Below are 56,958 nucleotides of genomic sequence, written 5' to 3'. Positions count from 1 at the left end.
TCAGCTGCCGGGCATGGTCTGTCCCCGGTGCGGTTCCGTGGCGCGATCGGCCGGCGGGAGCGGTTCCTGGATCGCGCAGGAGACGCTGATGGGCCGGGTCTCCACCCTGCCCCGGAGGCGAAAGGCCCTGCTGGCGGCCGGAGTCGTCGTGGCCGTGGGCAGTCTGGCGACCGTCGTGTCGCTGCTCGCCGCGGGCGACGGGGGCGGGCGTCCGGAGGCGGCCGGCCGTGCCGGGGCCGTGCCTGCGCCGATCGGCGGCGGAGCCCCGACGCGGATCGGGGGCGGGGACCCGGAGAGCCCGGACGATCCGGTGGAGGCGACGGCGAAGCCGCCCGGACGGACCGGCGGTTACCGTTACGCGGTCTGGGCGGGACCCGGCTGCACGACGGGCGACTACGTCGAGCACGGCCGCTTCGAGAACGGCGACGCGGGTTGGTACACCGTCGAGTCGGGTGGATTCAGGGACAGTTCGTGCGACGGACGATTCAGCGCGGTCCCGATGTCCGGGAGCCCGGACGAGGACCGGGGCAGCAGTGCCGTCTGGACCTGGCACCTCGGTGACGGGTTCAGCGAGTGCGCGCTGACCGTCTTCGTGCCGAGCAGCGTCCGCGCGAGCGACGTGGCGGGCAGCCCCACCGTGTACCGGGTGCTCTCCGACCCGAATGACGCGGACTCCGCCTATACGGGCTTCGCGGTGCGTCAGCCGGAGCACCGGGGCGCTCCGGTCGACGTGCGGAGCTACCCGGTCAAGGGCGACACCTTCGCCGTGCAGCTGATCGACCGGGGGAGGGACTGGGGCGACGCGGCGCTGGTGGGCGCGCACCATGCGGCAGCCCAGCTGAAGGCGTCCTGCCGCTGACGCGCCCTTGCTCCGGAGGAGTCAGCGGCGGGCGGTGCGCGCCAGGTGGACGGCCCCGACGACGGGCAGTACGAGCGCCACGACGACGACCACGCCCAGGCCCAGGAGCGTGCCCCGGTCCTCCAGCAGGAGACCCGCGACGATCTCGCCGAGGAGCACGGTGACCGGGGTGGAGACCGGAATCAGGGTGCCGATCACCCGCTGCCTGCCCTCCCAGTGGTGCGAGGTCCACAGCATGGAGATGCCGGCGATCGCGGCAAAGAGGCCGAGGTAGTAGTTCGCCGCCATGAGCGGGGCGGTGAGCAGCAGGAGCAGGATGATCAGCCCGGACCGGTCGCGCCGTGCGGGGGCCGCCGGTGCGGGTGCGACCGCCCCCTCTTCGGCCAGGGCCGACTCGGCCACCGTTCGCGGATCCCCGAGCTGATCGAGCACGCGCCGCACCCCCGCGTCGTCGGCCGTGCCGGATTCGGCCAGGGCGACGGCGATGTGCTCGGTGAGATCGGTGAGGAGCTCCTGCCTGCGCGTGGGCGAAAGGGTGGCCGCCTCTCGCTCGACGGTGTCCAGGTAGGCGCGTACGAGGGCGTTTTCGCGGGTCTTCATGCGGAGCCTCCAGGGGCGTCTGCGGCGGGAAAGTGATCGACGGCGTTGCGGAACTGCGGCAGGTGGGCGCTGAATTCGCCCGGTGCCGCCCTGCCGGTGCCGGTCGACGCGCAGGAGGGACGCGGTGGTCCGCTGTGCGATTCCCGGACCCCCTCACGGAGCCGGCCGGCGGCCCTCCCGCCGTCCATATGCCTTGCCTTGCCAGGAACCATGTAATGCAAGATACCGGACGCACCCCCACGGGCAACAGGGGAGGGGAGGTCAACGGACGAACGGGCGGTCCCGCTCGGCCAGTTGTGCGGCAGGGCCGGCGGCCCGGAGCACCACATCCAGCGCGCGGTCCGGATCCGAGGCATAACTCCCACTGGCCCAAGCGGCGTTGGCCTCGACGACCGCCCACTGCCCCGCGTCGGTGAGTCCGGCGTCGACGACGATCGCGGACGGCAGGGTGTGTCCGGCGGCAGCGAGCAGCTCCGTACCGAACGCGTGCGCCGCCGCGGACAGCGGGCCCAGGTGGAGGCGCCCCGATGCGGCGTAGCGGCTGCCCGTGTGCACCTGTCCGTCGAGCAGGTACAGCCGGTACTCCGCCTCGAAGGTGATGACATCGCTCACCAGCACCACCGTCTCCGGATCGACCGCGTCCGGCCCCGGCAGCCGGGATCCGTCCGCGTACACCAGTGCCGGAATGCCCTTGTCGTTCGGCGACTTGACGAAGACGGGGCGGCGCAGCCGGTACGCCTCACGGATGGGCACGGCACGGATCTCGCGCCGGACGAACGCGGCGGGCAGCCGGGCCGGCCAGTCGGCGGGCGCCTCCAGCAGCGCGATGTCCAGCGCGGGAGCCACGGCGTCGGCGAAGGCCGGGCCGGCGTGCAGGTACGCATCCCCGTCGCGCAGTGTCTCGGGCACCTGGAAGTCCGTCAGTTGCACGGTTCGCAGGCCGCGCCGTCGGGCGGTGTCGCGGAGGGTGCGTGCGGAAGCGGTGAGGCGGGGCGGGAGTACGAGGGCCATGGGCACCGATCCTCCCGCGGCGAGGACGTTCGGCCCACCGGATTTCGTCCGACGGCCCGCGCCCTCCTCGGATTGCACCGGCCGGATGCATGCCGAGGAGGTGAAGGCCGACGCCGCTCCCGTACGACGCTGCCGGCCGTGCAGTTGCCCTAGTCGCGGGTCTGGCGGTCGAGCCGGTCGGGAGGCGGACCGGGCGCGGTCATCGACATCGGCCGCATGGACGTGGCCGGCCCGGCGGGCGACCTGATCGCCGGGGTGGTACCTGCTGTCGGCCGGGGCACGGCGTGACTTCCGTACGGGGGCGCGGCCGGCCGCTGCCGATCGCGTTCCAGGGGCTTTCGTACCACCGGGCGGCGAACCGGGCGACGGCGTCGAACGCCCGGCAGGTGACCGGCGAGATCCTCGCGGACGAGGGCGTGGGCTGAGCGTGCTTCCCGCCGCCGGTTCGACCCGGACGCGAGGCGGACCGTGCATGGTCCGGCCATGTCAGTGACAACGCACCGGAGCGGACCCGCGGGCGCATGGTCGGCGCAGATCACCAGGCCGCAGGGGACCCTCACGCAGACCTTCCACTTCACCGCGGACGGCCAGGTCTTCATGGCCACCGGTGGTGCCGGCACCTGGACGGCCACCGGCCCCGGCGCCTTCGCCTTCAGGCTCTCCGAGCCCGTCTACGACGAACACGGCGACTGCGTCGCCTGGGTGGCCATCGACCAGCGTGCCGTCCAGCAGGGGGACGGCTTCACCAGCGAGGGCCGCTCCACCGTGACCGGAAGCGACGGAAGCCCGCTGCGCACCGTCGAGGTCTCGATCGCGGCCGTCCGGCACGGTGGGCGCGGCAAGGGGTGACCCGGGGCATCCGGGCGGGGCAGGACGCACTGTCGGCGGCCACGACCGCAGGGCTTGTCGCCGTGCGGGTCTGGCCGCCGAGGCCGCAGCGGTGGGCTCAGTGCGCGACGCGTTCGAGCAGCGGCGTGTAGATGTTCGGCTCGCTGCTGCCGAGCTTCTGCAGGGCCGTGCGGTGGACGGCGAACTCCGGCCGGCCGAGCGCGCGGCGGAAGGACTCCTCGTCCGTCCAGTCGGCCACGTTCACATACCGGCCCGGTGCGTTCAGGTGCTTCAGCATGCGGTGCCCGACGAAGCCGGGCTGGGCGGCGAAGAACGCCGAGGTCTCCTCGAACGCGGCCTCGAACTCCTCGATCGGCCCGGTGACTTCGAATCGGTTGATGAACGTGATCACAGCGATTCCTTCCGAATGGCGGATATGCCGGGGTGAAGCCCGTGCACGGTCGCAGTCCGTACTGGAGTAACGGTCGAACAGCGCACCGCGCGGCGTCACCGGTCCGACCGGTTCCCGCCGCACCGTCCCGGCGACACCACAGGGCGAGAACCGGCCGGATTCCCGGAGCTGTCCGGCACTCGACCAGTTCTGTAGCGGCCGTCCCTAGCGTCGGAGCGAATGAAACGAGCCAGTAGGGAGGACACGGGGTGAGTTCAGTCATTGAGCCCTATCGGGCAGAAGTCGCGCAGGCGGATCTCGACGATCTACGCGCCCGGCTGCACAGCACACGCTGGCCGGACCGGGAGACCGTGGACGACTGGTCCCAGGGGTCGAGACTGGAGACCGTCCAGGACCTGTGCCGGTACTGGGCCGACGGATACGACTGGCGGTCGACCGAGGCCCGGCTGAACACCTTCCCGCAGTTCACCACCGAGATCGACGGGCTGCGGATCCACTTCGTGCACGTGCGCTCGCCCCACCCGGGCGCCGTACCGCTGCTGCTCACCCACGGCTGGCCCAGCTCGATCGTGGAGTACCTCGACCTGATCCAGCTGCTCACCGACCCGCCGGACCCGGCCGACGCCTTCCACGTCATCTGCCCGTCCCTGCCCGGCCACGGCTTCGGCGACCGGCCGACCGGAACCGGCTGGACCGTGCAGCGGACCGCCGAGGCCTGGGCCGCGCTCATGGCACGGCTCGGCTACGACCAGTACGTGGCCCACGGCGGCGACTGGGGTTCCTGGGTCTCCGCGGCGCTCGGCAGCACCGATGCCGCGCACCTGCGTGGCATCCACCTGACGATGCCGCTGGCCCGGCCGCCGGAGCACTCCGTCGAGCTGGACGAGCGGGACCGGGCCGCCATGGCGCGCATGCAGAGCTTCGGCAAGAACCGCTCGGGATACGCCGCCATCCAGTCCACCCGCCCACAGGCGCTCGGCTACGGGCTCGCCGACTCACCGGCCGGTCAGCTCGCCTGGATCCTCGACCGGTTCTGGGAGTGGGTCGACCACGAGGGTGACCTCGACAAGGCCATCGGCCGCGACCGGCTGCTGGACATCGTCTCCATGTACTGGTTCACCAACACCGGGGCCTCGTCGGGCCGACTGTTCTGGGAGAGCTTCACGGACGAGCCGATGCGGGCCACGGACGTACCGACCGGCTGCTCGGTCTTCCCCAAGGACGCCTGGATGCCGCGGGCCTGGGCCCGCGAACGCTTCACCGACCTGCGCTACTGGCAGGACCTTCCGGACGGCGGGCACTTCCCGGCGCTGGAGCGGCCCGAGGTGCTGGCCCGCGAACTCAGGCTGTTCAACCGCGCACTGGGCTGACCGGCACCGCGCACCGCAGGGATCGACACGTGCACCGCAGGGATCGACACACGCACCGCAGGGATCGATACACGTACCGGTCCCGGTCGATACGCGTACCGCGCCCGGTCGGTCCACGCACCCACCGCACCCACCGCGCCCATCAACCACCGCACTGCGCCCGGTCACCGCGCGCACTGCCTCGATTCAACCGCGCGCGGGACCGAAGCCGCGCACCGGACCGCACCGCACGCCGGTCCCCATGGCATCTACACCGATGAGAGGAACCTCCCATGATCACGCGAATAGACAGGCGAGCGGACAAGCGCATCACCCGCCGGGTGGGCCGTGTCTTCTGTGCCACCGCCCTGGCCGCGTCCGTAGCCCTGGCTGTTCCCGCCGTAGCCGGTGCCCGGCCCGCCGCCACCGCACCGGCCTCCGCCGCTTCCGCCACGTCGGCCTCCACGCCCGTCGGCCGGTGGCAGGGAACGGTGGAGCACGCCAACGGATCCGGCAACATCACCCTGTCCTTCCACACCAGCGGCATGGTCTGCCTGGGCTCGGGTGACGGCTCGACCGGCGGCGGCCAGGGCATGGGCGTGTGGTGGCCGACCGGCACCGACACCTTCTCCTACCGCGTGCTGGAGATCCTGCGCGAGGCGGAGGGTCCGGTGACCGGATTCGTCGACGTCAACCAGAAGGCCACGCAGAACGTCGCGACCGTCAGCAGCTCGGGCGTCTCCAAGATCTACGACGCGCAGGGCACCTACCTCCTGTCCGCCAACGCGACCGTCAACGTCAAGCGGGTCGACACCACCCCCGGATCCTGCTGACCCGATCCGTGACCGCCGTGCCTGAAGCGCGGCGCAGCCCCCGGACAGGCCCAGGATTCCGGCCCGTCCGGGGGCGCAATGCCGTGACCGGCAGGGCTCCAGGCCGATGCGCCGGGACCGGACCGACACCGCGGCGGCCGGCCCAGGCGCCCGTGGCCGACGGGGACGACAGTCCCGAACAGCCGGAACGCTCGCCTGAACGACGGGGCGCCCGGGACGACTTCCGTCCCGGGCGCCCCGTCGTTCAGGCCCTGCCCCGTACTCGTACGCACCCGCCGGTCAGGACTGTCAGGCATCCGGCCGTCCGGATCAGCCCGCGGGAACAGCCGGACGGGCCACGCCGGGCACCTGGGTCTCGGTGCCGGGCGGCAGGGTTCCGTCGAGCAGGTAGCGGTTGACGTGCTCGTCGACGGCGCTGTTGCCCCCCAGGGCGTACACCTCGTGGGAGCCCGAGTCGATCACCCGGATCAGGCGGTGGCCGAGGCGCTGCGCCATGACCCGGCCGCCCTCGTGGTGGTCCAGCGGGTCACCGTCCGCCTGCACGACGAGGCCGGTCGGATATCCGGTGTGCCGGATGCGGGTGGCGGGCTCCGGCGGCGTGAACGTACGGAAGGTCCCCACCCATGGCTGCGCCCGCATCACGCCGAGGCCGTACGGGCAGCGGTCCCGGAAGTCCCGCATTCCGGCGTGGTACTCCGCCGGGTCGGCCGGCCAGTCGGTCTCGCAGGTGACGGCCTCCAGCACCGCCTCGCGGCGCGTACCCGCGGGACGGCCCGGACGCCACACGGACTGCCCGGACAGCAGCTCGCCGGCCTTGGCCGCGTCGCCGGACCCGGCCGTGTCCGTCAGCTCCGCAACCAGGTGGCCGAGCCGGTCCCAGCGCGCACGGTCGGCGGCGAGCGTCCCCACCAGGGTGTCGAAGGAGGTTCGCAGCGTGATGCCCCCGGGCAGTGCGACCAGCGCGGCGGCGGCCCGCTCCACGGAGTCGATCACCGCGTCCGCACCGGTCCCCAGACCGAAGGCGGACGGCCGCTCACCGGCCCACCGGGCCCAGGCGTCCACGTTCTCGCGGCTCGCCTCCGCCTGGGACCTGAACTGGGCGCGCCAGTCCCAGTCGGGGTGCACCGAGGAGTCCAGGACACTGCGGTCCAGCCGGTCGCCGAACATCGTGCCGTACACGGCGCCCAGCAGGGTCCCGTACGCCCAGCCGACGAAGGTCAGCTTCTCCTCGCCGAGCACCGCGCGGATGAGGTCCATGTCGCGGGCGTTGTTCCGGGTGGACACATGTGGGCGGAGGTCGCCACCGGCCCGCAGGCAGCCCTGCTCACGCTCGCGCATGTCGTGTGCGAGCGCCTCGAAGACGGAGTCCGGCGGCCGGGAGTCGAAGGCCACCGTCATCGGGCTGTCCTCGCCCTCCAGCCGCGTGGACTCACCCGTGCCGCGCGGGTCGAAGCCGATCAGGTCGTACACCTCGCCCAGCGGGGTCGCCGCGGTCAGCCGGGCGGGGAGCCCGCGGCCGGTGCCGTTGTCGCCGCCGGGGCCGCCGTTCAGGGAGAGCAGAATGCCCCTGCGACGTGCGGGGTCGGTGGCCCGGATCCGGCTCAGGGCGAGCGTGATGCGCGGTCCGTCGGGGCGCGCGTAGTCGAGGGGGGCCTCGATGGTGGCGTGCTCCAGCCGTCCGCCGGGGACGTCGGCGCTCTCCACCGCGGTCCACGCGGGCCGCTGCGCCAGGAGGTCCGGTGCCGGAGGCAGCGGGGCGGCCACCGGGGAATCCACAATCTCTGTCTCACAGGTCATGGCCCCACGATGGTGGGGTGGCCAGGAGCGGAGGTGGAGCCCGGCCTGATTCCCGAGCGTCGCCGGAGCGGGCCGCGACCTGCCCCCGATCCGCCCTCGTCCCGCCCCCGACTCGCCTCCACCCTGCCCCGACCGGTTGCGGATCGCGTAACCGACCGGGCCTCGACCGGCCTTCCACGCGGTCCCGACCGGTTCTCGGCTCCGCCGCCACCCCGCCGGGACCGGCCTTCCACGCGGTCCTGACGGGTTCTCGGCTCCGCCGCCACCCCGCCGGGCCACCGTGACCGCAGGCCGCCTCAGAGGTGCTTGCCGGTGTCCACCGCCCCGAGCGTCAGCACCGGCTTCGCCTCCAGGATCTCGCCGATCCGCTCCACCTGGGCGTCCAGCTCGTCCAGCCGGCGCTTGGTCAGCTCGGTGAACGCCTCGACCCGCAGCTCGACCTTGCGCCCCGAACGCTTCTGATGCCACACCCCGGCCGCCGCACCGCCGATCGTCATCACCTGCACCGTCCCCGCCTGGCCGCTGGAGAGGGCCCGCTCCCCGGCCGGTCCGGGGAACACCTGTTCCCGGGGATGGCTGCCGACGACATAGGCGTCGAAGTACGGGAGCAGTCGCAACTCATGCTCCACGAAAGGCTGTTCCGTCCCTGCGTCGGCGGCGAGCTGCCAGGCCGGGCTGCCCTCGACATCGACCGGACGGAGCTCGTCCCCGAGCGATGTGAACAGCTCTGCCGCCCACCGGCGGGGTGCGTTCAGCCACTGCGCGAACTGCTGCGAGGTCGCGGGGCCGTACGTGTGCAGGTAGTGCCGTACGACCTCGGCGAGCGCCTCCTCGGCCGGTGCGGGCGCGAAGCCGGGGAGCCAGCGGTCGGGACTGGTGTACGTCACCTTCCGGCCCCGGTTCGGCCCGAAGCACATCGCCCCCCGGTGCCCGGCGGTGTGCAGCGCCTGTCGCCAGCGCGGCCACATCCCGGTGAAGCCGGGCACCACGAGATCGGCGGCCCAGTCACCGAGGCGCGCGATGACCGCCTCGCTCAACTCGTCGATGGTGGGCGGCTCCACGTCCCGTACCGCGTCGGCCACCGCGGCCACCACGGCCTCGGTCTGCGCCGCGTCCATCCGGGCGCGCTGGGGCATGCTCGACGAGGGAGTCGGTACGGCCGCCAGCGCCCCGGTCCACAAGGGCAGCTCGGCGGACGGCAGCAGATGGACCGTGCCGCGTGGACCGAACGCCTTGACCAGCGTGCGCTCCTCCCAGAGCGCGTCGCGCACATCCGTACGGGTCGTCCCCAGGGTCCGCAGCCCGACGGACAGTTCGGCCGCGGACATCACCTGCGCGTGCGCCCCGCACATGGCGCCCACCACACCGGGGAGCTCGCCGGGCGGTGCCGGCCGGTCCAGCCTGTGCCGGGCCAGCCGTCGGGCGGTCACGTCCTGCCGGGTGATGCTGTCGGTCATGGTCGGGCGTCCTCCTACGGACCAGGTTCTGCTGACGGTCCGGGCCGGCCGACCGGCCGTCCCGGACCCCGAAAAGGCGCGACGGCCGTCGTGCGGTGGACCCGCGCGGCGGCCGTCGGCCTGTTGCTCGTACGGCAGTTGGCAGTGTGGCAGAACGTCGGCACATCAAGGCCATGGAGCCTTCAGCACGTCGGAACACCGACACGTCCGAAGGTCAGACCTTCACGATGACGTTCCCGGTGAACTTCCCACCGAGCAGGTCGATGAGAGTCTGCGGAGCGGCGTCGTGACCACCCTCGACGACCGTCTGCGGGAGCACGAAGCGACCCTCGGCCGTCCACGCGGCGAACGCCGAGTTCCACGCCCAGATCTGCTCCGGCGTGTGGTAGGTCGAGAAGGGGCGGATCGAGATCTGCTTGACGATCGACGTCATCACGTCGAGCCGCGGGAACGCGCCGATCGACTCGCCCACCTGGCCGGCGAGCGCACCGCAGAGCGCGAAGCGGGCGTTCGACGCGGCAGCCTGGACGGCAGCCTCGAACTGCTCGCCGCCCACGGTGTCGAAGAAGACGTCGATCCCGTCCGGGGCCAGCTCGCGGAGCCGGTCCACGACCGGGCCGTCGTGATAGTCGAAGGCGGCGTCGTAGCCAAGGGTGTTGACGAGGTAGTCGACCTTCGCCTTGCTGCCCGCGGCACCGATGACGCGCTTGGCGCCCTGGAGCTTGGCGATCTGGCCGGCCAGCGAACCGACCCCGCCCGCAGCGCCGGAGACGAAGACGGTGTCGCCGTCCTTGACCTCGGCGATGTCCACGATGCCGTGGTAGGCGGTGACGCCCTGCGTCAGGTGGTGGAGCGGGCTCGGGAAAGCCTTGGGGTCGAGCTTCCAGTTCTCACCCGCCGGGCCGACGGAGTATGCGCGGAAGCCGCCCATGTTCTGGACGACGTCGCCGACCGCCAGGTCCGGGCTCTTGGAGGCGACCACGGTGCCGACCCCGCCGCCCCAGAGGGTCTCGCCGACCTGATAGCCGGGCATCGGCAGATTGGGCTCGGGCTTCATGAGGTCCTGCATCACTGCGGTGAGCTGGAGGTAGTCGGTACGTACGACGACCTCGCCGTCGGCGGGCTCGCGCACCTCCGCCTCGACGACCTCGAAGGCGGCGAGGGTGAGTGCACCGTCCGGACGGGCGGCCAGCCGTACTTCCTTGGCCTTCGCGGGAATCTCTGCGGTGGTCATGGGACCTCCTGGTCGAAAGTAGCTACCGGGCGAGCATCCCTCGCCGCCCTCGAATCTCACTTGATCGCTTGTCGGACCCAGCACAACAGGCTGCGACGTGTGTTCTCAAGCGACGCTCCGGCGGTTTCCGGACCGTCCGGATCCGTTCGACGTAATTCCTCCGCGGACGTGGATCCTCGGGGCTTGCGGATACGGCGTGAGGCGTGCCGTGATCCGACCGTGCCCAGCCGGCGCCTTTCTCTGTCACGACGCCCGGCGCCTTTCTCTGTGACGACGCCCGGCGCCTTTCTCTGTGACGACGCCCGGCGCCTTTCTCTGTGACGACGCCCGGGGCCGTTCCCCGTCACGACGTCGTCGCGGTGTTCCCGATCGAGCGGCGGGACGCGCCCTCGCCCTGTTCTTCGGCCACACCGGCGCACTCACCGCCTGGACCCGCTGCTCGGCGGCTGGCTGACGGCGTGGACCTGGCGCTCGATCTTCCGGATCAACGTCCCGGTGGCGATCGTGGCACTGATCCTCACCGCGCTCGCCCGTATCTCCGACCGCCGGAAGGACGAGTCGCTGGACGTCACGGGAGCGCTTCTGATCACCGCCGGCATGGGCCTGAGCGTGCTCGGCTTCCAGCAGGCGTCGGCCTGGGGCTGGAGCAGCGCGGCGACCTGGGCCTGCATCGTCGGCGGCCTCGCGATCCTGCATGTCTTCTGCCGCTACGAACTGCGCACCCGTCACCCGCTGGTCAACCTCGCGGTCTTCCGCGAACGCGCCTTCACCGTGGACGCGCTGGTGCTCTTCTTCGCCATGCCGGCGTTCGTCCCGCTGTTCTTCTTCGCCTCCGTCTACGCCCAGGTCTCCCTCAGCGCCTCGCCCAACCAGTCCGCCCCGTACCTCCTGTACTTCTTCGTGGGGTTCGCGATCGTCTCCCAGTGGGGCGGCCGCATCCTCGACAAGCGGGGTGCCCGCCCGGTGATGAGGATCGGCTGTGTCGTCGGAGCCGTCGGCTTCGCGCTGTGGGCCGGCAAGCTGACCGACCTGTCCATGCACGACCAGTGGTTCTGCGCCGCCCTCGCCGGCGCGGGCATCGGCTTCATCCTCGCCCCGGCCTCGACGACGCCGTCAACCGCGCGATCGACGCCTCCTACGGCGAGGTCACCTGCATCACCCAGACCGTCCGCAACTACGCGGCGAGTGCCGGCCTGGCCGTCTTCGGCACCCTGCTGACGCACACCATGACCGACAAGGTCGTGGACACGCTCCAGGCACGCCAGTTGTCGTCCGACGTGGAGCACTCCGTGGCCCGGGAGGTGACGGAGGCGATCACGGGCAACGCGGACGCCCGCACCCCCACCGGCGACGCCCCGCCGCGACGGCCATGCCGGACGCGATGTCCGCGATCCGCATGGATTTCGCCGAGGCAGACCAGTGGGTGTTCTACGGCATGGCCGTCGCACTCGCCTCGGCTGCCTCTGCGCCCTGCGCCACCCCGTCGGCCGCGGCCCGTCCGCGACCGACGGGACACCCCTGACGGAGCCCTCCCGGGACCGGTGAACGGGCCCGTCCACGCCCCGGCGCACGGGGTACGGGGTTACGTGGACGGGCCGGTTCGAGCCGGGCGGCGCAGCGCCGAGCCTGCACGCCGTGTTGTCCTGCCCGGGCGGTTGCACGCGGCTTCGTACTCGATCCCGCTACGCTCGTGGACAGAGCTGTGGCCGCGCACGCGTCGAGCGTGGGTGGGACCGAATCACGCCGCCTGGAGCACATCGCAGGAGCAGTGGCGGAATTCCAGACCGAGTTCGTGATCCACGGCCGCGCTCGAACGCGTGGCGGCTTCGGCGACCTTCTCCCAGGAGCCGTACTTCATGTAGAGCTGGTCCGCTGTCGGGCCGAGCGGGTTGCCGTACTTCTTCTGGTTGCGTGCCTCCAGTTCCGCAACCTGTTCTCGGGTCATGCCGGCGCGGACGACGTCCTTGGCGTCGTTGCGCATCTGGACCAGAGTGCGGGCGATGTCCTCCTCCGAGCGCCCTTCGGCGCGCATGGCGCACTCCTTGCGCTCCATGTCCTCAAGGAGGTCGTGATAGCGCAACCGCTGATCGCGGGCGACCTCGCGCTCCTCCGGGGTCTCGCTCCGGATCAGGCACACGACCGGTTCCGGGCTGGTGCAGTCACCGTGGTCCGGGGCTGCCTGGGAGACAGGGGCGACGACGACCGAGCCGCAACCGGCGAACGACCGACACGGGTGTGCCATGTGCTCGGCAGCAGAGGCAGGCTGAAGGGGGAGGAAGGCAGCTTGGGCGACCAGCAACGTGGGAACCACGCGGCGGGCCAGCGAACGCAGACTGTTCAGTGACATGTGCTCATCGTTTGGCACGCCACAACGAGACCGGGGCATGGCGAGGCCGAAGTCCCCCCGAGGGCGTCCGACTCCACTCCGCCGAGTGAAGCGAGGACTCCGGTTCGGTTGTTCGCACGTCCACCGAGGTGCCCGGGAGCGCCAGGACCTCGCTCGTGCCGCGAGCCGCCCGGCTCTCAGACGATCGACCGCCTTCTGGTACGGGCGCCGGGCCGACTGGCCATCGCAGGCACCTTGCGGCAGCGCACTTTGCGGCAGCTCCCTGCCCTTTGCGCGGTGCCCATGTCTGCCCTATGTGTGCGGAGTACGAAGGCCCTGCCGTCCGCTAGGACGGCAGGGCCTCCGGCCTGCTGCTCTGCTGTGCCCCCGGCAGGATTCGAACCTGCGACACCCGCTTTACGAGTTGGTGCGTGATAGCGGGTGAGGCGTCGCGCCAGGCAGGTGGCATGATCCGGGTGTGGTGATCATGGTCAATCGGACAGTGCTGGCGCATCAGCTGTTCACTGGGATCTCTCGCGAGCATCTCGCGTGTCTTGTCGAGGAGTTGGCTGCTCCGTGGGGGGCCGAACTCGAGAGTCGACGCCATGCTGCACGAGGAGGAGTCCGGAAGCGGGCCGCAGGTGCCGGCGCCCGCCATAAGCTGGTGTTCATCGACCGGCTGGTGGCTACGCTGATCCATCTGCGGCACGACCTGCCGCATTCGGTGCTGGGCCTGCTGTTCGGCGTCGACCGCTCCACCATCACCCGCGCGATCGCAGAGATACGCACACTCCTGGCCGAGCGGGGGTGCGCGGTCCCCGACCGTCCCGGTCTGCGTCTTCGGACGCTGACGGATGTGTTCGCCTATGCCCAGGCCGAAGGCGTCGAGCTGCGACTGGACGCCACCGAGATCCAGGTCCGCAGGCCGCCGGCCAACCGCGGCGGACGCCGTGCGTTCGTCTCGGGCAAGAAGAAGCAGAACACGATGAAAGCCACCGTGATAGCCGACTGGCAGGGCCGCACGCTATGGACCGACGCCCTGCGTCCCGGACGTATGCACGACGCCACAGCCGCCCGCAACGAGGGCATCGCCGCCTGTTTCCAGCACTTCCCCGACGTCGAGGTCCTCTTGGACGACGGCTACCTCGGCCTGAGCCGTGACCACCGCGGGCAAGCGATCACACCGCCCAGAAAACCCCGCCCTGGAGCATTGCCCGGCAGAGTCGAACAGTGGGAACGCGACCGCCACGGGCACTCCTCCGACCGCATCACCGTCGAACACGCCCTCGCCGATCACAAACGCTGGAAGCAACTGACGCGCTGGACCCATCGCCGCGACCGCCTGCCCGACACCTACCGCGCCATCGCCGGCCTCGTCTCCGACCGAACCGCTCAAACCTGAACAGCGGTCCTCCAACGGACCAGCACGCCTCACCCGCTATCACGCACCAACTCGTAAGATCCTCTAGACATCTAGGCCGTTTCTTTCGGATCGGCAGTCGCGGGGCAGACCCGGCAGCCATCGACCTGCTGTTGACCCTGCTGGACGGTTCCTCCCTGCAGGTGCGACTCTCCGCCCTTCCCGCCCCGGAGCCCGAAGACCTTGCGACCGCGGCTGTGCTCGACCGGCTGGCGGGGGACGTCGACCCCTACGTTCGTGAACAGGCAGCCGAGGCCCGTCACCTCAAATCCCTCCGAGACTGACGAAGACACGGCCGTGCACCCCCGGCCTACCGCGGCTGTGGATCGGCCTCCGGCCTGATGGACGGTGGGGTCACTGCCCTGGTCGGCCGCTGCGCAGCCCACATCATTGCCAGGCTGATCAGCGAGCCTGCTGACGCAGGGTTGCCGAACGGAATGTGCATCATCCTCGGACCGTCAAACAGCGCGTACGCACAGCACGCAGCCAGCAGCAACGACCCGCACCCCCACAGGCGGCGACGGAACACCTTCTTGCGTAGCCACGGCAACACCCACCCGGTTCCGACCGCAGCCATTCCCGCGACCGCCACGAGTACCGACATCACCGCAAGCAGCCCATCAATCCAGAGCATCTGCCCACCCCTGAGTGCGTGACCCCCAGGGGGCCGAAGTTCGCCGATCATGACACGGCGAAAATCCAAGCGCTCAGCGGCGGTAGGCACCTCAACGGTGACGTCACAATCCGCCGCACACCCTCCACCCCGGCCCCGGTCGGCGAGCCGGCCGACCATGCCCTCGGACGCTCCCGCGGCGGTCTGAGTGAGGTCGACTCGGGGCGCCCTGCTGGTGTTTCCACCAGTGGGTTTCCCCGAGCCGCCTCCCGAACCCGGCGTGTCCGTCTCCAGGCACCGGGCTCTCCACAAATCCCGTTCCGGGGTGTTCAGTTCCTCATGCCGTAGTGGGCCACGGAGCCGGAATGAGTTTTCCCCGGTATCGGTATCTGGTCGTGCTTACCTTGGCCGGGTTGAACAGTTCCGCTTCCTCTGTGACGGGCCACCAGCCGCCGCCGTAATAGCGTCGGCGGAGCTGTTTCCAAGTGATCCCGGGGTGCTTGCGTCGGATCCATCGTGTCACCCTCATCCACGCGTAGTGGCTGAGGTAACAGAAAGCGACGTTCGACACTCCGGGACGGAAATACGCGCACCATCCCCGCAGCACCGAGTTCAGTCGGTGGAGCAAGGACTCCAGCGACAAGCCGACGTTCTGTCGTCCGGTCAGTTCCTTCACCTTGCCCGTTACGGAACGCACTGATTTCCGCGCCGGATAGGTGTAGATGTACTGCCGATCAGTGCCAACTTTCCGGTGACGCTGGATGCGCCATCCGAGAAAATCAAGGCCCTCGTCAATGTGCGTGATACTTGTCTTCTCCACCGACAGGCGAAGGCCCATTGGCTTCAATGCCTCTGCGGCCTCGTCGCGTAGTTCCTCGGCATGTTCCCGGCGCCCGAAGACGAGTACGAGGAAGTCGTCCGCATACCGGACCAGCCGGTAGTTGGGCAATCCTCGGCGCCGTCTCCTGCGCCGATCCTCGGAGGTGCCATCTGGTCCTCCGGGGCCCTGGGCGATGTGCTCGTCCAGGACCGAGAGTGCGATGTTGGCCAGCAGCGGCGACAGGATCCCGCCCTGCGGGGTCCCGGTGCCTCGACGAGGTGGAAGCCTTCCACCGCCGGTTCAACGTTCCCACCGAACACGCTTATGTCGCCGTAGCCCTGTGGGACGCACACGCCCACCTGATGGACGCTCTCGACGGCACCGCCCGCATCGCCTTTCTCAGCCCTGAACCCGGCTCCGGGAAGTCACGAGCCCTGGAGATCATCGAAACCCTCACCCCCCGCGCGGCGACTACCGTCAATGCCTCCGCGAACGCTCTGTTCCGGCTCGTCTCCGCAGACGAGGGAACACCCACCCTTCTCTTCGACGAGATCGACACCGTTTTCGGCCCCAAGGCGGGCGGGAACGAGGAAGTCCGCGGCTTCCTCAACTCCGGCTATCGGCGGGGCGCCAAGTCCCTGCGCTGCGTCGGAGACGGATCCGAACAGAAAGCAGCCTTCTTCCCCTCGTTCTGCGCGGTCGCCATGGCCGGACTCGGCTCCCTGCCCGACACGATCCTGACCAGGTCGGTCATCATCCGCATGCGCAAGAAGGCCCCCAACGAGAAGTGCGAGCCCTACCGGCGCCGCGTCCACGAGAAGCAAGGCCACCTCCTCCGGGACCGGCTCGCAGACTGGACTGCCACGCTGCACGACCAGGTTTCCGACGCGTGGCCCGAGATGCCTGAGGGCGTCACGGACCGGCCGGCGGACGTGTGGGAACCGTTGCTCGCGGTCGCGGACGCGGCTGGCGGGCACTGGCCGGGCCCGAGTGGCGTGCATTGAGCTCATCAAGTCTGCGGCCAGCAACGACGAAGCTTCCCTCGGTGTGCGGCTGTTGACCGACTTGCGCGACAAGGTGTTCTGCGGCGTCGACAAGATGCCCACCGCGGCCATCCTCGAAGTCCTTCTCTCCATCGACGACGCTCCCTGGGATGACCTGAGTGAGGACGGGCAGGCCATCAAGCCGCTCACCGCCCGACGGCTGTCCAAGCTCCTGAGCCAGTACGTGCGGCCCGACAACACCCCGATCAAGCCCAAGGGCATCCGGGTAGGCAGCACCACCCCCAAGGGCTACTACGCCGAAGACCTCACCGACGCGTGGAACCGCTACTGCCGCCCCAACCCCCAGGCATCCGCAACATCCGCAACACCGCAGGTCAACGGGGGTGAATCTGTGGCGGAAGGCTCTTCCGGGACCCGCCACATGTTTGCGGAATCCGCCACACCCACCCTCCGCAGCGTGGTCTGACGCCACCCGCCATAGGTGCCGCCGCGCCCGCGTGCGGCGGCACCTATCCGCAACAGAAACAGCATCCGCCACAGATTCAGGCCGCTGACCTGCAATGTTGCGGCGTGGCGGATGTTGCGGATTCCCCAGAGCGAAGAAGGCCCCGGCATTCGCCGTCCTCTTGGAGGCCGTAGTGAGTTCAGTGCTGCCCACCACCCACAGAGCACTCACCGTTCCCGAAGTCATGGAGGCCCTGCGTCTCAGTCGCTTCAAGGTCTACGACCTCATCCGCTCGCGGGAGCTGGCGAGCATCACCATCGGACGGTCCCGCCGCATCCCCGCCGAATCTCTCCGCACCTTCATGGAAGCCAAGCTGGAGGAAGCCGCCTGATGGCCCCGAAGAAGAGGAACCCCAACGGCGCTGGCAGCATCTGGCAGCGCAAGGACGGGCGGTACGAAGCGCGCGTCTACGTCCCCCAGCCCGACGGCACGCGCAAGCGCAAGACCGTCTACGGGGCCACCTGGGAGGAATGCGACACCAAGCGGCAGGAGTTGGTCCTGCGCGACCGGCAGGGCATCCCGACGCCCACCAGGTCGGCCAAGCTCTCCGAGTGGCTGCCCTACTGGCTGGAGCACTACGTCCAGTCGCGTCGCAAGCTCAGCACTCTGGACAAGTACGAGGCCCACGTTTGCCTCTACCTGATTCCCATGCTCGGCACCAAGCGGCTGGAGACGCTGAGCGTCGCCGACGTGCGCCGGTTCATCGCCCGGGTGCAGGCCGCCCAGACAGCGGCCACGGCGAAGGAAGCCCATCGGGTGCTGCGTACGGCGCTCACCGCGGCGGTCCGAGAGGAACTGATCACGCGCAACGTCGCCTCCCTGGTGGAGCCGCCCCGCGTGAAGCAGCGGGAGATCAGCCCGTGGTCACTGAAAGAGACCCTGTCCTTCCTGGAGGCCGCGCGCCGCGACCCGCTGTATGCCGCGTTCATGCTGGCCATCTGCATGGGACTGCGGCGCGGTGAACTGGTGGGCCTGCGCTGGACGGACGTGGAACCTGGACAACCGGGTGCTGCACGTCCGGCACCAGACCCAGCGCCGCAGGGGCACGCTGTACGACGACGACCCCAAGAGCAGGCGCCGCAGGGTCGTGCCGATGCCAGCCCTGTGCGTCGCGCCGCTGCGCTGGCACCGGCTGAAGCAGCGGGAGACGTTCGCCGATACGGGCGTCGCATGGTCCGAGGGCGGCTACATCTTCGCCACGAGGAACGGCCGGCCGGTGGAGCCCCGGAACGTCTACCGCTCGTTCACGCGGGTCGCTGCAGGTGCCGGTCTGCGGGTGGTCCGGCTGCACGATGCCCGGCACGGCTGCGCCACGCTGCTGACGGCGGCCGACGTCGCGCCGAGGGTCATCATGGAGATCCTCGGCCACAGTCAGATCAGCATCACGATGGACGTTTACACCCACGTCGTCCACGACACCCAGCGTGAGGCGATCATCCACATGGACCGCCTGCTCAAGCGCCGTCTGCCGGGCGCCTGAGGCGCGACTGCCGTCAAATGGTGCCGTCAAAAAGGCCCGGACCATGATCGGTCCGGGCCTTTTCCCTGGTGCCCCCGGCAGGATTCGAACCTGCGACACCCGCTTTAGGAGAGCGGTGCTCTATCCCCTGAGCTACGAAGGCCAGTGCACACGACAGGGTACCGGATCGGTGTGGCCGAGGGCCTGGGAGATTAGGGTGCGGCTCGGGGTGGATCGTGGGCGGGCGCACGGGGCCGCTTGAATTGTGATGCGGATCACAGGAACTGTTCGGCGTGGGCGGACAAGTCAGGAAGTGAACTACTCGATGCATGCCCGCATCCGCGCAGGGGACCCGGAGGCCTTCCGGGAGTTGTTCCGCGACCACGCCCAGCTCGTCTTCCGGCACGCGGTGCGGACGACGGGGGACTGGGCCGCGGCGGAAGACATCGTGTCGCTGACCTTCCTGGAGGCCTGGCGGCTGCGCGAAAAGCTGCGGGACGAAGGGGACAGCCCACGGCCGTGGCTGATGGGGATCGCGGTCAACGTACTGCGCAACACCGGTCGGGCGGTCCGGCGGCATGAGCGGGCATTGGCCAGGCTGCCGTTAAGGGACGTGCTGCCCGACTTCGCGGACGAGCTGGTCGGCCGGATCACCGACTCCGAGGAACTGGCTGCGGCGAAGACCGCGTTGGCGCAGTTGCGCAAGGGCGAGCGAGAGGTGTTCGCGCTGTGCGTGTGGTCCGGTCTCGGCTATGCGGAGGCGGCCGAGGCGCTCGGGGTTCCGGTCGGCACCGTGCGGTCCAGGCTCTCGCGGGCCAGGGTACGGCTGCGCAAGCTGACGGACGGGGAGTTGCGGCGCCGACGGGAAAAGACGGAACCGGTCAGGACGGGCGGACAAGTACAGGGTGGCCGCATCGATGCGGTCCGGTCGAACGAGGAGAGAAGCCGATGAATCGCACCCCTTGGCGGCGGCGCCGAGAGCCGCTCGACCATGCGGAGCTGGCGGGGCTGCTGCCTCCGCCGGGCGATCCGGTGCTGCCCCACGACCGCCTGACCACGCTCGAGGAGCACCTGATGAACGAGATCCAGCAGACACGGTCCCAGAAGGCGGCGGAAGCGCAGCCGCAGCCCGTGATCATGTTCCCGGCCCCGCCTCCCGAGAGGCCGCGCCGTGGCGGACGTCGGCTCGCGCTGGTCGGTGCGGCCGTCGCCGTCGCCGTGCTGGCCGGAGTGGCCGGGGCCGTGCAGTTCACGGGGCGGGGGGCCGGTGAAGCCGCCGGCCCACCGGAAGGAGCCGTTCCCGCGTCGATCGTGCAGGTGGCCCAGGGGACGACGGACGGGCTGAGCAGCACGGTCGACCGGATCTCCGGAGCGGCGGAGCGGGAGAAGCTGCCCGAGCCGCGGCCGGGCCAGTTCCTCTACATCAAGAGCCAGGTCTCCTGGCTGGAGATGTCGCAGAACGTCGACACGGGGGAGAGCAGGACCTATGTGCAGAAGCTGCACCCCCGCCAGGTGTGGATGTCGCCGGACGGCCGCAAGGGCTGGCTGATCGAGCCGGGCAACGACAACACGTCCGAGGACGGACTGACTCTCGACGACGACCGCGATGATCCGGCGAGGCCGAGCATAGGCGCGCCCACTTACGACTACCTCAAGACGATGACCACCGATCCGGACGAGCTGTTGAAGAAGATCTACAAGGAGACGGAGGGGCAGGGCAACGGCCCCGACCAGCAGGCCTTCACCACGATCGGCGACCTGGTGATGGAGCAGGTGATGCCGGCGGAGCTGGCTTCGGCGCTGTATCGGGCCGCTGCGAAGATTCCGGGCGTCGTGGTCGTGGACGACACGACCGACGCGGTGGGCCGGCACGGCATCGCCATCGCCCGGACCGACGAGACCTCCGGCGACCGCACCGAGTGGATCTTCGACGCGGAGACCTTCAGTTATCTGGGCGAGCGCACGGTACAGATGCGTGACGCGGAGGGGATCAAGGCCGGCACGGTGATCGGGCACACGGCCATCACGGAGCGAGCGATAGTCGACGCGATGAAGGAGGTTCCGGGGGCCAGGAGCAAGGCCTGATCGGGCCGGGCTGAGGATTCTTGACGGAGTCGGGGTGCGGGCATAGCGTCGCCGGGTTGCCGAGACAGCGCCTGGAGAGGTCGTTCGTGCCGCACACCGACCCCACACCCGCCCCGCCCCCCGGTCCCGACGACAAGGCGGCCGCCACCCGTGCCCGTAGCGAGGCGACGCTGACCGCCCGGGGTGCTCCGTTCGCCGTCGTGCGCGCCGAGCACGGTCCGTTCGTCTACGTCAACGGGCCTCGTACGCTTCACGAGTTCGTGGAGACCACTTGGGCCTTCGGGGACCAGCCGTTCCTGATCGCCGGTGAAAGAACCTGCACCTACGCGGAGTTCTTCGCCGCGGCGTCCGCGTTGGCGCGGCGGCTCGCCGGGCCGTACGGGCTCCGCTCCGGTGATCGGGCGGTGATCGCGATGCGCAATCACCCGGAGTGGCAGATCGCCTTCTGGGCGGTGCAGATGGCCGGACTCGTCGCCGTCCCGCTGAACACATGGTGGACCGAGGGGGAGTTCCACCACGCCCTCGACGACTGCGAGCCGTCGGTGCTGCTGGTCGACGGGGAACAGCTGCTGAAGGTGGCGGACTGGGGGGAGAAGGCCGGGGCACGGTTCGTCGTCTTCCACGACGAGGGGGTCGGAGTCGAAGGGACCGGACCCGGAGGGGCCGGGCTCCCGGGCAGGGCCGAGCGATACGCGGACCTGCCCGAGCCCGACCCGCTGGCCGCGCCGCCCGACGTGGAGATCCGGCCCGAGGACGACGCCACGATCCTCTACACCTCCGGCACCACCGGGCGCCCCAAGGGGGCCGTCGCCACACACCTCGCCCAGGCGGGTGCGGCCCTCAACCCGCGCTACCAGGCGGCGGCGTCCGCACTGGGCCGCGGGGTCATCCCCGGGCAGGGGCCGACGCCGGTCACCCTGATGACGTTCCCCTTCTTCCATGTCGCGGCGTTCACCAGTCTCTACGCGGCGATGGCGGCGGGCGGGACCCTCGTTCTGATGCGGAAGTGGGATACCGACGAGGCGTTGCGGCTGATCCGTGGGCACCGGGTCACGCACTACGCCGGTGTTCCGGCCACCGCGCTCCAACTGCTTGCCGCGGCGGACCGTGCGGGCGACGGTCTGGAGAGTCTGCGGATGCTGAACACCGGCGGCGCTGCGGCTCCGCCGGATCTGGTCGCCCGGCTCACCGCCCGGCACGGCGAGCGCATCGAGCCGCGCAACGGCTACGGCCTGACCGAGACCAGCGGCGGGGTGCTGGCCAACTTCGGTGCCGCCTACCGGGCGCACCCGGAGAGCGTCGGCACCCCGACGCCCGTCACCGAGGTGCGGATCGCCGATGCGGCGGGGGAGGAGCTTCCCGAAGGTGAGGTCGGTGAGCTGTGGCTCCGCGGCCAGTCGCTGATTCGAGGCTACTGGCGCGACGAGGCGGCGACGGAGGAGGCGTTCAGCGAGGGCTGGTTCCGGACGGGCGATCTCGCCGTCGTACGGGACGGGCGGGTCACCGTCGTCGACCGGATCAAGGACATGGTGATCCGGGGAGGCGAGAACGTGTACTGCGTGGAGGTCGAGGCCGCGTTGCACGACCACCCCGACGTGGAGGACGTGGCAGTGCTCGGGGTTCCCCACCCGGTGCTCGGTGAGGAGGTCGCAGCGGTGGTCCGGCTGCGTGCCGGTGCCGTCGTCTCCGTCGAGGAACTGCGGGCGCAGGTGGGGCGGACTCTCGCCGCGTTCAAGGTGCCGGCCCATGTGCTGGTGACCCACGAGCCGCTGCCCCGGAACGCGACGGGGAAGATCCTCAAGCGGGAGCTGCGCGGGCCGGTCCAGGAGCGGGCGCGGAGGCGTGAGGGCTGAGCGCGCCGTCAGGGCCGGGTGACGCGTCCAGCCGTCAGGGCCGGGTGATGCGCACCCGGTAGTTTCCGTCGGCCCCCTCCGAGAGCACGGATACGCGTATCCCGTGCGGCCGGTCGGTGAAGGTCTCGCCGGGCTCGAAGGGGGCGTCGGAGAGTTCGGCGTGGACGTTGGGCCGCCGGGTGCAGCCGCCGCTGTCCTCGGTGCTGTCCGTGACGGACACCGGGCCCTGGCCGGTGTCCACGTCGGAGCTCACCTTGTAGATGAGGACGCCGGGCCTGCAGACCGCTTCGTCGTTGCCCGCAGGGGTCCGTACCTCCACGGCGTAGCCGGACTGGGCGCTGAGCGGCACGAAGGCCAGCTTCGTGCCGCCCTCCGTGGCCAGTGGTTCGAGGACGTGTTCGGTGGTGCCGGGCATGGCGGCGCAGCGGACCTGGCTGTTGTCGAGCCAGCCGAGCTTCCACTTGTGCCAGGCCAGGAGGTCGTTGTTGGCCCCCCAGTCCTCGGACATGATGTCCCAGTGCCCCACGGAGCCGCCGCCCTCCGTCGTGTAGAGGTCGGGCAGTCCGAAGACATGGCCGTTCTCGTGGGGCAGGACCCGGTAGCCGGTCTCCGCGTACGATCCCGAGCCGTCGTCCTGACGGCTGTAGACGAAGGACGTGTTGGCGAGCGGTACCCCGTCGGCGAAGGGGGCGTCGTCGTTGCCGGAGAAGGTCACCGACAGGACGGTGTCCAGTGCGGAAGGGCCCGCGTTCGGGGTGACCAGGACGTTGACCAGGTCGTACGCAGCGAAGTCGACCTTCGGATCGGCGACGGCCACGAGGTCCTTGACGAGCTTGCGGTAGCCCGGTTCGTAGGGTGAGCCGCGCTCTATGCCGTACTCCGCGAAAGGCAGCGGCATCCGCAGCCAGTCGTTCACGGGCGCATCCGGTACGTAGGTGAGCCGGCCGTAGGAGCTGGTGCGGAACCAGTCGGAGGTCTGCGGGAAGAATTCCGCGAGCCGGTCCGCCGCCGGTTCCGTCGCCTGTGCGTCCGGGAAGTCGATCATCAGATTGAGGGCCTTGATCTGCCCGGTGGAACGCGCGTACCCCGGCGGTGTCGGCATGCCCTCCGACATCTGTACGCCCATGGTCGCGGGGATCCGGCACGGGCCGAGGCCGGTTCCCCGGGGTGCGGCCACCGGTCCGGCGGAGGCGCGGCTGGCGACGGGGAGGGTGGAGCTGGCCGAGGCCATGGTCGCGATGACCAGGGCCGTAGCCCCGGCGAGGGCGAGGGGGCGACGGTATCCGCGTATTCGTTGGCGGGGCTGCTGCATAGGGCGTCGCCTTCGGGTCCGCGGCAGCCGGCCGGCCCTGACTGCGCTCTGGCGATCAGCCTGTGCCGGGCCGTGGGGGTCCGCTCGCTGGGTGAGCCGATGGAGGGTTCTGCCCCTTCAGGTGATGTGACTCAGGTCACATAGTGGCGGGAAATATCCGGGGACACTTTCCCCGTTTGACCATGTGTCCCCGCGAAACGGGGAAGCGGTCCCCGGTTGTTCCAGGGATCGTCCACACGTCGAAGGAAGGGCCGCAGCCGTGGAGACCGTCGCCGAAACCGCCTCCTGCGCCGCGCAGCGCCGTACGCCCCGTCCGCGGGCCGACGCCCTGCGCAACCGGGAGCGGATCGTGACGGCCGCTCGTGAGATGTTCGTCGAGTTCGGGCCGGACGTGCCTCTCGACGAGGTCGCACGCCGTGCCGGAGTCGGCAACGCCACGCTCTACCGGAACTTCCCCGACCGTGCCGCGCTCGTCCACGAAGTCGTCCTCTCGGTCACCTCGCGCACCACGGAGCGCGCGCAGGAAGCCGTGGCGGCGGAGTCCGACCCGTTCGCCGCGCTCAGCCGCTTCGTGCACGCGGCGGCCGACGAACGGATCGGCGCCCTGTGCCCGATGCTGTCCGGCGGCTTCGACAAGAGCCATCCCGAACTGCTCGCCGAGCGTCGTCGCCTCGAAGAGGTCGTCGAAGGGCTCGTGGAGCGCGCCATGTCCGCGGGGCGGCTGCGTACCGACATCGCGGTCGGTGACGTACTCGTCGCCCTCTCCCAGCTCACCCGGCCACTGCCCGGCATCGCCTGCCCGAGCATCGACCGGTTCACTCACCGCCATCTGCAGCTCTTCCTGGACGGCCTGGAAGCACCGGCCCGCTCCGAACTGCCCGGATCGGCGGCGACCATGGAGGACCTGCGCCGCGGGGACTGACGCCCGCGCAGCACCAGAGACCCAATAGACCACGGGCCCGAGCGGCCGACAGAACCCACATGAAGCAGGTCGGGGCCTGACCAGCAGGTCCGACCGCCAGTCCGGCACACCCTCTTCCGGTGGTGCCCGCCGATCCGTCCGCGGGCTGCCTCCCCGGTCCCACGACTCTTCGCGTCCACGCGCGTCCTTAGGTGGCTACTCCCATGTCAAGAACAGCCGACGTCCGGCTTCCTGATCCCAGTCGCTGGAAAGCACTGGCCTTCATCGCCCTCGCCCAGCTGATGGTCGTGCTCGACGCGACCATCGTGAACATCGCGCTGCCCTCCGCCCAGACCGACCTGGGCATTTCGGAGGGCAACAAGCAGTGGGTCATCACCGCGTACGCGCTCGCGTTCGGCGGACTCCTGCTCTTCGGCGGACGCATCGCGGACCTCTGGGGGCGTAAGCGCACGTTCGTGGTCGGCCTGATCGGCTTCGCCGCGGCCTCCGCGATCGGTGGCGCCGCCCAGGGTGAGGCGATGATGTTCGGCTCCCGCGCCCTGCAGGGTGCCTTCGGCGCACTGCTCGCGCCCGCGGCCCTGTCGCTGCTCGCCGTGATGTTCACCGACGCCAAGGAGCGCGCCAAGGCCTTCGGTATCTACGGAGCCATCGCCGGTGGCGGTGGCGCGGTCGGCCTGATCCTGGGCGGCTTCCTCACCGAGTACCTGAACTGGCGCTGGACGTTCTTCGTGAACATCCCGTTCGCGATCGTCGCCGCCGCCGGTGCCTACTTCGTCATCCGTGAGCCGGCCGGTGGCCGTAACCGCTCGCCGCTCGACATCCCCGGCGTCGTCCTGTCCACACTCGGCCTGGTCGCGCTGGTGTACGGCTTCACCCGCGCCGAGTCGGCCGGCTGGTCCGACTCGCTGACCGTCGGCATGTTCATCGCGGCCGCCGTGCTGCTCCTGGCCTTCGTCGTCACCGAGTCGCGCGTCAAGTCGCCGCTGCTGCCGCTGCGTGTCCTGACCGAGCGCAATCGCGGCGGGGTGTACCTCTCCCTGGGCCTCGCCATCATCGCGATGTTCGGGCTCTTCCTCTTCCTGACGTACTACCTGCAGGTCGCGAAGGGATACTCCCCGGTCAAGACCGGGTTCGCGTTCCTCCCGATGATCGCGGGCATGATCATCGGCTCCACGCAGATCGGAACCCGGCTCATGACCCGGGTTCCGCCGCGCCTGCTGATGGGCCCCGGATTCCTCGTGGCCGCGATCGGCATGCTGCTGCTGACCCAGCTGGATCTCGGCACCTCGTACGCGGGCGTCATCCTGCCGGGCCAGCTGCTGCTCGGCCTGGGCATGGGCACGGCGTTCATGCCGGCCATGTCGCTGGCCACGCACGGCATCGAGCCGCGTGACGCGGGTGTGGCCTCGGCGATGGTGAACACCTCGCAGCAGGTCGGCGGAGCCATCGGTACGGCGCTGCTCAACACGATCGCCGCCGGTGCCACCACCGCGTACATCGCGGACCACGCCGCGGGTGCCGCCGACCCGAAGCTGCTGCAGATGCAGGCCATGGTCACTGGTTTCGCCAGCGCGATCTGGTGGGCGGTGGGCATTCTCGTCGCCGCTTCGGCCATCGCGACGGTGCTGATCAACACCGGGCGTCCGGGCGCCGGAACGGCCATTTCGGCTGACGGTTCCGGAGAGCGTGCGGACGGCGTCGAGGACGAGTTCAAGATCCCGGTCATCGCGCACTGAACCGTGACGGCCGTAACGGTACGACGGCCGTGAGGGGTGTGGCAGGTGGTACGGCACCAGGCGCCGCCTGACATCGCCTGACACGCCTTGCGTGCCCCAGGATCTGCCCTGGCTCCGCTCAGCGGAGCCAGGGCAGATCCGCGTCCGTGCCCTCCGGCTGCAGTCCGGCGGCGATGACCTGCATGATCTCGCCGAGGCTCACCACCTGTTCTGGGGTGAGCCGGGCGAACATCGCGTGGCGCACCGCGTTCACGTGCCCCGGAGCGGACCGGGCGAGCATCTCGAGACCCTCGTCCGTGAGGACCGCGTTCTGGCCGCGCTTGTCGGAGGGGCACTCCTCGCGGCGGACCCAGCCGTTCTTCTCCAGCCGGGCGATGGCGTGCGAGAGGCGGGAGCGGGTGATCTTGGCGGCCATGGCCAGCTCGGTCATCCGCATCCGGCGCCGCGGCGCCTGGGAGAGCTGGACGAGCAGCCCGTAGTAGACGTGCGGCATGCCGGCGTCGCGCTGCAACTGGCGGTCGAGATGGTCCTCCATGAGCGTGGTGGCATGGAGATAGGTGCGCCACACGCTCTGCTCTTCGTCGGTGAGCCAACGAGGCCCGCCGGTGGATGTCGTGGTCATGTACTTCACTGTACGACCTTTTCTTGAAAGTTGAACTAGATAGAGCTAAGGTCTCCGGTAGTAGGAACTTGAAGATTCAAAGAGATGATCTGTCGAATCCCCGGTGCTCGGCTCAGGCGCCTGTTTCCAGGTGCCTGTAGAGAACACATACCTTGATCGGCGGAGGAATGGGAGTGTCATGACTGTCACTACGGAGCGGATGCCGGCCCTCTATCTCTCCCACGGCGCGCCGCCGCTCGCCGACGACCCGGTCTGGCCCGGTGAGCTTGCCGCCTGGTCCGCCGGACTCCCGCGCCCCAAGGCGATCCTGATGGTCTCCGCCCACTGGGAGGAGGCCCCGCTCGCCCTCGGTGCCATCGAGACCATGCCGCTCGTCTACGACTTCTGGGGTTTCCCGGAGCACTACTACCAGGTGCGTTACGCGGCCCCGGGTGCCCCGAAGCTCGCGGAGGATGTACGCAAGCTCCTGCGCGCCGCAGGTACGCCGGTCCAGGACATCCCCGACCGCGGCCTCGACCACGGGGCGTACGTGCCGCTCGTCGAGATGTTCCCGGACGTGGACATCCCCGTACTCCAGATCTCGCTGCCGACGCTGGACCCGCGGAAGCTGATGGATATCGGGCGCAAGCTCGCTCCGCTGCGCGACGAGGGTGTGCTGATCGTCGGCAGCGGCTTCTTCACGCACAACCTGGCGGCGCTGCGGCAGCCCGGCACCCCCGGCTGGTCGGCGGAGTTCGACGACTGGGGACACCGGGCGCTGCAGGCTCAGGACATCGACGCGCTGCTGGACTTCGAACGCAAGTCGCCCGCGGGCAAGCTGGCCCACCCCCGCACCGAGCACTTCGCCCCGCTGTTCGTGACGCTGGGTGCTTCGGAGAGCGAACTCGATCAGGGACGCAGTGTCATCGACGGGTTCTGGATGGGTCTGGCGAAGCGCTCGGTCCAGTTCGGCTGAGCATCGGCTTCTCGTACCAGGACACGTCCCAGTACCGGCCGAACTTGCGGCCCACCTCGGTGTACGTCCCGACGTGGCGGAAGCCGAAGGAGTCGTGCAGCCGGACGGACGGTTCGTTGGGCTGGGCGATCGCCGCGTACGCGCGGTGGACGTCCTCGCCCGAAAGGGCCTCGAAGAGGGCTTTGTAGAGCAGGGTGCCGATGCCGCGGCCCGTGGTTCCCGGTGCGCAGTAGGCGCTCACCTCGACCGAGGTGCTGTACGCCGCCTTCGGCCGGTACGGGCTGCTGGTGGCATAGCCGAGGACCGCGGGCGCGTTGTCCGACGTACTGACGTCCGAGGCAACCAGCAGCCGGTACGGACCGTCCTCAGGGTGTGAGCGCAACCACGGCAGACGTTCGGCCGGTGTGAAGGCCGCTGTGTCGAATGTGAGTGCGGTCTCACAGACGTAGTGGTTGTAGATGGCCGTCAGGGCCTCAAGATCAGCTTCCGTGCCGGGTCTGACCTGCACTTCTGTGGGTATCTGGGCCATCTGTCCTCCTGTCGGGGCGGACAGGGTACTGCATGATCTCGAAAGTGAATGGTCGCCGTGGGAATTCTGTCCGGATTCCAGTCGTTGTTTCCATCGGATGCAGGGCACCCGGAAGGGTGTCGCGACCTACTCAGCAAGGGAGCTCGCATGGCAACCCGTGCCGTCGCTCGTCGTTCGTCCGCCAGTTCTGGCGGGACCGACCGGGCAAGCAGTGTTCGCGCCGTGGGCGGGGAGATCGCCGATCGCGACCTGGTCGGCATGTACCTGGACGAGATCGCTCGCACACCACTGCTCGACGCCGCCAAGGAGGTCGAGCTCTCACAGACGATCGAGGCGGGCGTCTTCGCCCAGCAGATCCTCGACGGCCAGGTGGAGAGCGAGGCCGGCGGAGCGAAGCGCAAGGAGCTGGAGGCGCTGGTTGCCGACGGCGAGCGCGCCAAGGACGTATTCATCCGTTCCAACCTCCGGCTCGTCGTCGCCGTGGCCCGGCGCTACCCGAGGGCCGGCCTGCCGCTGCTCGACCTGATCCAGGAGGGCAACGCCGGCCTGGTGCGTGCGGTCGAGAAGTTCGACTACGCCAAGGGCTTCAAGTTCTCCACGTACGCCACGTGGTGGATCCGCCAGGCCATCACCCGCTCGATAGCCGATCAGTCCCGCACCATCCGGCTCCCCGTCCACCTCGTGGAGGAGCTCGGCCGGATCCGACGGGTCCAGCGTGAGTTCAACCGTGAGCACGGGCGCGACCCGGAGCACGCGGAGATCGCGTCCGAGCTGGACTCCAACGCCGAGCGGGTCGGCAACGTCCTGGACTGGGCCCGTGACCCGGTCAGCCTCAACATGTCCGTCGACGACGACGGGGACACCCAGTTCGGCGATCTGCTGGAGGACACCTCCGCGGTGTCCCCCGAGCAGTCCGTGATGACGCTGCTGCGCAGCGAGGAGCTCGAAGACCTGATCGGCAAGCTCGACAACAGGACCGCCTCCATCATCCGCATGCGGTACGGGATCGAGGACGGCCGCGAGCGGACCCTCACCGAGGTCGGCAAGCAGCACGGTCTGACACGGGAGCGGATCCGCCAGATCGAGAAGCACGCATTGCTCGAATTGAAGCGAATGGCTCACGACACGGGCTTTGACGCTGCGGCGTGAGCCAATAACCCGTAATCTCCCCATCAAGCCGGTTCGCACCGGCCCGACGACCGGTCCCGTACCGGTCCCCTGAGCTGAGTCCCGGCGCCCACCCCCCCCGGCGCCGGGGCTCATTCATTTCCGCTCCCCCCGGACCCGGCCGACGAGGCGCGGGTCAGACGGGCACCCAGTCCGCTCAGGTACTCCACCAGCCGCGGCGGCCCGTGCGCCTCGAACTCGCAGTCCACCAGAGCCAGCCGCAGCGCCACCCACTCCAGCGAGTCCGAGGAGACCGTGCGCAGCCGGCAACTGCCGGCACCGGTCGGCTCCACCGGGCCGAGGATCGCGGGCAGTCGTGCCGTCACGAAGTCCGCCGGTGCCCGGAAGCTCACATCGATCCGGAGCTCCGGCTGCATCCTGGTCATCGACCGGGCGATGAACTCCGCCGCGTCCCCGCTCTCGGTGGGCAGCTCGCGCGGGGTGAAGCGGGCCCCGGTAGGGAACGGCTCGTTCACCCGGTCCACCCGGAAGGTGCGCCAGTCCTCGCGGTCCATGTCGTACGCGACGAGATACCAGCGGCTGCCCGTGCTAACCAGCCGGTACGGCTCGACCTGGCGCCTCGACGCGGTGCCGTCCCCCGCGCGGTAGCCGAAGCGCAGCCGCTCCCGCCCGGTGGCCGCCGAGGCGATCACCGTGAGGGTCCGGGGGTCGATGGTCGAGCCGTCGCCGCGGGTGAGCGGCACCGTCGCCTTCTGCAACGAGGAGACCCGCTGCCGCAGCCGTGACGGAAGCACCTGTTCCAGCTTGGCCAGCGCCCGCACCGAAGCCTCGTCGACCCCCTCGATGGCGTGCCCGGCCCCGGCCCTCAGTCCCACCGCGATGGCCACCGCCTCCTCGTCGTCCAGCAGCAGGGGCGGCATGGCACTGCCCGCCACCAGGCGGTAGCCGCCGATGGAACCACGGGACGCCTCGACCGGATACCCGAGGTCGCGGAGCCGGTCGATGTCGCGGCGGATGGTGCGCGGGCTGACGTCGAGCCGCTCGGCCAGCTCGCTGCCCGGCCACTCGCGCGGGGTCTGGAGGAGCGACAGCAGATTCAGCAGTCGTGCCGGAGTGTCCGTCATGGGATCCAGGATGCCGGTCCATCAGGACACGATCTGACCTAATGGACTTCTAACTTCTTCCTATGACTTCTTCCGAATCTCTGCCGTCCACGGCAGTCGCCCGCACGGCGCCCACGGGGCCGGACGCCCCGCAGGACCGGGCGGACCGGCGCCGCTGGTTCGCGCTCGCGATCGTGATGACCGCGGCCTTCATGGACCTGGTCGATGTCACGATCGTCAATATCGCCATCCCGAGCATCACCCTGGACACCGGTGCCTCGTTCTCCGAGATCCAGTGGATCACCGCCGGGTACGCCCTGGCCTTCGCGGCCGGCCTGATCACGGGCGGACGGCTCGGTGACATCCACGGCCGCAAGCGGATCTTCCTCATCGGGATCGGCGGCTTCACGATCGCCTCCGCCCTCTGCGGCTTCGCCGGGAACCCGGAGATGCTGGTCGCCTCACGCATCCTGCAGGGCGGCATGGCCGCGCTGATGGTGCCCCAGGTCCTGTCGATCGTGCACGCCACCTTCCCGGCACACGAGCGCGGCAAGGTCTTCGGCCTCTTCGGTGCGATCGTCGGGCTCGGCGCGGTCTCCGGACCGCTGCTCGGCGCACTGCTCACCGAGTGGAACCTCTTCGGCCTGGAGTGGCGGCCGATCTTCCTGATCAACCTGCCGGTCGGTATCGCCGGCCTGATCCTGGGACGGAAGTTCATCAGCGAGTCCAAGGCGCCGAAGGCGCTGCGTCTCGACCTGGCCGGTGTGTTCATGGTGACGCTGGGGCTGCTCATGCTGCTCTACCCGCTGACCCGGGGACGCGAGCTGGGCTGGCCGGTGTGGGGATATGTGTCGATGGCCTCCAGCCTCCTGGTGTTCGCGGCGCTGATCGCGTACGAACGGCAGAAGGCGAGCAGGGACGGCTCCCCGCTCATCGAGCTGTCACTGTTCCGGGTGAAGAGTTTCGCCGCGGGCATCGCCGTACAGCTGACCTTCGGTCTCGGCCTCGGCATCTACTTCCTGGTCTGGACGCTCTACATGCAGATGGGGCTCGGCTGGAGCGCGCTGCGGGCGGGCACCACCGGGATCCCGTTCTCGATCTCCGTCTCGGTGGCCGCCGGTATCTCCGTACAGAAGCTGGTGCCCCGCTTCGGCCGCAAGGTTCTCCAGTCGGGCGCACTGCTGATGATCGCCGGGCTGCTGGTCTACATCGCCGAGGCCGAGCGGTACGGCCTGGCCATCACTCCCTGGCAGATGATCGTGCCCCTGGTGATCATGGGTGCGGGCATGGGCCTGATCGTGGCCCCGCTGACCGACGCGGTGCTCTCCGGGGTGCCGAAGGAGCACTCGGGATCGGCGTCCGGACTGATCAACACCGTGCAGCAGATGGGTACGGCGCTGGGGCTCGGTCTCGTGTCCGTCGTCTTCTTCGGATCCATCGGCGAGGACCTGGCACCGCGGGAGATGGGACCGGCCTTCGTGAACGCGTTCCAGCAGTCGCTGTGGTGGGTGGCCGGGGTGCTCACGGTGATCTTTTTCGTGATGTTCGCCCTGCCGGCCAAGCCGCAACTGCACCTGGAGGGCGGCGACGACACGGCCCCGGTGCCGGATGCCGAGGTCGCCAAGGAGCCCGCCCTGTCGCACTGATCCCGTACCCGCGGTCACGGCGGGCCGCGACCCCCGCGGTCCACCGGCCCTCGCCCGTCCGTCCCGTTCCCGGGGTGGACGGGCGATCGCGTTCCGCGCCCGGCGCCCGTACGGGTCAGCAGATCCTGGTGCGGTTCTCCATGGCGCGGCGTGCGCTCTCCTCGTCCCCGTACACCTCGCACATATGACGGCCGTCGGGCGTCGCCGTGTGCTCGACCTCCCACAGGCTCGTCTCGCTGCCGTCCAGCAGCAGGAAGGCGTGCTCGTAGAGCGTGAATCCGGCGTCGCGGCCTTCGACGCGGCACTGGCGGCCGAAGATCTGCGTGATGTGGTGGGCGAAGGCGGCCCGGAGCAGTCCCGCCGTGTCGGCGCCCGGCCGGTCGCTGTTCTCCGCGCGCCGCAGGACCCGGCGGGCATGGTCCGCCGAATTGTCCGGGGCGTAGACGCGGGGGAGGGGCGCCGGAGGGACGGACATCAGGAGCGTGAGGACGTCCAGGTCCCCCCGCAGGTTGTCGTCGCCGAAGGCCGGGGTGTCCCAGAAGGTGCCCGCAAGCCGTGCGGCGGCGATCTGGGCCTCCCCCTCGTCGTCGTACAGCTCGTGCCGGCGGGGGACCGGGATGTCCCGGCCACCGCCGTGCACCAGCTCCCACAGGGTGAGTGCGGTGCCGTCGGCGAGCAGATAGGTGTGCCGGTAGGTCTCACGGTGCAGAACGGCACTGTGATGGGACGAATGCAGGGCACTGCTGTGCGCCAGGGCCGTCCCGAGACGGTCGACCGTGGTGTCGGGCAGATCGAAGGAGTTGAGGGCGCATCGCAGGAGTCGCTCGAGGTGCTGCTCGGTTGTCTCGTACGGATCGCTCAAGGTGCTGTCTCCAGGCCGTCGCCGCGTGTTACTAGATGCGTGCATAACGTAGTCCCTGGGTCTGACATCGTGACCGGGGTTAGCAAAAAACGTACGACGCACGCAGAAAGTTCCCGGGTCGGTCAGGGCGCGCCGTAGAGATCGCCGTACGAGGGGAACGCACCCCCGGGGCCGTCGACCCCCCGTGCGGCCCGGACGGCCTTCACGATGGCGCGGGCCAGCGCGTCCGCACCTGCGGACAGGATCTCGTTCAGCTCGGCGACGGGCTCCGCGGGCAACGGCCGTCGACCGGTCGCCAGGGTGAACACGGTGTCCCCGTCGGACAGCAGATGGACCGGCCGCACGGCGCGCGCCAGTCCGTCGTGCGCCGTGCCCGCGAGCTTCTGCGCCTGGGCGCGGGTGAGGACGGTGTCCGTGGCGACGACGGCGATCGTGGTGTTGAAGGGCCTGCCCCCCTTGGTCTCCCGGATCTCGGCCAGCCGGCGGCCGGCGGCCTCATGGATCTCGGGGGCGGGGTGCACGGGCGGCTCCCCGGCGCCGTACTCCCCGTACAGCACTCCGGTGCGCGGATCGATCACGGAACCCGCAGCGTTCACCACGGCCAGCGCCGCGACCGTGGTCCCGGAGGGCAGTCGCACGCTCGCCGTGCCGACCCCGCCCTTGACCTGTCCGGCCACCGCACCCGTGCCCGCCCCCACCGTGCCCTCGGCGACGGGCGCCCCCTCCGCCGCCGCGGCGGCGGCCTCCACGGCGGACCGGCCGGTCGAGGCGTCGGGGCGGGCCCGCCAGTCGCCGCCCCGGCCCAGGTCGAACAGGCAGGCGGCCGGAACGACCGGCACCACCTGGGAGGGATCGGGGCCTACCCGGACCCCACGCCCCTGCTCCTCCAGCCACGCCATCACACCGGACGCGGCGTCCAAGCCGTACGCGCTGCCGCCGGTGAGGACCACGGCGTCGACCCGCTGCACCAGATTGCGCGGGTCGAGCGCGTCCGTCTCCCTCGTGCCGGGTCCACCGCCGCGGACGTCGACGGCGGCGACGGCGCCGCCCATCGGCGCGAGGACGACGGTGGTCCCGCTCAGTGCGCCCTCGCCGGGCACCCGGGCGTGCCCGACCCGGATCCCCGCCACATCGGTCAGCGCGTCCAGCGGCCCCGGAGCGGGCATGTCCTCGGCCATGGCGAACTCCTTCTGGCGTGTGTGGCGATGCCGTGCCCCGCGAACGTACCGCCGCCGGGCCTTCGGGCTGCGGGCCACCTGAGGGACGCGCTCACCCCTCCGGTGCCCATAACGGGACCAGACGCACCGAACGGACCTACGGTGGCCCGGTGACCGAGCCACCGGAAGCGCCGACCGCCGAGCAGCCCGATCCCGGCGCCCCCGCCGGCCCTCCCGGCGAGGCCGACGGCCGGAAACGAGGTCCGGGATCCGCCTTCGCGGCGCGGGCCGCCGCTGCCGTCCCGCGCTCCGTCACCGGACGGGCGACGCTGGCCGGTGTCCTCGTCTCCGCCCTGCTGATCCTGGCGATCGTGTCCGGCAGCCGCCTGCTGCGCAACTTCGACTCGGCTCTCCTCCCGTACGCCGTGGCCACCGTGTTCCTCGCCTTCGGCGTCGCCTACCGCTACACGGTCTGGATCTCCGCCCCCGGTGCCCGACGCCTCTTCACGCAAGGCCGGCGCAGCCTGTTCTCGGCCGAGAACTTCCGCAAGGCACCCACAGCCCTGCCGAAGATGATCGCGACCTACCTGGGCTTCCAGAAGTTCCTCGGTGCCCGGTCGCACGCCCGCTGGGCCGCCCACCAACTGATCTTCTGGGGCTGCATCCTCGCGTCCCTGATCACGTTCCCGCTGACCTGGGGCTGGTTCACCTTCACCTCGGACAGCGGCTCCGGCCCCGGCTACGAAATGCGCATCTGGGGCTTCAAGATCCTCGGCTTCGACTCGCTGAACATCATCGGCTGGCTGATGTTCCACGGCCTGGACATCGCTGCCGTGCTCGTCATCCCCGGCGCCTCGTACTTCCTCTGGCGCCGGATGAAGGACCGCGGCGCCATCACCGGCCAGCGCTTCGCCTACGACATGGTGCCGCTGCTCGCACTGATCGTCATCTCCGTGACGGGCCTGCTGCTGACCTTCTCCTCGCTCTTCCTGCGCGGCGGCGGCTACGAGTTCCTGGCCATCCTCCACATGGTGTCGGTGGTCTTCACCCTCATCTACATCCCGTTCGGGAAGTTCTTCCACATCGTGCAGCGCCCGGCGGCGGTCGGCATGCAGCTCTTCAAGTACACCGGGCGCCAGGACGACGAGGTCTTCGCGTGCCGCCGCTGCGAGGAACCCATCGACACCGGGCCGTACGTCGAGAACCTGCGCGGCACCATGCGTGACCTCGGCCTCGGCTTCGACGCATGGGCCGAATACTGCCCGCGCTGCAAGCGGGTGCTGCGCGGCAGCGCCTATCTCTCCCAGGTCAAGAAGGGCTTCAAGTGACCGCGGATCCACGCGCAGCCGACCGACGGGCGGTTGTTCCCCTCGACCCCGCCCTCGCACCGCCGGGAACCCGTGGCTTCCTGGACGCGGGAGGGATCCCGGCGGACCGGTGGCACGCGGACCAGAACGGCGAAACGCTCGTCCCCACCCACTGCTGCTTCTGCGGTGTCCAGTGCGGGATGTACCTGCGCGTCGACAAGGGCGGCAAGGTCTTCGGGGTGGAGCCCCGCAACCACGACATCAACCGCATGCGGCTCTGTCCCAAGGGCATCAACGCCTACCAGCAGGTCAACCACCCCGACCGGCTCACCGCGCCGCTCATGCGCCGCTCCCGCGACGAGGAACTGCGTGAGGTCTCCTGGGACGAGGCGCTCGACTTCACCGTCTCCGAGATCAGGCGCATCCAGGAGGAACACGGGAACGACGCCTTCGGGCTCCTCGGCGGCGCCAGTCTGTTCTCCGAGAAGACCTACCTCGTCGGCAAATTCGCCCGGGTCGCCCTCAAGACCCGGCACGTCGACTACAACGGCCGTCTCTGCATGGTCAGCGCCGCCGGTGCCAACAAGCTCGCCTTCGGCATCGACCGGGCGGGCAACCCCTTCTCCGACATCCTGCTCACCGACTGTCTGCTGATCGCGGGCTCCAACGTCGGCGAGTGCTTCCCCGTGATGACCCAGTACGTCTGGGGAGCCCGGGACCGAGGCGCCAGCCTGATCGTGATCGACCCGCGCGAGACGGCGATCGCCCGCACGGCCGACATCCATGTCGCACTCAGGCCGGGCACCGACTCCGCCTTCTTCAACTCCGTGCTCAACGTGGTCATCGCCGAAGGCCTCACCGACGAGGCCTACCTCGCCGCCCATGCCACCGGCTGGGACGAGGTCCGGGCCAAGGCGGCCGAATACCCGCCGTCCCGCGCCGCCGGTATCTGCGGTGTCCCGGCCGAGCAGATCGTCCAGGTCGCCCGCACCTTCGCACGCGCGCCCAAGGCCATGGCCTGGCACGCCCGGGGCATCGAGCACCACTCCCAGGGCGTCGAGAACTGTCTCTCGGTGATCAACCTCTGCACCGCCACCGGCCACATCGGCAAACCCGGTGCCGGATACGGCACCATCACCGGCCAGGGGAACGGCCAAGGCGGCCGCGAACACGGCCAGAAGTCCGATCTCCTCCCCGGCGGCCGCTCGATCCTGAACGAGGAACACCGGCGCCAGATCTGCGAGATCTGGGGCATCGAGGAGTCCGAACTCCCGACCGCCGGCACGTCGATGATGGAAATGGTCTGGCAGATGCAGCGCCGTGAGATCCGCGGTCTGATCGGCATCTGCAACAACCCCTTCGTCTCGCTCCCCAACTACGCCGTGGTCAAGGACGGGTACGACACCGCCGAATTCCACGCCCAGTTCGACTTCTTCCTCTCCGAGACCGCCGCCAACGCGCACGTCGTCTTCCCCGTCACCGTCTGGGCCGAGGACGAGGGCGTGATGGCCAACGCCGAAGCCCGCGTGGTCAAGCACAACAAGGCGCAGGACCCGCCCCCCGGCGTACGCACAGACACCTGGGTGATCTGTGAACTCGCCCGTCGTCTCGGAGCGGGCGACAAATTCGAGTACGCCGACTCCCGCGCGGTCTTCGACGAACTGCGGACCGCCTCCGCCGGGACCGTCAACGACTACTACGGCATCACCTACGAACGACTGGAGGAGACCGGCGGCATCGCGTGGCCCTGCCCCTCCACCGATCACCCGGGCACCCCGCGTCTCTTCGAGGACGGGAAGACGTACCACCCGGACGGCAAGATCCATATGCAGGTCGTCGAGTGGCACCCGCCGATGGACCCGTACGACGACGAGCACCCCATGTCACTCACCACCGGACGTACGGTCGCGCACTTCCTCTCCGGCAACCAGACCCGCCGGCTCGGCGCCCTCGTCGAACAGACACCCCGGCCCTGGGCCGAGGTCCACCCCTCCCACGGCTTCCGCAACGGCGAACCCGTACGCGTCGTCACCCGGCGGGGCAGCGAGGTCTTCCCCGCCCTGGTCACCGAGGCGATCCGCCCCGACACCGTGTTCGTCCCGTACCACTGGCCGGTCCCCACCGCGGCCAACGCCCTCACCATCGACGCCCTCGACCCCCGCTCCAAGATCCCCGAGTACAAGGTGTGCGCCTGCCGCATCGAGCACGCCGAGAAGATCGACGAGGTGCCCGCACCTCCCGTCACCCCCGGTCATGCGGCCTACCCCGAGACCCAGGTCTCGCGTACCGACCCGCTGCCCCCCACGGCCCCGCAGGGCCGTGGCACCTCGGAGAGGAGCTGAGGCCCGGATGATGGGCAGAACGATGTTCATCGACCCGGGGCGCTGCATCGGCTGCCAGGCCTGTGTCTCCGCCTGCCGGGAATGCGATTCGCACCGGGGCAAGTCGATGATCCACCTCGACTACACCGACGAGGGCCACTCCGTCGCCTCCCTTCCCACGGTCTGCATGCACTGCGAGGACCCGGTCGCCCCCTGCGCCGAGGTCTGCCCGGCCGACGCGATCCTGGTCACCGCCGACGGTGTGGTGCAGCAGGCCGACACCACGCGCTGCATCGGCTGCGCGAACTGCGTCAACGCCTGCCCCTTCGGCGTACCGAAGATCGACCTCCAGGCGAAGCTGCAGATGAAGTGCAACCTCTGCTACGACCGCACCGCCTACGGACTCGCCCCGATGTGCGCCACGGTCTGCCCGACCGGAGCGCTCTTCTACGGAACCGTCGAGGAACTCCAGGCGGAGCGTCCCGGCGTCCAGGTCGCAGACACCTTCGTCTTCGGCGAGAGCGAGGTCCGCACCGGCGTGGCGATGGTCGTGCCCGCGGAACGGGTCCGGTGGCCGGTACCGGGCGGCCTTCCCGTCGTCGAGATCAACGGTAAGGACGTCCGCCGATGAGCGTCACCGAACAGCAGTCCGGCAGCGACCGGGGTTCCGGCGGCGACCCGCGGGAGGCACTCCACGACAGGATCGCCGCGGACTCGCTCACCACCCGGCGCGACTACCTCCGGATCGTGACCACCGTCTCCGGCGGCCTCGCGCTCGGTGGTCTGGGCGTGGCGGGCGGGATCCTGCACCGGCACGGCGACGAGGAGGACGGGAAGCCGCCCTCACCGAAGCGGATCGCCGCGCAGCTGCTGCCCGGTGAGTCCCTCGCCTTCCGCTACCCCGGCGACGAGGACCGGGCAGTCGCCGTCCGGCTGGACGACGGCACCCTCGTCGGCTACTCCGCCGTATGCACCCACCTCGCCTGCGCCGTGATCTGGCGCAAGGACCGGGGCCCGGAGGGCGAGCTCTACTGTCCGTGCCACGAAGGTGTCTTCGACGCCCGTACCGGAGAGGTCACGGCCGGCCCGCCACCGCGTGGGCTGCCCAAGGTGGTGCTCACCGAGCAGACCGACGGCAGCATCTGGGCCGTGGGCACCACCCGCTCCGGCGAGAGCATCGAGCAGGGACTGTGCCGTCAGATCGGCGAAGACCGCCCGGACCTCGCCGCCAGGATCGGCTGCCCCGGTACCCGCGGCGGCGCGGAGGCACCGCCCCGCGCGGCCTCACCGACAGTCGGCCCCCCGGGCGTCGATGCACCCGGGAGCACGGCCGGGGAGTCCGGGGGTTCCGGGGCCGGAGGCGGACGGTCATGACCGAACCCGAGCAGCCCGACGAGCACCCGAGCCCTCCGGAGTCCTCCCAGCCCCCGGACCCGCCACAGGACACGTCGTCGAGAACCCTGGACGCGTCACCGACCGCCCAGCCCGCGGGAGATTCGTACCCCGCCTGTCACCCGGGCAGCGCCAGCCCTGAGCTGAACCGTCCCGTTCGCGATCGCTACCCCCAGATCCGTGCCACCAGTGGTTACGGCGACCCCCGGGTCCGGCACACCGGGCCCGGTCCGGGAGCGGGTACGGACCAGGAGCCCGAGCGCTCCTCGAAGCTGACGGCCCGGCTGGCGCTGGCCATGACCGTGGTCGTCGGGCAGCTCTGGGGGCTGACGGTGCTCATCGACGAATGGATGGAAGGCAACACCGGAACGGCCTGGTGGGGGGCCGGATTCCTCTGCCTGTCGTTCGTCGTGGTCCTCGGGCTGTGGCGGATCGATCCGAAGGACCGGTGAGCACCGCCGTACCCTGGAGGCATGAGTACCGCCCCCACCTCCGGACCGCGAGATTCGAAGCCGTCGCAGCGGCAGGAGCCGCCGCAGCAGGAGCCCAGGCCCAAGCCGGCTCTGATCTTCGACGATCCGCTGGACCGGCAGTCCGCGGACGATACGGACCAGGGGTGGGGCGAGCGGGCTCCGGCCGGCGGCAGCGCGGCCGACCTGGCGCGCTTCCTCGACGAGAAGCCGCCCCACCACGGCTGAGCCCGGCCGCCCCGCGCCATGCCCTGCGCCTGGCCGCGCCGGGAGGCCAGCGCGTCGCGGATCTCCTTGAGCACCTCCAGCTCGCTCACCTCCAGGGTCTCCTGCACACCTTCCTTCGCGGCCTGCGCGGCTGCTCGCCTGGCGAGGTACTTCGCCATCGGCATCACCATCAGGAAGTAGACGACGGCAGCCGTGATCAGGGAGCTGAGGGCTGCGCTGAGCACCGAGCCCCACAGGATCTCGATGCCGTCCAGCTTCCCGGTCTCCGGATCCACCACGCAGGGGCCCTGAAGACAGGAGCTGTACTTCTCCAGGTCCTGGGTGCCGAAAGCACCGACCAGCGGATTGATGATTTCCCTGACGACCGCGTTCACCACATTGGGGAAGGCGGCACCGATGACGACCGCGACCGCGAGACCGATCACGTTGCTACGCATCAGGAAGGCTTCGAAGCCCTCCCACAGACTGACCTTCTTCTCGCTCGCACAGGAGTCTTCCTCTGTACGGGCCGTAAGGGGAATGAACAGCTCCGCCACATGAGGCGGCAGAAGGGCACACCGTCCAATCAGGTAATTCCAACGAGTGAGTTGACGGAGTACCAGTTCTAGTCGGCATGGGACACCGCCACCGCGAGCCGTCCCGAGACGCCGGCTCCGGCCAGGGCGGCAGCGGTCTCCCGCTCCACGGACAGCACCACCAGGGCTCCCGCTTCCGGCCCGGCACCGCCGTCCGGCTGCGGGAAGACCCCATCCGCGCGCGTCGCGTCACGCGGCACCTCCGTCACCCGTACGTCCTTCGCCACCACCCGGGCACCGGCCTCCCCTTCGCGTGCGGCGATCACGTCGACCCGGTCCCCCGGCCGCAACAGCCGGACCGTCGCCGCGTCCGCGATCCGAACCGGCGCGGACACCAGCCGCACCGGCCGCTGCTCCGGCCCCGGCGGCGCGCCGACGCCCGTGACGGTGGTCCCCTTCCCGTCGCCAGGCCCAGGTGTGCCCCAGCCGGCATCGGCCAGGCCCGAAGCGGCGAGCACCGCGGAGGCCAGGGCGAAGCCCGCAGCCATGGCGCGGCGCTGCCCGCGCAACGCCCGCCGCAGTCGTCGTCCACCACCGCCGCGCACGCGCAGGGGACCGAAGAGCGGGACCCCGCAAGGCGGGGGAGGCGCGGGACGTGTATCGGGCACCGACGGGAACATGGCCAACACCACCTGTCGTGAGGGAAGTCCACGAGAAACACGTGACGAATCGCGTGAGGGGAGTCCCGCGGGATCTCCCCGCCGAACCCCCCTCACGATCCACTCTCCGCGCGAATCCCGCACAGCCCTGTGGACAGGCCACGTGTTGTGGACAACTCGGCCACCCGTACGAGAAGCAGGGCCGGTACAAGACGTCGAGACGCCAAGACGCCACGGTGCCGAGACACCGACATGCCGAGCTGGCGCGACACCGAGGTCGTGTGTGCCCGCTAAGGCAGTTCCACCCCCGTGTGGATCCCGTCCAGGGCGTGCACGCAGATGCAGTCACGGTCCGCGTTCGCCGGCAGTGCGCCCACCGCGTCGAACAGCACCGACCGCAGCCGGTCCACATTGGCCGAGAACACCTTCAGCACATCGCTGTGGTTGACGCCCTCGCCGGCCTCGGCACCCGCGTCGAGGTCCGTCACCAGTGTCAGCGTCGTGTAGCAGAGCCCCAGTTCGCGGGCCAGGACCGCTTCGGGGTGCCCCGTCATCCCGACCACCGACCAGCCCATCGCCGCGTGCCAGCGCGATTCCGCACGGGTCGAGAAGCGGGGCCCCTCGATCACGACCAGCGTTCCGCCGTCCACCGGATCCCAGTCGCGCCCGCGGGCCGCGGCGAGGGCCGCCTTGCGCCCCTCCGGGCAGTAGGGGTCGGCGAAGCCGAGGTGCACCACGTTCGGCTCGGTGCCGTCGGCCCGGGTCTCACCGTCGTAGTAGGTCTGCGTACGGGCCTTGGTGCGGTCCACCAGCTGGTCCGGTACGAGCAGGGTGCCCGGCCCGTACTCCGGGCGCAGGCCGCCGACGGCGCACGGGCCGAGCACCTGACGTGCGCCGACGGAGCGCAGGGCCCACAGGTTGGCGCGGTAGTTGATGCGGTGCGGCGGAAGGTGGTGGCCGCGGCCGTGGCGCGGGAGGAAGGCCACCCGGCGGCCCGCGATCTCCCCCAGGAAGAGGGAGTCGCTCGGCGCCCCGTACGGGGTGTCCACCTGGACCTCGGTCACGTCCTCCAGGAAGGAGTAGAGACCCGATCCGCCGATCACGCCGATATCCGCTGTACCCGTTTCTGCGTTCACCATGCGGTCACACTAACCGGGCAGGCACAACCGGGACCCCGCCGAGTGGATCAGCGGGGTCCCGGTGAAGCGTATGAAGGTGTGCGTGCGGCCTCAGGCGGCCGACGTACCGCTCGACGAGGAACTCGACGAAGCAGAGGACGCCGAGGACGGGGACGACGTCGAAGCGGCCGGCTTCGAGTCCGATCCCGACGAGGACGACGTGCTGGAAGCGGAACCGGACGTCTTCGCGGACGACGTGGCCGACGTGCTGCTCGACGAGGAGCCGCGGCTGTCGTTCCGGTAGAAACCGGAACCCTTGAAGACGATGCCGACCGCCGAGAACACCTTCTTGAGGCGTCCTTCGCAGTTCGGGCACACGGTCAGGGCATCATCGGTGAACTTCTGCACCGCCTCGAGGCCCTCGCCACACTCGGTGCACTGGTACTGATAGGTCGGCACTTGATCCTCCTGGCACTCTCACTCAATGAGTGCTAACGACGGTCCATACTGACGTATTCCGAGCGATCAGTCCACCGTGACCGGCTCGCGGTGACCGATCCCACGCGCCACCGTCCGCCCCCGGGACACCGGTGTCAGCCGCGAGCGCAGGGCCAGCAGGGTCACCAGGGCCAGCGCCGTGCCGATCAGCGGCACGACGAAACCGGTGCTCGCACCGTGGGCGTCCGCGAGCTGTCCGGCCACCGTGACGGCGGCCGCCTGGCCCAGGGCCACCGCGCCCGTCAGCCAGGTGAAGGCCTCGGTCCGCGCGGACGCCGGCACCAGGGCCTCGACCAGCGTGTAGCCGCTGATCAGAGCAGGGGCGATGCAGAGCCCGACCAGCAGGCCCGAACCGGCCAGCAGCGGCACGGAGTGCACCGCCCAGAGACCGGACGCGGTCAGGGTCAGGGCCACGTACCCGACGATCAGGCGGCGGCGCGGGCTGCTCTTCCAGGCGATGGCCCCGCAGGCGATACCGGCCAGCATGTTGCCGGCCGCGAAGACCCCGTACAGCAGGCCGTTCACGCCGGGGCGGCCGATCTCCTCGGAGAACGCGGTCAGGGAGACCTGCATGCCGCCGAAGACGGCGCCGATGCCCAGGAAGGTGATCGCGAGCACGCGGACGCCCGGTACGGAGAGTGCCGAGCGGTGCGGCTCGGCGGCGGTCGCGGCGTTCCGGACGGCGGGCTGGGTGCCGCGCTGGGCGGCGAACAGGAGGCCGCCGGCGAGCGTCAGCGCGGCCTCGGCGATCAGCCCGGCCGCCGGGTGCACGCCGGTGCACAGCGCCGTCGCGAGCACGGGTCCGACGACGAAGGTGAATTCGTCCGTGACGGACTCGAAGGCGGCGGCCGTGGACATCAGGGGGGAGGCCGGACGCCCCGGGGCGGCGCCGAGCGTGGCCGCCCAGCGGGCCCGGACCATCGGCCCGATCTGCGGAATGGAAGCACCGGTCGGCACCGCCGCCAGGAACAGGGCCCACAGGGGCGCGTCCGCCAGGGCGAGCGCCGTGAGCACACCGACGGAGGCGGCGTGCACCAGGACGCCGGGCACGAGGACGGAACGCTGGCCGAAGCGGTCGGCGAGCTTGCCGCTCTGGGGCGCGAACAGGGCCATCGAGACACCGGACACGGCCGCCACGGCGCCCGCGCTGCCGTACGAGCCGGTGGTGTGCTGAACCAGGAGCACGATGCCGATGGTCAGCATCGCGAAGGGCTGCCGGGCCGCGAAGCCCGGAAGGAGGAAGGTCCACGCACCAGGGGTGCGCAGCAACTGCCCGTAACCGGGGCGGTCGGAGACCGTGGACTCCACGGTCCTTGCCTTTCTGCCGCCTGGTGGCCGCGCTCCCGCGCGGGGCGCCGCACAGGGGTGCGGGCTCGGGCGGGAGCTGCCGAGAGCTGTCCTCTTCGCGCGGAACTGCGGTAGATGCCGGGCGCTCGCTCCAGAGGCGAAAGGACGCCACGACCGCCATACGGTCGCGCCAGCTCTGCGTCAGGCAGAGTTGGTCGATAAAGATCAATACATGTGGATCATGGGTAGCAGTCCTTTATCTTACAGGCCCCGGGTCTGATGTGCCTCTGATTGCACCAGAGACTCCCGTCACCACCTCTGATCAGTGGTGCGCCTTCATGCCGCCCGAAGCGCCGCCCGAAGCGCCGCCCGAGGGGCCCCCGGACGTACCGCCCGGCCTCCCCTCGCCGCCTCTGCCCAGCTTCTTGGCCAGCTTCATCACCCGCGGCACGTCCGCTGGGCCGTTCTCCTGAAGGCCGCCGCCCGTCCCCAGCCAGCCGGCCAGCTTGCCGCCCTCGCCGACCGCCCGCAGCCGCGCCTCCGCCGCGTCGCGCACCGGGTCGGTCGCGACCACCAGGAGCTCGTCCCGGCGCCTGAGCACGGTGGACGGGGCGGGCACGAAGCTCTTCCCGTCCCGGACGACGAGGGTGACAGCCGCTCCTGCGGGCAGCCGCAGCTCGGCGACCTCCACCCCGTGCATCTTCGACTTCCCGGGGATGGCGACGGACAGCAGATGCCCGCGCAGCCGCTCCAGTGGTGCCGACTCGATGCCCAGGTCCGCCGTCTCGGACGGGTCCTCCGAGATCTTCAGGGCCCTCGCGAGCCAGGGCAGGGTGGGCCCCTGGATCAGCGTGTAGACGATGACGAGCACGAAGACGATGTTGAAGACCCGGGTGCTGCCCTCGATCCCGGACACCATGGGAATCGTCGCCAGGATGATGGGGACCGCGCCGCGCAGGCCCGCCCAGGACATGAGGGCCTTCTCGCGCCGTGGCAGTCCGAACGGCGCCAGGCTGATGAAGACCGACAGCGGCCGTGCGACCGCGGTCAGCACCAGCCCCACGATCACGGCGGGCCAGAAGTCGTCGATGAGGTCGTGCGGGGTGACCAGCAGGCCGAGCAGGACGAACATGCCGATCTGCGCCAGCCAGCCGAGCCCGTCCGCGAAGCCGCGGGTGGCCGGCCAGTGCGGCAGCTTGGAGTTGCCGAGGACCATCGCGGCCAGGTAGACGGCCAGGAACCCGCTGCCGTGGGCCATGGCGCCCGCCGCGTACGCGGACACGGCGATGGCCATCACGGCGATCGGGTAGAGGCCGGACGCGGGCAGTGCCACGTGGCGCAGCCCGAGGGATCCGAGCCAGCCCACCGCGAGGCCGATGGCCGCGCCGATGGCGAGCTCCAGGGCTATCTCACCGACCAGTACGTACCAGTGCTCCACGGGGCCGACGGCGGAGAAGGCCACCACCAGGATGACCACGGGGGCGTCGTTGAAGCCGGACTCCGCCTCCAGGACGCCGGTGATCCGGGAGGGGAGCGGGACCTTGCGCAGCACCGAGAAGACGGCTGCCGCGTCGGTGGAGGAGACGACGGCGCCGATGATCAGGGCCTGTCGCCATTCGAGGCCGACGAGATAGTGCGCCGCGCCCGCGGTGACACCCACGCTGATGCCCACGCCGACGGTCGACAGCATGGCCGCCGCCGGCAGTGCGGGTTTGACTTCCTTCCACTTCGTGCCCAGTCCGCCCTCGGCCAGGATGACCACCAGGGCGGCGTAGCCGATCACCTGGGTCAGCTCGGCGTTGTCGAACTTGACGTCGAAGATGCCGTCCTGCCCCATGGCGATACCGATGCCGAGGTACAGGAGCAGGCTGGGGAGCCCGCTGCGGGACGAGATGCGTACGGCCGCGACGGCGACCAGCAGGACGAGCGAGCAGACGAGCAGAAGTTCGTTGAGCGCGTGGACAGTCAGGGTCCGTTCCTTCCCTGCGTACGCCTTCCGGATCGACCTCCGGCGGCCAGTACTTCGTTACCTTACCTAATCTTTAACGTCTCCTTGACGTGCTCGAGTGTTCGTGCGAGGACTGCGCAAATGGATGCATCCCCATACCGCGTCCGAGTGGCTTCGGCGGGGCGCCTATGGTTGCTCCTGCACTCCCAGGACCACCCTGCCCCTCGAAGGACAGCGATGCCCGCCAACACAACCGCCCCTTCCGGTTCTTCCGATGCGAAGAAGCCCGGCAGGAAGAAGGGGCGACGCGCCCGCCTGTTCGTGATCGTCCTGGTGCTGGCGCTTGTCGCGGGTGTCGGTTACGGCGCGTTCTGGTCCGTATCCACGGTCCGGGCCTCGTACCCGCAGACCACCGGTTCGATCGAGCTCAAGGGTCTTACCGGCGACGTCGACGTCAAACGCGACAGTTACGGGATCCCGCAGATCTACGCGGACTCCGACAGCGACCTCTTCCGTGCCCAGGGCTTCGTCCAGGCCCAGGACCGCTTCTGGGAGATGGACGTCCGTCGCCACATGACGTCGGGCCGGCTCTCCGAGATGTTCGGGTCCGGCCAGGTCGAGACCGACTCCTTCCTGCGCACGCTGGGCTGGCGCAAGGTCGCGCAGGAGGAGTACGACACAAAGCTCGACGAGGACACCAAGAAGAACCTCCAGTCGTACGCGGAGGGGGTGAACGCGTATCTGGAGGGCAAGGACGGCAAGGACATCTCCGTCGAGTACGCGGCCCTCGGCCTGACCAACGACTACAAGCCCACCGAGTGGACCCCGGTCGACTCGGTCGCGTGGCTGAAGGCGATGGCCTGGGACCTGCGCGGGAACATGCAGGACGAGATCGACCGCTCGCTGTTGACCAGCAGGCTCAGCAAGGAGCAGATCAAGGACCTCTACCCGGCCTACCCGTTCGGCACGAACGACCCGATCGTCGGGCAGGGCGCGGTCTCCCCGGCCACGGGCAAGTTCGAGCCGGACGCCGAGCCGTCGGACGACATCGGTGCGCAGACCCCCGAGGGTGCTGCCGAGGGCCTGAACACCCAGCTCTCCGCGCTCTCCGACACCCTGGACGAGATCCCGGCCCTGCTCGGCCCCAACGGCAACGGCATCGGATCGAACTCCTGGGTCGTCTCCGGGGAGCACACGGCCACCGGCAACCCGCTGCTGGCCAACGACCCGCACCTGGCGCCCATGCTGCCCTCGCTCTGGTACCAGATGGGGCTGCACTGCCGTGAGGTCTCGGAGACCTGCCGGTACGACACCGCCGGTTACACCTTTTCCGGGATGCCCGGGGTGATCATCGGCCACAACCAGGACATCGCCTGGGGCTTCACCAACCTCGGCGCGGACGTCACCGACCTCTTCCTGGAGAAGGTCTCGGCCGACGGGTACCAGTACGACGGCAGGACCGAGCCCTTCGTCACCCGTGAGGAGACCATCAAGGTCGCGGGCGGCAAGAGCCGGAAGATCACCGTCCGGGAGACGAACAACGGACCGCTGGTCTCCGACCGCAGCGGCGAGTTGGTGAAGGTCGGCAAGAAGGCGCCGGTCACCAACTCCGCCCCGGACCGGGGTGACGGCTACGCGGTCGCGCTGAAGTGGACCGCGCTGGATGCCGGCAAGTCGATGGACGCGGTCTTCGAGCTCAACCGGGCCAAGGACTTCAAGTCCTTCCAGGCGGCGGCCGAGCACTTCGAGGTGCCCTCGCAGAACCTCATCTACGCGGACACCGAGGGCAACATCGGCTACCAGGCCCCGGGCAAGATCCCGGTCCGCGTCAAGGGTGACGGCACGACGCCGAGCCCCGGCTGGACGTCGGAGTACGGCTGGGAGGACGAGCCGGTCCCGTTCGACGAACTGCCCTACGAGTACAACCCGGATCGCGGCTACATCGTCACCGCCAACCAGGCCGTCATCGATGATTCGTACAAACACCTCCTCACCAAGGACTGGGGCTACGGCGCACGCAGCCAGCGGATCAACAGCCTTATCGGGGACAAGATCAAGCGTGGCGAGAAGATCTCCACCGACGACATGCAGACGATGCAGATGGACAACCAGAGCGCGATCGCCGCGGAACTGGTCCCGAAGCTGCTGAAGATCGGCATCTCCGACAAGAGCGTCCGTGAGGCCCAGAAGCTGCTGGAGGGCTGGAACTACACCCAGGAACCCGACTCGGCCGCCGCCGCGTACTTCAACGGTGTCTGGCGCAACATCCTCAAGCTGGCCTTCGGCAACAAGCTCCCCAAGGAGCTCCGCGCCCAGGGTGACTGCCTCAGCGTGCTGCCCGCCACCAGCACCGGACCGGTGGACGAACAGACCAAGCGCGTACGGGAGTGCGGCCAGCGTGACCCCGACTCGGCGCAGCCGGACGGCGGCGACCGCTGGTACGAGGTCGTCGAGTCCATCCTCGACGACACGGACAACGAGTGGTGGAAGGTGCCCGCCCAGGGGCGCGAAGAGGCGATCGAGAACCGCGACCAGCTCTTCGCCCGCGCCATGAAGGACGCCCGCTGGGAGCTGACCGCCGAGCTCGGCAAGGACATCAGCACCTGGAGCTGGGGCCGGCTGCACCAGCTGACCCTGCGCAACCAGACGCTCGGCACCGAGGGCCCCGACCTCCTGCAGCGGGCGCTCAACCGCGGTCCGTGGCACCTCGGCGGCGGCGAAGCCGCTGTCAACGCCACCGGCTGGAACGCGGCGGGCGGCTACGACGTGATCTGGGTTCCCTCGATGCGGATGGTCGTCAATGTGGGGGAGTGGGACAAGTCCCGCTGGATCAACCTCACCGGCGCCTCCGGGCACGCGTTCAGCGCGCACTACACCGACCAGACCGACAAGTGGGTCGACGGTGACCTGCTCGACTGGTCCTTCGAACCCGACGCGGTCCAGCAGTCCACGGTCGACACCCTGACGCTCAAGAAACCCTAGGCAGGGTCCCGGGGTGTGAAGTGCCGCGCCCCGGCAGGCGTGACGACGGCGTCCACGGGGTGGTCGTGCGGTTCCTCCGGAACCCGCGCGACCACCTCGTCGTCGTACAGCAGGACGACGAGTGCGGGGTTCGCCCCGGCCGCCGACAGCCGGGCCAGCACCCGGTCGTAGCTGCCCCCGCCGCGCCCCAGCCGCATCCCGCGCCGGTCCACGGCGAGTCCGGGCAGCAGGACCACGTCGGCCCCGAGGACCGCTCCGGGCCCCAGGCGTACGCCGTCCGGCTCCAGCAGCCCCCGTCCGGTGGGGACGAGATGTTCCGCACCCTCGTACGCGGCCCAGTCCAGGTCGTTGTCCGGCATGAGCACCGGCAGCAAGACCCGTACGCCCCGCGCACGCAGCGTGTCCAGGAGCGCGTGTGTACCGGGCTCGCGCCCCACGGACACATAGGCCGCCACGGTCCGGGCTCCGGCCACCTCCGGGAGGGCCGATGCCGCCGCGGCGAGAACCTCGGCGGCGTTCTCGACGTCCTCAATGGACAGGAGCCTTCGCGAAGCGAGGAGTTCGCGCCGCAGTAGTGCCTTTCGGGACATGTCATCGTTCAACGGGTGCTCGCATACCTCGTTTATGGGGTTGTATGAGTACGAAGTTAACCGGACGCTCATCTTCCGCCCATACGCACCGGTTACAGTTCTGCGCATGACTCAGTCGCGCCCCAGGATCAGCAAAGCTGTCATTCCAGCTGCAGGTCTCGGCACCCGGTTCCTGCCGGCCACCAAGGCCACTCCCAAGGAGATGCTGCCTGTCGTCGACAAGCCCGCCATCCAGTATGTCGTCGAGGAGGCGGTCACCGCAGGCCTCTCCGACGTACTGATGATCACCGGTCGCAACAAGCGTCCCCTGGAGGACCACTTCGACCGGAACTACGAGCTGGAGTCCGCGCTGACCCGCAAGGGAGACGCCGAACGGCTCTCCAAGGTCCAGGAGTCCAGTGACCTGGCCACCATGCACTACGTCCGCCAGGGCGACCCGCGCGGCCTCGGTCACGCCGTCCTGTGTGCCGCACCGCACGTCGGTGACCAGCCCTTCGCCGTCCTCCTCGGCGACGACCTCATCGACCCGCGCGACCCGCTGCTCGCCCGCATGGTCGAGATCCAGGAGCGCGAGGGCGGCAGTGTCATCGCCCTCATGGAGGTCGATCCGGCGCAGATCCACATGTACGGCTGCGCGGCGACCGAGCCCACCGGCGACGGTGACGTCGTACGGGTCACCGGCCTGGTGGAGAAGCCCGACCGGGCCGACGCCCCCAGCAACCTCGCCGTCATCGGCCGCTATGTGCTGGACCCGGCGATCTTCGACATACTGCGCCACACCGAGCCGGGCCGCGGCGGCGAGATCCAGCTCACCGACGCACTCCAGCTGCTGGCCGAGGACGAGAAGATCGGCGGCCCGGTGCACGGCGTCGTCTTCAAGGGCCGCCGCTACGACACCGGTGACCGCGGCGACTATCTGCGTGCCATTGTCAGACTCGCGTGCGAACGTGAGGACCTGGGCCCGGACTTCCGGACCTGGCTGCGCAGTTACGTCACCGAGGAGTTGTAACAGCTTGAGCAGCACGATCTGGTCGGTGGACGAGCACCTGGACGACATCCTCGCCGCCGTGAGGCCGCTCGAACCCATCGAGCTGCAGCTGCCCGACGCCCAGGGCTGTGTCCTGGTCGAGGACGTCATGGTCGAGGTCGCCCTGCCGCCCTTCGACAACAGCTCGATGGACGGATACGCCGTCCGGATCTCCGACATCGAGGGCGCCAGCGAGGAGTTCCCCGCCGTCCTCACCGTCATCGGCGATGTCGCGGCGGGCGACGGCGGGCTGGCCGACGGCCGGTCGGTCGGCCCCGGTGAGGCCGCCCGCATCATGACCGGGGCTCCGCTGCCCGCGGGCGCCGAGGCGGTCGTCCCGGTCGAGTGGACCGACGGCGGCACGGGCCAGGGCCCGGCCGACGCCATGCGTGCCCACAGCGAAGCCCCGGAGGGGGCGAGCGGCGAGGTCCGGGTCCACCGCCCCGCCGAGGCCGGCGCCCATGTCCGGGCCCGGGGGAGCGATGTCCAGCCCGGGGACCTGGCGCTGCGCGCCGGCTCGGTCGTCGGGCCGCCGCAGATCGGGCTGCTGGCCGCGATCGGCCGCTCGACGGTGAAGGTCCGGCCCCGTCCACGTGTCGTCGTGCTCTCCACCGGCAGCGAGCTCGTGCAGCCGGGCGAGGAGCTGACCGGCGGCCGGATCTACGACTCCAACAGCTTCGCCCTGACGGCCGCCGCCCGGGACGCCGGAGCCATCGCATACCGCGTCCCCGCGGTCGCCGACGACGCGGAGACACTGCGCGCCACGATCGAGGACCAGCTGATCCGCGCCGACATCGTCGTCACCACCGGCGGCGTGAGCGTCGGCGCGTACGACGTGGTCAAGGAGGCGCTGACCTCCGTGGGTGACGAGGACGAGCCCGGCAGCGGCATCGACTTCCGGAAGCTAGCCATGCAGCCGGGCAAGCCGCAGGGCTTCGGCACGATCGGCCCCGACCACACGCCGCTGCTGGCACTGCCCGGCAATCCGGTGTCCTCGTACGTCTCCTTCGAGCTGTTCGTCCGTCCGGCCATCCGGGCCCTTATGGGTCTCGACGACGTCCACCGCCCGACGGCCACGGCCACGCTGGACGTCGACAAGGCGCTCACCTCGCCGGTCGGCAAGCGGCAGTTCCTACGGGGGACGTACGACGCGGAGGCGGGCACCGTCACCCCTGTCGGCGGACCCGGATCGCACCTGATCGCCGCCCTCGCCCAGGCGGACGCGCTGATCGTGCTGCCCGAGGACGTCACCTCCGCCGAGCCCGGCGCGGAGACCCAGGTGATCCTCCTCCGCTGACTTCGGCGCGGTGGCGGTACGGTATCTGGCGCTGTGCCTTACCGGGGGAAGCCCCTCGGGCGCCCGGCCCGTACTCCGGTGCGGCCGGGCGGGCAACCGGCGCCCTACCGCTAGGCGGAGTGAGTTGAGTACGCAGAACAGGCTGACGCACATCGACGAGGCGGGCGCGGCCCGCATGGTCGATGTGTCGGAGAAGGACGTCACGGCACGCGTCGCCCGGGCGAGCGGCCGGGTCCTCGTGTCCCCGCGCGTCGTCGAACTCCTCAGAGGCGAAGGGGTTCCCAAGGGAGACGCTCTCGCCACGGCGCGCATCGCCGGGATCATGGGCGCCAAGCGCACCCCGGACCTCATCCCGCTGTGCCATCCGCTGGCCGTCTCCGGCGTGAAGGTCGACCTGAGCGTCGCCGACGACGCGGTGGAGATCCTGGCCACGGTGAAGACGACGGACCGCACCGGGGTCGAGATGGAGGCCCTGACGGCCGTCTCGGTCGCCGCCCTCACGGTGATCGACATGATCAAGGCGGTCGACAAGAGCGCCGTGATCACGGACGTCCGGGTCGAGGCGAAGTCGGGCGGCAAGTCCGGCGACTACCGGCGCCCCGTACCGGAAGGCGACCACCGGCGCCCCGCACCGGAGGGGGCGGAGGCATGACCGTGCCCGACAGCGAGGCGGTACCCGGCGTGGCCCTGACCGCACCGTACGCGGCCCTCGTCGTGACCGCTTCCAACCGCGCCTCGGCCGGTGTCTACCCCGACCGGGGCGGACCGCTGGTCGCCGAAGGGCTCGCCGCTCTCGGATTCACCGTCGACGGCCCGCAGGTCGTTCCCGACGGCGACCCCGTGGAGGCGGCCCTGCGGGCCGGTGCGGCGGCCGGCTACGACGTGATCGTCACCACCGGAGGTACGGGCGTCTCACCCACCGACCGGACCCCCGAGGCCACCCTCCGTGTCATCGACCGCGAGATCCCCGGCATCGCCGAGGCGATCCGGGCCGAGGGCCGGGACAAGGTGCCCACGGCCGCACTCTCCCGCGGCCTCGCGGGCATCGCGGGCGGCACCCTCATCGTGAACCTGCCAGGCTCCACCGGCGGCGTACGCGACGGGCTCGCGGTCCTGGGCAGGCTTCTGGTGCACGCCGTCGACCAACTGCGCGGCGGCGACCACCCCCGACCGGGGAGCCCGAGCTGAACGTCCCGACCTGGCCGGTGATCCTGACCGACGGAGCGATCACCCTCCGCCCGATAAAGCTGCGTGACCAGCGCATGTGGCGCGAGGTCAACCGCCGCAACCGTGACTGGCTACGGCCCTGGGAGGCGACCGTCCCGCCGCCCGCCCCCGGCGGCCCCGTGGCCCAGCGTCCGACCTACCGCCAGATGATCCGTCACCTGCGCGCCGAGGCGAACGCGGGCCGCATGCTGCCCTTCGCCATCGAGTACGAGGGCCGTCTCGTCGGGCAGTTGACGGTGGCCGGGATCACCTGGGGCTCGATGTGCTCGGGTCATGTCGGCTACTGGGTCGACCAGGGTGTGGCCGGCCGCGGCGTCATGCCCACAGCCGTGGCGCTCGCCGTCGACCACTGTTTCCGCACCGTCGGGCTGCACCGGATCGAGGTGTGCATTCGGCCCGAGAACGGCCCCAGCCGCAGGGTCGTGGAGAAACTCGGATTCCGCGAGGAGGGATTGCGTCCACGCTATCTCCACATCGACGGCGCGTGGCGGGATCACCTGATCTTCGCTCTGACCGCGGAGGAAGTGCCCGACGGATTGCTCCGGCGTTGGCGCAGGGTGCGGCCGGGTGCGCCGCACACGCCGGGGGAAATGAAATAGGTGTTCGAAATTGATCGATCTGCGACCGCTAACGAACCCACTCGCATCGGGTGCTGATCCGAAGAATCGCAAAAAAAGTCCGTGATATCAGCCTGATCGTGCGACACACCGGGCCAATTGGCGGATGCTGCCGTGCAAACCCCTCTACGGTGTGAGCGTGAGCAGTAGCGGCCTCATCTACGCAGTCATCGTCGGTGCCTGGGCCGCCTACCTGGTGCCGATGTGGCTCCGCAGGCAGGACGAGCTCAATGAAGCCCGACCGACGGAACGCTTCAGCACCGCCATCCGGCTGCTGTCCGGACGGGCGGCCATGGAGCGCCGGTACGCCAAGGAGCTGCAGGAGCGCGATGCCGGGGAGGCGCCTGGCGACGTGGACCCGGATGCCGTCACGGACCGATTGGATTCCGTCGACGTCCGGGCCTTTTCCGCGCCCCCGGCACACACCGAAGCCCGGTTGAACGACCCGGCGCAGGACGCTCCCGAGCGTCCGGCCTCCGGTCGTCCGGCCGCGGAGCGCCCGCGCGCGGAGCAGGCGCGCCCGGCACCCGTCCGGCGCCCGCGCACCCCCGGCGGGGAGAGCGAGCGCGAGCGGCGGGCCCGGCGCACCAAGGTTCTGACGCGCCGCCGGCGCACGACCACGGTCCTGTTCATGGCGTTCACGCTCGGCGCGATCGTCGCGGCCGTCGGCGGGCTCCGCTTCCTCTGGGCGCCCGCTGTCCCGGCCGTGCTGCTGAGCTCGTACATCGTGCATCTTCGTGCCCAGGAGCGCCGCAGGTTCGTCTTCACCATGGACCGGCGCAGGGCCGAGGTCGCCGCGCAGCGGCTCCGCGAGAACCGGCCCCGACGGCACCAGCCCGCGGCGACGGCTCCCGCCGAGCCCGACGAGGAGCCCGAAGCGCGTCACCCCGCACCCACCCCGACGGTCTCCCCGCAGGAGGCCGGACGCCGCGCTCTCGTCGAGCAGACGGACCACGCGGAGTGGGTCGACCAGCAGCGCGAGCGCGGTCCGGCCCAGGGCGACAGCTGGGAGCCGGTCCCGGTCCCGCTGCCGACCTATGTCACCGCCCCCGTCGCCCCGCGTGCCACGGGCGGGGTGGAGGTCGGCGACCCGGAGACCTGGAGCGCGGCCCGCTCCAGCACGGCCGAGCCCACGGGCACCTCGCACCCCGTCGTACCCGAGGCGGACCCCGCGCCACGCCGCCGCGGCAACCAGTCCCGGCGCACCCGCGACCGCGGCCGGACCCCGCTCTTCGACCAGTACGACGACGAGGACCGGCCCCGCGCGGCCAACGAGTGAGACCCGTGGGAGACCTGCGGGGGGCCGACTCGCCTGACCTGCGGGATACGGATTTCCGAGCACCCCGTCGAGGGTGCTAAAGTTTCACTCGTTGCAAGGGCCTGTGGCGCAGTCTGGTAGCGCACCTCGTTCGCATCGAGGGGGTCTGGGGTTCAAATCCCCACAGGTCCACCGCGGGCCGTTCACGAGTTAGCTCGTGAACGGTTCACGAAATCCCGTTCAGCCCACCCGGCTGGGCGGGATTTCGTGCATCTGAGGCTTGGTACGGCGCGGATGTCGTTCCGGGAGGCCCGGTTCGGGTCCGTGGGAACGCTGAGTGGAGCTGGCTTTGGCTTTGCGGGCATGGCGAAGCGGCCGCAGGACCCTGATGGTCCTACGGCGCGCTGGTGGCTGTGCGGTTGTGCCTGCTTCGCCGATGCCGTTCCTACGGTTCGGGAGGCGGGGCGGCATCGGTCGCCCCTGTCTCCTCGTCAGGGCTCTCGTACGGGTCGGGAGTCTCGGCAATGTGGCCGAGGGTATATTTCTCTTCCTTCCAGAGGCGCTGGTCGCGCAGGAAGGACTCGATACTTCGCAGGTTCTCGACCATGAGCTGGATGGCACTGAGCAGCGTTTGGGCGACTCGGCCTCGGCTCTGGCGTTTCTCGCGGGAGTGCAGGAATGTGTCGACGTTCTTGGCGCGGCCGTTGAGCCCTTCGACGTGGCTGCGCAGGCTTCGGTAGGCACGCTGCCAGGCTTCCCGGCCCCACGGCAGGTCCTGGCGGAGCTTCGGCATGATGTCGACGGGCACGGTGATCGTGGACTGCTGGCAGATGGCCGGCCGCTGATGGGCCGGCCGTTGTGGCGGTCGTACGGTCGGTCTGGCGTCTGGATGAGCCTGCCGGGCCCGGCGGTTGGTCAGGTCGACGGTGTGGGGCTGAGCGCGGACGGGGCGGCGCGGGGTGTGGTTGCGGCGCCGGTGAGCGCCGGATGCGTCGCGTTCCTGGGCCCAGGGGCAGGTGACGCGGGGGCTGGTGCCGGCGGCGGGGCACTGGCGGCGTTCCAGGCCGCGGTGGTCGGCGGACTGTTTCAGTGGGAGGACGTAGGGGTCCGCTTCCAGCATGTCGGGCAGGAGCTCTTCGCGGGTTCTGCTCTGCTTGGCGGCGGCCATGCGGTGGTAGGTGTCGATGATCCGCTGAGGGGTGTGGGGGCACAGCAGGTCGCCCGCGATGGCGATGGTGCCTTCGACGGCGTTCTTGTTCTTGCGGACCATGGTGGTCTTGTAGTCGAGGACCGGTTTGTAGCCGACCGCCCGAACGGGGTCGTGGAAGTTCTCGACCTTGGCATCGGCGTAGGCGAGGTCGCCCGCCAGGTAGCCCTGGACGGGCCACATGCGCTTGACGATCTGGAGCAGGCGCACCGCCTGGGGGCCGATCTGCTTGCCGGGCGTGTGCAGCGACATGCCCATGCACAGTTGCGGGTAGCGGCCGGCGATGGACGGCTCGGCGTGGCCCGCGACCAGGAGTGTGGCGCTGTAGCCGAAGGTCTTGTGGCCGCCCCCGGAGACGTGGATACCTGCGCTCACTTCGAGCGAGGCGCGGCGTCGGGTGCTGTGCCTGGCCCAGGTGGGAATGGCCGTGGCGTCCACAGACAGGTCACCGGCCCACTCGTCCATCAGGCCGCGGGCAACGGCGGTCCGCACGGGAGCGAGTACCAGCTTGTTGGCGATCCGCGACAGGACCGGCGTCGAGTCATGGCGGGTGTGTTGAAGCCAGGCACGCCG

Annotated in this window: 49 protein-coding genes, 2 tRNA genes and 4 pseudogenes (1 of these 55 only partly in view); 32 read left to right on the top strand and 23 right to left on the bottom strand. The window is 70.1% G+C overall.

The genetic code is table 11. The features are described 5' to 3' along the window. Positions 1 to 13 precede the first annotated feature (13 nt). Positions 14 to 859 carry an adhesin gene (locus tag OG524_RS15490; protein ID WP_405393185.1) on the top strand — a complete coding sequence of 282 codons (846 nt, stop codon included), beginning with the start codon at positions 14 to 16 and terminating at the stop codon, positions 857 to 859. Positions 860 to 880: 21 nt separating this feature from the next. Here the strand turns inward: OG524_RS15490 and OG524_RS15485 are convergent, their stop codons facing one another. Together OG524_RS15485 and OG524_RS15480 are read right to left on the bottom strand one after the other, a co-directional pair. After that, positions 881 to 1,459 carry an HAAS signaling domain-containing protein gene (locus OG524_RS15485; RefSeq protein ID WP_405390238.1) on the bottom strand — a complete coding sequence of 193 codons (579 nt, stop codon included), beginning with the start codon at positions 1,457 to 1,459 and terminating at the stop codon, positions 881 to 883. Positions 1,460 to 1,720: 261 nt separating this feature from the next. After that, a complete protein-coding gene (locus OG524_RS15480) occupies positions 1,721 to 2,470 on the bottom strand; it encodes an ATP-grasp domain-containing protein (RefSeq protein WP_405390239.1) in 750 nt (249 codons plus the stop codon). Positions 2,471 to 2,754: 284 nt separating this feature from the next. Here OG524_RS15480 and OG524_RS15475 point away from each other — a divergent pair, with 284 nt between their 5' ends. Beyond that, positions 2,755 to 2,895, top strand: coding sequence for a hypothetical protein (locus tag OG524_RS15475; RefSeq protein WP_405390240.1), 141 nt, complete (start codon positions 2,755 to 2,757; stop codon positions 2,893 to 2,895). Positions 2,896 to 2,953: 58 nt separating this feature from the next. Then, positions 2,954 to 3,319 (top strand): hypothetical protein, encoded by a 366-nt coding sequence (locus OG524_RS15470; protein WP_405390242.1) that lies wholly within the window; start codon positions 2,954 to 2,956, stop codon positions 3,317 to 3,319. A 97-nt stretch (positions 3,320 to 3,416) separates the two neighbouring features. Here the strand turns inward: OG524_RS15470 and OG524_RS15465 are convergent, their stop codons facing one another. Then, positions 3,417 to 3,710 (bottom strand): antibiotic biosynthesis monooxygenase family protein, encoded by a 294-nt coding sequence (locus tag OG524_RS15465; protein ID WP_405390243.1) that lies wholly within the window; start codon positions 3,708 to 3,710, stop codon positions 3,417 to 3,419. A gap of 248 nt (positions 3,711 to 3,958) precedes the next feature. Between OG524_RS15465 and OG524_RS15460 the strand changes: the two genes are divergently transcribed. Together OG524_RS15460 and OG524_RS15455 are read left to right on the top strand one after the other, a co-directional pair. Beyond that, positions 3,959 to 5,080 carry an epoxide hydrolase family protein gene (locus OG524_RS15460; RefSeq protein WP_405390244.1) on the top strand — a complete coding sequence of 374 codons (1,122 nt, stop codon included), beginning with the start codon at positions 3,959 to 3,961 and terminating at the stop codon, positions 5,078 to 5,080. Between the two features lie 272 nt (positions 5,081 to 5,352). Next, positions 5,353 to 5,892, top strand: coding sequence for a hypothetical protein (locus OG524_RS15455; protein WP_405810684.1), 540 nt, complete (start codon positions 5,353 to 5,355; stop codon positions 5,890 to 5,892). 309 nt (positions 5,893 to 6,201) lie between these two features. Here the strand turns inward: OG524_RS15455 and OG524_RS15450 are convergent, their stop codons facing one another. The 3 genes from OG524_RS15450 to OG524_RS15440 all read right to left on the bottom strand — a co-directional run bounded on the left by OG524_RS15450 (position 6,202) and on the right by OG524_RS15440 (position 10,380). Beyond that, positions 6,202 to 7,689 (bottom strand): alpha/beta fold hydrolase, encoded by a 1,488-nt coding sequence (locus tag OG524_RS15450; protein WP_405390246.1) that lies wholly within the window; start codon positions 7,687 to 7,689, stop codon positions 6,202 to 6,204. Between the two features lie 296 nt (positions 7,690 to 7,985). After that, a complete protein-coding gene (locus OG524_RS15445; RefSeq protein ID WP_405390247.1) occupies positions 7,986 to 9,146 on the bottom strand; it encodes a winged helix DNA-binding domain-containing protein in 1,161 nt (386 codons plus the stop codon). Between the two features lie 214 nt (positions 9,147 to 9,360). Further along, on the bottom strand, positions 9,361 to 10,380 hold the full coding sequence (locus tag OG524_RS15440; protein ID WP_405390248.1) for a zinc-binding dehydrogenase: 1,020 nt from the start codon (positions 10,378 to 10,380) through the stop codon (positions 9,361 to 9,363). A gap of 350 nt (positions 10,381 to 10,730) precedes the next feature. Between OG524_RS15440 and OG524_RS15435 the strand changes: the two are divergent. Beyond that, a pseudogene (locus tag OG524_RS15435) lies at positions 10,731 to 11,925 on the top strand (MFS transporter); the annotation flags it as partial. 193 nt (positions 11,926 to 12,118) lie between these two features. On the opposite strand, the gene OG524_RS15430 reads toward OG524_RS15435, so the two are convergent. Then, complete coding sequence (locus OG524_RS15430) at positions 12,119 to 12,727, bottom strand: hypothetical protein (RefSeq protein ID WP_405810681.1); 609 nt, start codon at positions 12,725 to 12,727, stop codon at positions 12,119 to 12,121. A 466-nt stretch (positions 12,728 to 13,193) separates the two neighbouring features. Between OG524_RS15430 and OG524_RS15425 the strand changes: the two genes are divergently transcribed. Next, positions 13,194 to 14,108, top strand: coding sequence for a transposase family protein (locus OG524_RS15425; protein ID WP_405393186.1), 915 nt, complete (start codon positions 13,194 to 13,196; stop codon positions 14,106 to 14,108). 968 nt (positions 14,109 to 15,076) lie between these two features. Here OG524_RS15425 and OG524_RS15420 read toward each other — a convergent pair. Continuing rightward, positions 15,077 to 15,766, bottom strand: a complete 690-nt coding sequence (locus OG524_RS15420) for a group II intron maturase-specific domain-containing protein (protein ID WP_405812463.1) — start codon at positions 15,764 to 15,766, stop codon at positions 15,077 to 15,079. Between the two features lie 8 nt (positions 15,767 to 15,774). Between OG524_RS15420 and OG524_RS15415 the strand changes: the two are divergent. The 3 genes and pseudogenes from OG524_RS15415 to OG524_RS15405 all read left to right on the top strand — a co-directional run bounded on the left by OG524_RS15415 (position 15,775) and on the right by OG524_RS15405 (position 18,548). After that, positions 15,775 to 17,029 (top strand): annotated as a pseudogene (locus OG524_RS15415) (DUF3631 domain-containing protein). Positions 17,030 to 17,201: 172 nt separating this feature from the next. Further along, on the top strand, positions 17,202 to 17,399 hold the full coding sequence (locus OG524_RS15410; RefSeq protein ID WP_405390250.1) for a helix-turn-helix domain-containing protein: 198 nt from the start codon (positions 17,202 to 17,204) through the stop codon (positions 17,397 to 17,399). Then, positions 17,399 to 18,548: pseudogene (locus OG524_RS15405) on the top strand (tyrosine-type recombinase/integrase). The gene OG524_RS15410 and the pseudogene OG524_RS15405 overlap by 1 nt, the downstream one beginning before the upstream one ends. A gap of 66 nt (positions 18,549 to 18,614) precedes the next feature. On the opposite strand, the gene OG524_RS15400 reads toward OG524_RS15405, so the two are convergent. Next, positions 18,615 to 18,690, bottom strand: a tRNA-Arg gene (locus OG524_RS15400). Positions 18,691 to 18,852: 162 nt separating this feature from the next. On the opposite strand from OG524_RS15400, the gene OG524_RS15395 reads away from it, so the two are divergent. From OG524_RS15395 to OG524_RS15385, 3 genes are all read left to right on the top strand, one after another. After that, positions 18,853 to 19,479 carry an RNA polymerase sigma factor gene (locus tag OG524_RS15395; RefSeq protein ID WP_405810679.1) on the top strand — a complete coding sequence of 209 codons (627 nt, stop codon included), beginning with the start codon at positions 18,853 to 18,855 and terminating at the stop codon, positions 19,477 to 19,479. Next, positions 19,476 to 20,612, top strand: a complete 1,137-nt coding sequence (locus OG524_RS15390; RefSeq protein WP_405390252.1) for a CU044_5270 family protein — start codon at positions 19,476 to 19,478, stop codon at positions 20,610 to 20,612. The genes OG524_RS15395 and OG524_RS15390 overlap by 4 nt, the downstream gene beginning before the upstream one ends. Before the next feature lie 86 nt (positions 20,613 to 20,698). Continuing rightward, positions 20,699 to 22,465, top strand: coding sequence for a class I adenylate-forming enzyme family protein (locus tag OG524_RS15385; protein WP_405393188.1), 1,767 nt, complete (start codon positions 20,699 to 20,701; stop codon positions 22,463 to 22,465). Between the two features lie 34 nt (positions 22,466 to 22,499). Here the strand turns inward: OG524_RS15385 and OG524_RS15380 are convergent, their stop codons facing one another. Further along, positions 22,500 to 23,777, bottom strand: coding sequence for a M6 family metalloprotease domain-containing protein (locus OG524_RS15380; RefSeq protein ID WP_405390253.1), 1,278 nt, complete (start codon positions 23,775 to 23,777; stop codon positions 22,500 to 22,502). A 259-nt stretch (positions 23,778 to 24,036) separates the two neighbouring features. Between OG524_RS15380 and OG524_RS15375 the strand changes: the two genes are divergently transcribed. Then, positions 24,037 to 24,699: a TetR/AcrR family transcriptional regulator gene (locus OG524_RS15375; RefSeq protein WP_405390254.1), complete on the top strand. Its 663-nt coding sequence runs from the start codon at positions 24,037 to 24,039 to the stop codon at positions 24,697 to 24,699. A gap of 203 nt (positions 24,700 to 24,902) precedes the next feature. After that, positions 24,903 to 26,435, top strand: coding sequence for an MFS transporter (locus OG524_RS15370; protein ID WP_405390255.1), 1,533 nt, complete (start codon positions 24,903 to 24,905; stop codon positions 26,433 to 26,435). Between the two features lie 118 nt (positions 26,436 to 26,553). Here OG524_RS15370 and OG524_RS15365 read toward each other — a convergent pair whose 3' ends face one another. Then, the gene (locus OG524_RS15365; RefSeq protein WP_405390256.1) at positions 26,554 to 27,066 is read right to left on the bottom strand and encodes a MarR family winged helix-turn-helix transcriptional regulator; all 513 of its coding nucleotides are present in this window, start codon (positions 27,064 to 27,066) and stop codon (positions 26,554 to 26,556) included. Positions 27,067 to 27,235: 169 nt separating this feature from the next. Between OG524_RS15365 and OG524_RS15360 the strand changes: the two genes are divergently transcribed. Next, a complete protein-coding gene (locus OG524_RS15360) occupies positions 27,236 to 28,012 on the top strand; it encodes a dioxygenase (protein WP_405390257.1) in 777 nt (258 codons plus the stop codon). On the opposite strand, the gene OG524_RS15355 is transcribed toward OG524_RS15360, so the two are convergent. Beyond that, positions 27,960 to 28,541: a GNAT family N-acetyltransferase gene (locus tag OG524_RS15355; RefSeq protein WP_405390258.1), complete on the bottom strand. Its 582-nt coding sequence runs from the start codon at positions 28,539 to 28,541 to the stop codon at positions 27,960 to 27,962. The two genes, OG524_RS15360 and OG524_RS15355, sit on opposite strands and share 53 nt — an antisense overlap. Before the next feature lie 147 nt (positions 28,542 to 28,688). Here OG524_RS15355 and OG524_RS15350 point away from each other — a divergent pair, with 147 nt between their 5' ends. Beyond that, a complete protein-coding gene (locus OG524_RS15350; protein WP_405390259.1) occupies positions 28,689 to 29,690 on the top strand; it encodes an RNA polymerase sigma factor RpoD/SigA in 1,002 nt (333 codons plus the stop codon). Positions 29,691 to 29,800: 110 nt separating this feature from the next. Here the strand turns inward: OG524_RS15350 and OG524_RS15345 are convergent, their stop codons facing one another. Continuing rightward, positions 29,801 to 30,793, bottom strand: coding sequence for a helix-turn-helix transcriptional regulator (locus OG524_RS15345; RefSeq protein WP_405390260.1), 993 nt, complete (start codon positions 30,791 to 30,793; stop codon positions 29,801 to 29,803). Positions 30,794 to 30,855: 62 nt separating this feature from the next. On the opposite strand from OG524_RS15345, the gene OG524_RS15340 reads away from it, so the two are divergent. After that, entirely contained in the window at positions 30,856 to 32,418 is a 1,563-nt protein-coding gene (locus OG524_RS15340; RefSeq protein WP_405390261.1) for an MFS transporter, read from the top strand. A 115-nt stretch (positions 32,419 to 32,533) separates the two neighbouring features. On the opposite strand, the gene OG524_RS15335 is transcribed toward OG524_RS15340, so the two are convergent. Both OG524_RS15335 and OG524_RS15330 read right to left on the bottom strand, forming a co-directional pair. After that, a complete protein-coding gene (locus tag OG524_RS15335; RefSeq protein WP_405390262.1) occupies positions 32,534 to 33,280 on the bottom strand; it encodes a DUF6227 family protein in 747 nt (248 codons plus the stop codon). Between the two features lie 122 nt (positions 33,281 to 33,402). Beyond that, a complete protein-coding gene (locus tag OG524_RS15330; RefSeq protein WP_405390263.1) occupies positions 33,403 to 34,458 on the bottom strand; it encodes a P1 family peptidase in 1,056 nt (351 codons plus the stop codon). A gap of 149 nt (positions 34,459 to 34,607) precedes the next feature. Here OG524_RS15330 and OG524_RS15325 point away from each other — a divergent pair, with 149 nt between their 5' ends. Genes OG524_RS15325 through OG524_RS15300 form a run of 6 tightly spaced genes read left to right on the top strand, consistent with a single transcriptional unit; the run spans position 34,608 to position 40,155 of the window. After that, positions 34,608 to 35,765 (top strand): MFS transporter, encoded by a 1,158-nt coding sequence (locus OG524_RS15325; RefSeq protein WP_405810673.1) that lies wholly within the window; start codon positions 34,608 to 34,610, stop codon positions 35,763 to 35,765. Next, complete coding sequence (locus OG524_RS15320) at positions 35,762 to 38,086, top strand: molybdopterin oxidoreductase family protein (protein ID WP_405390265.1); 2,325 nt, start codon at positions 35,762 to 35,764, stop codon at positions 38,084 to 38,086. The genes OG524_RS15325 and OG524_RS15320 overlap by 4 nt, the downstream gene beginning before the upstream one ends. Positions 38,087 to 38,093: 7 nt before the next feature. Next, the gene (locus tag OG524_RS15315; RefSeq protein WP_405390266.1) at positions 38,094 to 38,696 is read left to right on the top strand and encodes a 4Fe-4S dicluster domain-containing protein; all 603 of its coding nucleotides are present in this window, start codon (positions 38,094 to 38,096) and stop codon (positions 38,694 to 38,696) included. After that, positions 38,693 to 39,439: a Rieske (2Fe-2S) protein gene (locus OG524_RS15310; protein WP_405390267.1), complete on the top strand. Its 747-nt coding sequence runs from the start codon at positions 38,693 to 38,695 to the stop codon at positions 39,437 to 39,439. The genes OG524_RS15315 and OG524_RS15310 overlap by 4 nt, the downstream gene beginning before the upstream one ends. Next, positions 39,436 to 39,909: a hypothetical protein gene (locus tag OG524_RS15305; protein ID WP_405390268.1), complete on the top strand. Its 474-nt coding sequence runs from the start codon at positions 39,436 to 39,438 to the stop codon at positions 39,907 to 39,909. Before OG524_RS15310 ends, OG524_RS15305 begins: the two co-directional genes overlap by 4 nt. A 21-nt stretch (positions 39,910 to 39,930) precedes the next feature. Beyond that, the gene (locus tag OG524_RS15300) at positions 39,931 to 40,155 is read left to right on the top strand and encodes a hypothetical protein (RefSeq protein WP_405390269.1); all 225 of its coding nucleotides are present in this window, start codon (positions 39,931 to 39,933) and stop codon (positions 40,153 to 40,155) included. Positions 40,156 to 40,163: 8 nt separating this feature from the next. Here the strand turns inward: OG524_RS15300 and OG524_RS15295 are convergent. The 6 genes and pseudogenes from OG524_RS15295 to OG524_RS15270 form a co-directional block, all read right to left on the bottom strand. Beyond that, positions 40,164 to 40,592: pseudogene (locus OG524_RS15295) on the bottom strand (MscL family protein); the annotation flags it as partial. 167 nt (positions 40,593 to 40,759) lie between these two features. After that, positions 40,760 to 41,350 carry an RcpC/CpaB family pilus assembly protein gene (locus tag OG524_RS15290; protein WP_405810671.1) on the bottom strand — a complete coding sequence of 197 codons (591 nt, stop codon included), beginning with the start codon at positions 41,348 to 41,350 and terminating at the stop codon, positions 40,760 to 40,762. Positions 41,351 to 41,619: 269 nt separating this feature from the next. Continuing rightward, positions 41,620 to 42,468: an S-methyl-5'-thioadenosine phosphorylase gene (locus tag OG524_RS15285; protein ID WP_405390271.1), complete on the bottom strand. Its 849-nt coding sequence runs from the start codon at positions 42,466 to 42,468 to the stop codon at positions 41,620 to 41,622. A 90-nt stretch (positions 42,469 to 42,558) separates the two neighbouring features. Further along, a complete protein-coding gene (locus OG524_RS15280; RefSeq protein WP_405390272.1) occupies positions 42,559 to 42,906 on the bottom strand; it encodes an FmdB family zinc ribbon protein in 348 nt (115 codons plus the stop codon). Between the two features lie 66 nt (positions 42,907 to 42,972). Further along, entirely contained in the window at positions 42,973 to 44,253 is a 1,281-nt protein-coding gene (locus tag OG524_RS15275; RefSeq protein WP_405810668.1) for an MFS transporter, read from the bottom strand. A 301-nt stretch (positions 44,254 to 44,554) separates the two neighbouring features. Further along, the gene (locus tag OG524_RS15270; protein WP_405812462.1) at positions 44,555 to 46,201 is read right to left on the bottom strand and encodes a potassium/proton antiporter; all 1,647 of its coding nucleotides are present in this window, start codon (positions 46,199 to 46,201) and stop codon (positions 44,555 to 44,557) included. Between the two features lie 216 nt (positions 46,202 to 46,417). On the opposite strand from OG524_RS15270, the gene OG524_RS15265 reads away from it, so the two are divergent. Then, a complete protein-coding gene (locus OG524_RS15265; RefSeq protein ID WP_405810666.1) occupies positions 46,418 to 49,162 on the top strand; it encodes a penicillin acylase family protein in 2,745 nt (914 codons plus the stop codon). Here the strand turns inward: OG524_RS15265 and OG524_RS15260 are convergent. Beyond that, positions 49,159 to 49,752, bottom strand: a complete 594-nt coding sequence (locus tag OG524_RS15260; protein WP_405810664.1) for a 5-formyltetrahydrofolate cyclo-ligase — start codon at positions 49,750 to 49,752, stop codon at positions 49,159 to 49,161. The genes OG524_RS15265 and OG524_RS15260 overlap by 4 nt on opposite strands. Before the next feature lie 106 nt (positions 49,753 to 49,858). On the opposite strand from OG524_RS15260, the gene galU reads away from it, so the two are divergent. The 7 genes from galU (at position 49,859) to OG524_RS15225 (ending at position 55,370) form a co-directional block, all read left to right on the top strand. Then, a complete protein-coding gene (galU, locus tag OG524_RS15255) occupies positions 49,859 to 50,761 on the top strand; it encodes a UTP--glucose-1-phosphate uridylyltransferase GalU (protein WP_405390276.1) in 903 nt (300 codons plus the stop codon). A 4-nt stretch (positions 50,762 to 50,765) separates the two neighbouring features. Beyond that, entirely contained in the window at positions 50,766 to 52,076 is a 1,311-nt protein-coding gene (gene glp, locus OG524_RS15250; protein WP_405810661.1) for a gephyrin-like molybdotransferase Glp, read from the top strand. A gap of 124 nt (positions 52,077 to 52,200) precedes the next feature. Beyond that, entirely contained in the window at positions 52,201 to 52,728 is a 528-nt protein-coding gene (gene moaC / locus OG524_RS15245; protein ID WP_405390278.1) for a cyclic pyranopterin monophosphate synthase MoaC, read from the top strand. Then, complete coding sequence (locus tag OG524_RS15240; protein ID WP_405390279.1) at positions 52,725 to 53,264, top strand: molybdenum cofactor biosynthesis protein B; 540 nt, start codon at positions 52,725 to 52,727, stop codon at positions 53,262 to 53,264. The genes moaC and OG524_RS15240 overlap by 4 nt, the downstream gene beginning before the upstream one ends. A gap of 17 nt (positions 53,265 to 53,281) precedes the next feature. Beyond that, positions 53,282 to 53,902 carry a GNAT family N-acetyltransferase gene (locus tag OG524_RS15235; RefSeq protein WP_405390280.1) on the top strand — a complete coding sequence of 207 codons (621 nt, stop codon included), beginning with the start codon at positions 53,282 to 53,284 and terminating at the stop codon, positions 53,900 to 53,902. 124 nt (positions 53,903 to 54,026) lie between these two features. Next, complete coding sequence (gene glpR, locus OG524_RS15230; protein WP_405390281.1) at positions 54,027 to 55,199, top strand: gephyrin-like molybdotransferase receptor GlpR; 1,173 nt, start codon at positions 54,027 to 54,029, stop codon at positions 55,197 to 55,199. Positions 55,200 to 55,296: 97 nt separating this feature from the next. Beyond that, positions 55,297 to 55,370: transfer RNA gene (locus OG524_RS15225), tRNA-Ala, on the top strand. A gap of 253 nt (positions 55,371 to 55,623) precedes the next feature. Here the strand turns inward: OG524_RS15225 and OG524_RS15220 are convergent. Then, positions 55,624 to 56,958, bottom strand: partial view of a hypothetical protein gene (locus tag OG524_RS15220; RefSeq protein WP_405810658.1) — the 3' portion only. The gene runs 429 nt beyond the window's last position; the window shows 1,335 of its 1,764 coding nt (coding positions 430–1,764); the start codon falls outside the window, past its right edge — the gene reads right to left on this strand; the stop codon is at positions 55,624 to 55,626.

The sequence above is a fragment of the Streptomyces sp. NBC_01520 genome (assembly GCF_045040375.1).
Taxonomy (GTDB): domain Bacteria; phylum Actinomycetota; class Actinomycetes; order Streptomycetales; family Streptomycetaceae; genus Streptomyces.
Note: the sequence above shows the minus strand (reverse complement) of the source record. Positions and strands in the feature narration are given on the sequence as shown.

Coding starts and splice junctions, on each gene's coding strand:
- glpR (WP_405390281.1), top strand. CDS start 54,027: ATGCTGCCGTGCAAACCCCTCTACGGTGTGAGCGTGAGCAGTAGCGGC.
- OG524_RS15360 (WP_405390257.1), top strand. CDS start 27,236: ATGACTGTCACTACGGAGCGGATGCCGGCCCTCTATCTCTCCCACGGC.
- OG524_RS15265 (WP_405810666.1), top strand. CDS start 46,418: ATGCCCGCCAACACAACCGCCCCTTCCGGTTCTTCCGATGCGAAGAAG.
- OG524_RS15440 (WP_405390248.1), bottom strand. CDS start 10,380: ATGACCACCGCAGAGATTCCCGCGAAGGCCAAGGAAGTACGGCTGGCC.
- OG524_RS15370 (WP_405390255.1), top strand. CDS start 24,903: ATGTCAAGAACAGCCGACGTCCGGCTTCCTGATCCCAGTCGCTGGAAA.
- OG524_RS15345 (WP_405390260.1), bottom strand. CDS start 30,793: ATGACGGACACTCCGGCACGACTGCTGAATCTGCTGTCGCTCCTCCAG.
- OG524_RS15380 (WP_405390253.1), bottom strand. CDS start 23,777: ATGCAGCAGCCCCGCCAACGAATACGCGGATACCGTCGCCCCCTCGCC.
- OG524_RS15430 (WP_405810681.1), bottom strand. CDS start 12,727: ATGTCACTGAACAGTCTGCGTTCGCTGGCCCGCCGCGTGGTTCCCACG.
- OG524_RS15240 (WP_405390279.1), top strand. CDS start 52,725: ATGACCGTGCCCGACAGCGAGGCGGTACCCGGCGTGGCCCTGACCGCA.
- OG524_RS15305 (WP_405390268.1), top strand. CDS start 39,436: ATGACCGAACCCGAGCAGCCCGACGAGCACCCGAGCCCTCCGGAGTCC.
- OG524_RS15490 (WP_405393185.1), top strand. CDS start 14: ATGGTCTGTCCCCGGTGCGGTTCCGTGGCGCGATCGGCCGGCGGGAGC.
- OG524_RS15350 (WP_405390259.1), top strand. CDS start 28,689: ATGGCAACCCGTGCCGTCGCTCGTCGTTCGTCCGCCAGTTCTGGCGGG.
- OG524_RS15470 (WP_405390242.1), top strand. CDS start 2,954: ATGTCAGTGACAACGCACCGGAGCGGACCCGCGGGCGCATGGTCGGCG.
- OG524_RS15390 (WP_405390252.1), top strand. CDS start 19,476: ATGAATCGCACCCCTTGGCGGCGGCGCCGAGAGCCGCTCGACCATGCG.
- OG524_RS15285 (WP_405390271.1), bottom strand. CDS start 42,468: ATGGTGAACGCAGAAACGGGTACAGCGGATATCGGCGTGATCGGCGGA.
- OG524_RS15450 (WP_405390246.1), bottom strand. CDS start 7,689: ATGACCTGTGAGACAGAGATTGTGGATTCCCCGGTGGCCGCCCCGCTG.
- OG524_RS15425 (WP_405393186.1), top strand. CDS start 13,194: ATGGTCAATCGGACAGTGCTGGCGCATCAGCTGTTCACTGGGATCTCT.
- galU (WP_405390276.1), top strand. CDS start 49,859: ATGACTCAGTCGCGCCCCAGGATCAGCAAAGCTGTCATTCCAGCTGCA.
- OG524_RS15485 (WP_405390238.1), bottom strand. CDS start 1,459: ATGAAGACCCGCGAAAACGCCCTCGTACGCGCCTACCTGGACACCGTC.
- OG524_RS15300 (WP_405390269.1), top strand. CDS start 39,931: ATGAGTACCGCCCCCACCTCCGGACCGCGAGATTCGAAGCCGTCGCAG.
- OG524_RS15455 (WP_405810684.1), top strand. CDS start 5,353: ATGATCACGCGAATAGACAGGCGAGCGGACAAGCGCATCACCCGCCGG.
- OG524_RS15310 (WP_405390267.1), top strand. CDS start 38,693: ATGAGCGTCACCGAACAGCAGTCCGGCAGCGACCGGGGTTCCGGCGGC.
- OG524_RS15260 (WP_405810664.1), bottom strand. CDS start 49,752: ATGTCCCGAAAGGCACTACTGCGGCGCGAACTCCTCGCTTCGCGAAGG.
- OG524_RS15480 (WP_405390239.1), bottom strand. CDS start 2,470: ATGGCCCTCGTACTCCCGCCCCGCCTCACCGCTTCCGCACGCACCCTC.
- OG524_RS15340 (WP_405390261.1), top strand. CDS start 30,856: ATGACTTCTTCCGAATCTCTGCCGTCCACGGCAGTCGCCCGCACGGCG.
- OG524_RS15445 (WP_405390247.1), bottom strand. CDS start 9,146: ATGACCGACAGCATCACCCGGCAGGACGTGACCGCCCGACGGCTGGCC.
- OG524_RS15315 (WP_405390266.1), top strand. CDS start 38,094: ATGATGGGCAGAACGATGTTCATCGACCCGGGGCGCTGCATCGGCTGC.
- OG524_RS15355 (WP_405390258.1), bottom strand. CDS start 28,541: ATGGCCCAGATACCCACAGAAGTGCAGGTCAGACCCGGCACGGAAGCT.
- OG524_RS15290 (WP_405810671.1), bottom strand. CDS start 41,350: ATGTTCCCGTCGGTGCCCGATACACGTCCCGCGCCTCCCCCGCCTTGC.
- OG524_RS15395 (WP_405810679.1), top strand. CDS start 18,853: ATGCATGCCCGCATCCGCGCAGGGGACCCGGAGGCCTTCCGGGAGTTG.
- OG524_RS15330 (WP_405390263.1), bottom strand. CDS start 34,458: ATGGCCGAGGACATGCCCGCTCCGGGGCCGCTGGACGCGCTGACCGAT.